Raw genomic sequence first — 56,219 nt, forward strand, 5'->3', positions numbered from 1 at the left:
GGCTACAGTCCGGCATGGACTGCACCTGGCAGTCTTCAGGACTGAGCGGCGCTGCAAGCGCGGTGCTGGTGGACCGCACCGCGTCGTAGCGGTCATGCTGGCCGGCCTGCCCGCTTGCGTAGGGTCCGGTGGCGGGGTGAGTCAGCAGGCAGGCAGGTTCCATGGCGATCCTCCAGTGGCGTTGATGAACTGCCCGCGTCATGCACGGGCGCTGAAAACCGAGAACCAGCCGCGCGAATCCGACCAGTGGGCAATGTCGCCAAAGCCGGCGCGTTGCAGCAGGTCCGAGAACGCTTGCGGCGTGAACTTGTAGGAATTTTCGGTATGGATGCGTTCGCCTTCGCGAAATTCGCGCTGGCCCCCGGGCCACGACACGCGCACCGCGCGTAGCGCTTCAAGATGCATTTCCACACGGGACCGGGCGCTGTTGAACAAGGCGACGTGGCGCCAGTCGGCCACGTCGAAATCGCTGTCCAGCACGTTGTTCACGTGCCGCAGCAAGTTCAGATTGAACGCCGCGGTCAGGTGTAGTGCATCGTCATAGGCAGGCTCAAGCACCTGCTTGGGCTTGACCCGGTCTACCCCCACCAGCAGTCCGCCACCGGCGCATTGCGCGCGGATGCGCTTGAGCATGGCAAGCGCACTGTCCGGATTCAGGTTGCCAATGCTGGAACCGGGGTAGAAGAACAGGCGCTGCGCTGGCGGAACGCCCGCCGGCAACGCAAGAATTTGTGAGAAATCCTGGCCCACCGGAGTCACTTCCAGGTCGGGGTACGACAAGCGCAGGCGTTCCACGGCGGCTTGAAGATAATCGGCCGAGATATCGATGGGGATGTAGTGCTGGGGGCGTAAGCGCGCGAACAGGCGCTCGGCCTTGACGCAATCGCCCGCGCCCAGATCGATCATCGACTGCACCGGCCCGATGTGGCGTGCGATGTCGTGGGCGTGATTCTGAAAAATCTCGGCTTCGCAGCGCGTGGGGTAGTACTCGGGCAATTGGGTAATGGCCGTGAACAGCGACGAACCCAGCGCGTCGTACAGAAACTTGGGATCGATATGCGCCGGATCATCCAGCAGGCCGTCCCGCAGCTCTGCCTGTTCGGGACGGGGGGCCTGGGCCTCGTGCGCCACGAAAGACGGCGCTGCGGGGGCAAGCATTGCGGAAGGGGAAACCATGCGTTCATTCCTTTTTTGAGGCAGTTGAAGCGCATTGCAAGGGGGTTATTGTGGCGGCCAGGGGGGCTGCGGTGTCAAGCGCTAAGCCGCTGAATGCAATGGACTTTTACGAAATCGAAGCAGCGGGCCGAACCAGGGATGCCGCCCGCCCGGCGCTTCGCGGTAGCCCTACAGCAAGTTTCGGGCCGCTGAAATATCGGATTACGGCTGGTTGCGAAAGCTGGAGCGGCGCCGCCAAATGATCGGCACAATGGGGACATGGTCAACGGGGTGGCGTCGTTGACGTTGCGGCAACGCGGCGTGGATCTCCCCCCTTGCGACCCCAATCTTCAAAGGAGCGACTATGAATCGAAAGCACCAACGCGCCGAGATGGCTCTGCACCGTGACCGGGTCAACGACAGCTTCCGCGATCTGCTCTCTGGAACCGAAGACCTCTTGCGTTCGACGGCTTCTTATACGGGCTCCGAGATTGAATCCGCCCGTGCTCGGCTGAAGTCGCAACTTGCCGAAGCGCGCCACCATGCGGGTGATTGGGAAGGCGCGGCACGCGAACGTGCTTACCGCGCCAAGGCCTACGCCGATGAATACGTGCACGAACATGCCTGGAAGTCGGTGGGCGTGGCGGCATTGGTGGGCGCCTTGCTGGGCTGCCTGGTGGCCAGCGGCCGGCGTTAAGCCGAAGTCGCCATGAGACCACCACCGGCCTTGGGCCGGGTAGTACGCGCGCCGGGCGCGCCTTCGTGGCTGCCCGGCGCGCGTCGTTGGGCGCACGCATTGGTGCTGGCGTGCGCGGCCACGCTGCTGGCGGCCTGCGCCCGCGTGCCGGACGCCGATGAACGCCAGGCCCGTAAAGTACAGGCGGGGCTGTCCGCCGAGGCCGCACGCGAAAGCTACCGGCGCGGGCAAGGCATTGTTGCCGACCCCAACACGCCGAAGGATGATTTCCTGGCGCGTCACCTGGCGGTCGAGCAAGCCGTCAGCGGCGCGCCTCTGTCGCCCGGCAATCAGGTCAAGTTGCTGGCCGACGGGCCCACGACCTATCAAGCGATGCTGAAATCCATTGCACAGGCGCGCCGCTATGTGCACATGGAGACCTATATTTTTGAAGACGATGCCGAAGGAGCGCGCTTTGCCGAGGCGCTTATCGCCGCGCGCAATCGCGGCGCCGAAGTGTCTTTGATGGTCGACGCGGTGGGCACCATCAAGACGCCCGACGCCTTGTTTCAACGCTTGCGCGACGCAGGCGTTCAGGTGGCGGTGTTCAACCCCGTCAACCCGGTTGCCGCGCGCGCGGGGTGGTCACCGAACCAGCGTAATCACCGCAAGGTGCTGGTGGTTGACGGCAAGGTCGGCTACCTGGGCGGCATCAATGTCAGCAGCGTTTATGAGTCGTCGCCGGGGTCGGCCTCGGGCTCGACCCCCGGGTCGGGTGGTAAATCCAGTGGCGGCTCGGGCAGCGGCGCGGGCAAAGAGGCTGATGCCAAGCCGGACGATGAAAAACAAGACGGCCCGAAGGCCAAGGGCGATGCCAAGGCCGCGCCATGGCGCGATACGCACTTGCGCATCGAAGGGCCGGCCGTGGCGCAGCTGGAACAGGTGATTCAGGCGGGGTGGGCGTCGCAATCGGATGAACCGATCAAGGGCGGCGGCACGCATGTCGCGCCGCCGACGGGGTCGACCACCGTGCGCATCCTGGCGAATCAACCCGATCGCAGCGACGGCTATACCGTCTATCTCACGCTGATGTCGGCATTTGAAAGCGCGCAGAAATCCATCCACATCACCATGGCGTACTTCGTGCCCGATCCGGCCTTTATCGACGTGCTGTCGGCGGCCGCGCGGCGCGGTGTCGATGTGGTGTTGGTGTTGCCGGGGTTCAGCGATTCGTCGCTGGTCTTTAACGCCGGCCGCTCGCATTACACCGATCTGCTGGAAGCCGGCGTCAAGCTCTACGAGCGCCGCGATGCCTTGTTGCATGCCAAGACGGCGGTGGTGGACGGCGTCTGGTCCACGGTGGGGTCCAGCAATATGGACTGGCGCAGTTTCGCGCTGAACTACGAGATCAACGCGGTCGTGCTGGGCCCGGAATTCGCCGGCGAAATGGAAGCGCTGTTCCAGCGCGACGTTGCCGATTCCGTGCCCATCACCCCGGAAACCTGGCGGCAGCGGGGGGTGGACGATCGGTTCATGGAGTTCTTTTCGCGGATGTTCGAACGCTGGCTGTAGCGCCCGCGTCCGACCATCCGCCCAAGCTGTCTGAAGCGGTCAGCGCTGCGTGGCTAGGCGCGGTGCTCGGCCAGCGCCGTGGTGATGTCTTGCGTGGGTTGGAACGATTGCGCCTGGGCCATGGCCCAGCCCACGCGAAACACCTGATGCCGGAATTCGCCTCGCAGCAGTTCACCTGGCGCCAACTCCGGAAACAGCGCCGACAACAAACGGATTTCGCTGGACGAGATGCGGCGTGCGATGTGATGCGGGCGCAGTTGGCCCGGGTGCGTCAGGCCCGCCGCCGCCAGAAGCTCGGCCAGCGCATGCAGCGTATTGCGATGAAAGTTGGCCACGCGCTGGGCCTTGTCGGGCACCACCAGCGCGCGCTGGCGCAGCGGGTCTTGTGTGGTGACGCCGGTGGGGCATTTGCCGGTATGGCAGGCCTGAGCCTGGATGCAACCGATGGCGAACATGAAACCGCGCGCCGCATTGCACCAGTCGGCGCCCATCGCCATGACGCGCGCCATGTCGAAGGCCGTAATGATTTTTCCGGATGCGCCGATCTTGATGCGGTCGCGCAGGTTCACGCCGATCAAGGTGTTGTGCACCAGGCGCAGCGCTTCGCGCAGCGGCGTGCCTACGTGGTCCACGAATTCAACCGGCGCCGCGCCCGTGCCGCCTTCCGCGCCGTCCACCACGATGAAATCCGGCGTGATGCCGGTTTCCAGCATGGCCTTGACGATGGCGAACCATTCCCAAGGGTGGCCCACGCAGAACTTGAATCCTACCGGTTTGCCGCCCGACAGTTCTCGTAGCCGCGCCACGAATTTCATCAAGCCGATAGGCGTGTCGAAAGCCGAATGGCTGGCTGGGGAATTGCAATCCTGCCACGCGGCCACGCCGCGCGCTTCGGCGATTTCCGGGGTGACCTTGCCGGCGGGCAAGATACCGCCATGGCCGGGCTTGGCGCCCTGCGACAGCTTGATTTCAATCATCTTCACCTGCGGCGTACAGGCGTTCTTGATAAAAGCTTCTTCGGAGAATGCCCCTTGTTCGTCGCGGCATCCGAAGTAACCCGACCCGATGTTCCACACCAGGCTGCCCCCCGGCTGGCGGTGGTAGCGGCTGATGCCGCCTTCGCCAGTGTCGTGCGCAAAATCCCCTTGGCGCGCGCCTTCGTTCAATGCCAGCACGGCGTTGGCCGACAGCGCGCCAAAGCTCATGGCCGACACGTTGAAGGCAGACATCGAATAGGGCTGCGTGCAGTCCGGGCCGCCCACCGTGACACGAAAGTCCGTGTCATTGATGTGCGAGGGCGACATGGAATGGTTGATCCATTCGTAGCGGTCGCCGTACACGTCTTCCTGCGTGCCGAAGGGGCGCTTGTCGATTTCGCGCTTGGCGCGCTGATAAACAATGGAACGTTGCGCGCGCGAGAAGGGCGCGGCCTGCGTGTCGTCTTCCAGGAAATACTGGCGGATCTCGGGTCGGATGAACTCGAACAGAAAGCGCAGGTTGCCGATGACGGGATAGTTGCGCCGGATGGCGTGGCGCGTCTGGATCAGGTCGTAGACGCCAAGCGCGCCCAGCATCGCCAGCGGAACGGCGGCCCATAGCCACCACAGTGAATCGGTAGCCGCCAGGAAAGCGGTGACGGCAGCGCCGGCAAGGGTCAATAAAAAGGCCGTGTAACGGCCAAGCATCCAGCTCATGTTCTCTCCGGGGTGCGCAAGTGACGCCACCATACACCAGCCGGCGCGGTCGAAAAAAGAAAAGCCCCCTGAAAAGGGGGCGATGCGTGGAACACAGTTTTTCAGCAGCGGGCCGTCAGCAGCTGGAAGCCGGGGGCGTTTTCTCGACGGCCAGGCCGAAGGCGGGGCGCAAGCGCACGCCCAGCGCGCTGCCCGCGAAGGCGGCCGGCAGCCACAGCCAGGCATGCAGGCTGCCCGACAGGATGCCGCTGAAGTACGCGCCGATGTTGCAACCGAAGGCCAAGCGAGCGCCATATCCCAGCAACAGGCCGCCGATGACGGCGCCGGCCAGCGAGCGTGCGGGCACCTTCCAGACGGGGGCGAATTTACCGGCGGCGCTGGCGGCGGCCAGGGCGCCCAGCATCAGGCCGATGTCCATGACGGTGGTGACGTCCTGGCGCAACGGCGCGCCCAGCGAAGGCTGCTTGCTCCAGTACGTCCAGCTGGCCACATCGCCGCTGACGGCGTTCAAGGCTTTGGCGCCCCACAAGGCAAAGGCGGATGTGATGCCCCAGGGGCGGCCTGCCAGCGCCAGCGTGGCGAAGTTCAACACGACCAGCGCAACGCCGCCCCAGATCAGCGGCCACGGGCCTTGCAGCAGGGAAACGGGGCGCGCGGTGCGCGAGGCAAAGGAAATCACGTGGCCGTGGCGACGCTTTTCAAGCGCGGTGGTACCCCAGGCGATCAAGGCAAAAACCACCAGGTTGGCAATCAACGCGGGCGCCAGGCCCCAGGTCTTGATCAACGATGTGGGCGCCAAGGCGGGCAGCGTCGACCACCAGCTGAAATTGGCCGTGGCAACGACCGAGCCCACAATGAAGAACAGCAGCGTGACCAGCATGCGCGTGTTGCCGCCGCCCACGGCGAACAGCGTGCCCGACGCGCAACCGCCGCCCAGCTGCATGCCGATGCCGAACAGGAACGCGCCCAGCACCACGGACACGCCCGGGGGCGATACGAAGCCGGTGACGGGTTGGCCGAACAGCGTGCCGGCGGCCAGGAACGGGAAGAACAGCAGCACGCCCACGCCCAGCATCAGCATCTGCGCGCGCAGGCCCGCGCCGCGGCGGTCGGACACGAACACGCGCCAGGCCTGCGTAAAGCCGAAAGATGCGTGATACAGCGTGACGCCCAGCAGAGCGCCAATCACCCAGAGCGCACCCTGGCGCCAGCTCACGGTTTGAAGCAGATAGAGCGCGCCGGCCAGCAACAGCAGCAGCGCAATCCACAAGGGCTTGCGGTTGATGTGCAGTGGCGGCAGGGCCGAGGGCAGGGGCAAGGTCGAGGCGTTGGAACTCATGGGGCATCCCGGTGGGATTGAATTGGTTCAAAGCAAACGGGCGCGTGTAGGGGCGCCCGTGGAGATGCTTGGAAGTTTACGGCGGCGGTTTAATGGCTCAAACCATCTATTTGTGCTTGCGTAATAACTAAAAGTTATTAAAGGCAGGGGGGCAGTCGCCGCGCTATTGCAGCCGCCACACCAGCGCGGCCAGCGTCAGCAGCAGCACCGGCAACGTCAGCACAATGCCCACCTTGAAGTAATAGCCCCACGTGATCCGCAGCCCTTTGCGCGCCAGCACATGAAGCCAGAGCAGCGTCGCCAGGCTGCCGATCGGCGTGATTTTCGGCCCCAGGTCGCTGCCGATGATGTTGGCGTAGATCATGGCGTCTTTGAGCGGCCCGGTGGCGCTGGTGTCCGCAATGGACAGCGCGCCCACCAGCACCGTGGGCAGGTTGTTCATGACGGACGACAGGAACGCGGTGATCAGGCCCGTGCCCATCGCCGCGCCCCACAGTCCGTATTCGGCGCAGCGGTCCAGCACCTGCGCCAGGTGCGCGGTCAGGCCGGCGTTGCGCAGGCCGTAGACGACCAGGTACATGCCCAAGGAAAAAATCACGATGTGCCAGGGCGCCTCGCGCATGATCTTGCGCGTGCCGACGATGTGCTGGCGGCCGGCGATGACCAGCAGGCCCAACGCACCGGCCGCGGCGATGGCGCTGACCGGAATGCCCATGGGCTCCAGCACGAAGAAGCCGGCAAGCAGCAAGGCCAGCACGACCCAGCCGGCACGAAAGGTGATGGGGTCGCGAATGGCGGACGCCGGGCTCGGCAATTGGCTGACGTCGTAGCGCGGCGGAATGCTCTTGCGGAAAAACAGCAGCAGCACGACCAGCGTGGAGCCCACGGCCATCAGGTTGACGGGCAGCATCACCGACGCATATTCGCCAAAGCCGATGCCGAAGAAATCGGCCGACACGATGTTCACCAGATTCGAGACAATGAGCGCGATGCTGCCCGTGTCGGCAATAAACCCCGCCGCCATCACAAAGGCCAGTGACGCGCCCGGCCCGAAGCCCAGCGCAAGCAGCATTTCCATGACGATAGGCGTCAGGATCAGCGCTGCGCCGTCATTGGCGAACAGCGCCGACACCGCCGCGCCCAGCAGCACGATCAACACAAACAGCAGCCGTCCGCGCCCGCCGCCCCAACGCGCGACGTGCAAGGCCGACCATTCAAAGAAGCCGGCTTCGTCCAGGATCAGGCTGGTGACGATGATGGCGATAAAGGTGGCGGTGGCGTTCCAGACAATGCGCCAGACGTCCGCGATGTCGGCCAGGTGCACCACGCCCGTGGCCAGCGCCAGGCCAGCGCCGATGACGGCGCTCCAGCCTATGGACAAGCCTCTCGGCTGCCAGATGACCAGCGTGATGGTAAGAATGAAGATGGCGGCGGCAAGCAGCATGACGATCAATCAAGAAATGGGGTGGGCACTGATCCACGCGACCAGCAGGCTGACGGTCAACACGGAGGCGACGGTGGAAACCAGGATGGCGCGCGAAGTCAGGCGGGCATCGCGCCCGTACATCTTGGCCAGCATGAAGGGGCCGGTGCCGATGGGCAGCGCGCTCATCAGCACGGCCGTCCATGCCCACAGCGGTGGCATCGAAAAAACGTAAAAGGCCAGCACCGCGGTGACGGCCGGTTGCAGCAACAACTTCCCGGTCACCAGGCGCAGCACGCCGGGGCCGGCGGTGGCGGTTTCAGTCTGCGCCAGGAACAGGCCGATGGTGACCAGCGCGCAGGGGCTGGCGGACGCGCCCAGCAGCGCGACGTAGCGGTCCATGCCTTCGGGCAGGGTCAGCCCGGTGGCGGCCCATGCCAGCCCGAGGACCGGCGCGGCCAGCAAGGGGTTGCGCATCAAGGCGCGGCCTACCTTCAATAGCGTGGCGGCGGGGTTCGGGGCTTGTTGCCGGTCGAATTCGATCAGCGCGATGGCAAAGCCGAACAGCACGCTGGCGGTCAGCAGGGTGGTGAAGGCGGCCGGCGCCAGGCTTTCCGCGCCGAACAGCGCCACGCACAGCGGAATGCCCATGTAGCCGGCATTGGCATACGACGCGGCCAGGCCTTCGATGCTGCGGTCGGTCAGTGCGCGGCGCCCGCCACGGCCGGGCAGGAAAGACACCAGGAAGGTCACGGCGATGCCGCCCGCGAAGGCGGCGACAAAACCCCAATGCGCCATGTGCGTCAGGTCTACCTGCGTCATTGCCCGAAACAGCAGCGCGGGCAGCGACAGGTAGACGACATAGCGGTTCAGCGCGTCGGTGGCGCCGGGTCCCAGCACCTTGCCGCGGGCGGCCAGCCAGCCGGTCAGGATCAGCGCAAAGACCGGCAGGGCGGCGGTAATGACGGCGTTCATCGGTGGTGATGGGGGCGTGGGCGCGGGAAGGCGCTCATTCTACTTGGCGCGGGCGCGGGTTGCGGGTGACCAGCAGGATGCCAAGGGCGGCCAGCGCCATGCCGGGCCACGCCAACATGGGTATCGGTTCGCCCAGGGCCATCAACGCAAACACGGCGGTGCAAGGCGGCACCATGAAGAAAAGGGCGGACACGCGGGACGCTTCACCGTGGCGGATCATGGTCAACAACAAGGTGATGGCCACCAGCGAATTGCCCACTACGAGATAAACCAGCGCGGCAAGCAGCGGACCGGTCCATTCGATGCGCATGGGTTCCAGCCAGAATGCCAGCGGCGCGGTCACTGCCAGGCCGACGGCGTATTGCAGCAGGTTGGACGTGACCGGATGCGTGGCCACGCCAAAACGCTTTTCGTAAAGCGTGCCGCTGGTGATGCAAAGCAGCGCGCCAACGGCGAACAGCAGCCCCAGTGGCGCCAGCACGTCGATGGATGCCTTGGCCACGATCACCAGCACAGCGCCCGCCACGCCCAGCCCCAGCCCGGCCCAGCGCCGCGCGTCGACGCGCTCGTGAGCGATCAATGGGGCCAGCAGGCCGATCAGGATGGGTTGCAATGACGCGATCAGGGCCAGCCCGCCGGCTGACATGCCCAGTTTCAGCGATAGATAGGTGCAGCAGAAATAGCCGGCTTGCAGCAGCAGGCCCACCATCGCCAGATGCCCCCAGGCGCGCGCGCCACGGGGCAGGGCGGGACGCAGCACCAGCATGAACGGCGCCAGGATCAGCACCACGCAGGCGTAGCGCACGGCCAGGAACGTCAGCGGGTCGGCATAGGCCAGACCGATTTTCAACACGACGAAACCGCTGGACCACAGCAACAGGAAAAGCGCGGGAGCGGCTTTCAACCAGGGCGGAGCGGCGGGTGTCATGTTGGATGCGGGCAACGGGGGCAAGCCGCGATCGTACCCCTTTTCGTGCCGGTATCATTCCCGCTTGAGAATGCGGCGTAGGATATTTATTGTTGATTGCCGCTCGCGAGGGAAATGAAGATGTCGACCCAAAAAAAATCAGCGGTGCGTATTGCATTGGGCACCTGGGACCGGCTGCGCGAAGACGCCAGTGCGGTTCGCTACGAGGTATTCGTCGTCGAGCAAAAGGTGCCGCCCGAGGTCGAACTGGATGACGACGACGCGCTATCGGTGCACGCCGTGGCGTACGGGCCGGACGGCACGCCAATGGGTACGGGGCGCTTGCTGCCCGACGGGCACATCGGCCGCATGGCCGTGCAGAAGCGGGCGCGCGGCATGGGCGTGGGCGGGCTGTTGCTGGATGCCCTGATCGAGCAGGGCCATGGCGATGGCCACCGCATGCTGGTGTTGCATGCGCAGACGCATGCCGCCGGCTTCTATCAGGCGCACGGCTTTGTCGTCGAAGGCGAGGAGTTCGTGGAAGCTGGAATTCCGCACGTCGTGATGACGCGCGAGCTGAAGTAGTGCGGCGCATAATGCCGTGCGTATTGCCGGGAGTATTGCCGCGAGTATTGCCGTGCGTATTGTCTCGACGCCGGCCGCATGCAAAAGAAAAAACCCCGGTCGTTTTCACGATCGGGGTTTTTCTTGGCGCATCACGACAGGTACCTCGTGATGTAATAATTGGTGCCCAGGAGAGGACTCGAACCTCCACACCTTGCGGCACACGGACCTGAACCGTGCGCGTCTACCAATTCCGCCACCTGGGCGCTGATGCTTCACGTGTTGCGTCGCTTGCGCGTCGTTTCTTGTTCAGCAGCAGAGAAGCGAGATTATGCACACTTTCTTTTGCGTGTGCAAGCCGGTGTCCTGCCTTTTTTTCACTTTTTCGCGCGCCTGGCTTTGGCGGCTTTCGCTATAGTGTCGCCCCATGTCACGTACCCTTTGCACGCGCTGCCTGCGTCCGGAATCCCATTGCCTGTGCGCGCTGATTCCTTCCTTGTCATGCCGCACCCGCGTCGTGGTGCTTCAACATCCAAGCGAAGCGCGCCACGCCTTGAACACGGCCCGGCTGGCCGTGCTGGGCTTGGTCGGCGCGCGCCGCGTGGTGGGCGAACGTTTTACGACCAGCGATTGGGCTGAGCCCGGCTACACGCCGCGTCTATTGTTTCCGGGGCCGGCCGCCGACGTCCTGACTCCCGGTTATGGGCGTGACCTGGACCTGCCGATTCAACTGATCGTGCCGGACGGCACGTGGGGCCACGCGCGCAAGCTGTTGCATATCAACCCCGAACTGGCTGCGCTGCCGCGAGTGATGTTGCCAGCCGGCTTGGTGACCCGCTATCGCGTTCGTCATGCCGATATCCCCGGTGCGCTGTCGACAATCGAAGCGGTCACGCATGCCTTGAGCGCCATTGAAGCGCCCATGAACGTCGATGCCTTGTTGCGTCCCTTCGAGGCGCTGATCGACGGACAGATCGAGGGCATGGGTGAAGATCTGTACGCCCGCCATCATTTGCAGCGCAAGGTGCCGTGGCGCTAAGCGGGCGCGGTATGAAAAAGGGTAGGGGATTAATACCGCGAAGCTGGCATATCGGCGTGGCGATTAACAAGCTAAACCGGCCACGTCGGCGCCCGGAAACATAAAGCCGAACCAAAATGAAATGGCCCGGCGTGCAGTTAAATCGGCGACAAGTAAAAACACCGACAACAAAGCAAAAGCCCCGAATATCTTCCGATGTTCGGGGCTTTCTGTCTTGCTATCGAATCCGCGCAACGCGGCTTCGTCATCTATGCGGGTGGTGCCCAGGAGAGGACTCGAACCTCCACACCTTTCGGCACACGGACCTGAACCGTGCGCGTCTACCAATTCCGCCACCTGGGCACTGTAAGAGCCATGAGCTCTAGCAGGTTTACTGCAAGGACTGCTGATACTGCTTTGGCAGTCTTTACTGCATTTTTACTATCCAACTTGTTCGCGACCGTAGTCGGCAAGCAAGTCCGATTTAAATTCCGTGGTGCCCAGGAGAGGACTCGAACCTCCACACCTTGCGGCACACGGACCTGAACCGTGCGCGTCTACCAATTCCGCCACCTGGGCACTGAGACATGCTTGTCAGAACACTGTGATACGCTGCCGCTCTAGTTGCATTGTTTTAGCTCTGCTTTATTAAGCGCGTACGTTGTTTTCAACATACTGACTTAACCAAAACTTAACTAAAACATGCGTCCTGAGCGCACTTGGTTTTACAATGGGTCTTTCGACCTGGGGTTAGCAACCGCTTTGGTTTTCAACCCCTTCTGACCATTTCTGCTTCAGTGTTCAGCCTTGGGCGAACCACAGAAGCTGCGCATTATATACGGAACTTTCAGCTTTGGCAAAACGATCGAATAACGAATCGAAAAACAACAGATCAACACCCTTGCCCGAAGCGCCGCCGGACTTCGATCCCGATGTCCCGTCCCGTGAAGCCATCCTGACCGCACTGCGAGCCGCGGGCTCGCCGTTGTCTCCGGTGGAACTGGCCGAACGCATGGGCGTTGAGCGAGCCGCGACGATGGTGGGTTTCGAGCGCCGCCTGGGCGCCATGGAACGCGACGGCCAGTTGATGCCCAATCGCAAGGGCGTTTTGTTGCTGGCGACCAAATTGGATTTTGTCGCCGGCAAGGTGCTGGGTCACCGTGACGGGTTCGGTTTCCTGCTGCGTGATGACGGCGGCCCCGACCTGTTCCTGTCGCCGCGCGAAATGCTCAAGGTCCTGCATGGCGACCGCGTGCTGGTCAAGCCCACGGGCGAATACCGTGGCAAGCCCGAAGGCACCATCGTTGAAGTCATTGAACGCCGCACCAATAAGCTGGTGGGGCGTTTTCTGCACGAGCATGGCCTGTCCATCGTCGTGCCCGAAGATCAACGCATCAAGCACGACATCCTGATTCCGCCCAGCGACACCAACGGCGCCCAGCATGGGCAGGTGGTTGCGGTTGAAATCATGGAACAGCCCACGCGCCATACGCAGCCCTTGGGCCGCGTGGCCGAGGTGCTGGGCGAAATCGACGACCCCGGCATGGAAATCGAGATCGCCGTGCGCAAGTTCGACGTGCCCGTCGAATTCTCGGAAGCCGCTCGCAAGCAAGCCGCGCGCATCCCCGATACTGTCCGCAAAACCGACTTGAAAGACCGCGTCGACCTGCGCGACGTGCCGCTGATCACCATCGACGGCGAAGACGCGCGCGACTTCGACGATGCGGTGTATTGCGAGCCCGTCGAACTGGGCACCGGCCAGCGCAAGCGTCCAGGCTGGCGCCTGTTGGTCGCCATTGCCGACGTCAGCCATTACGTGCGTCCCGGCGATGCCCTGGACGACGACGCCATCGAGCGCGGCACCAGCGTGTACTTCCCGCGCCGCGTCATCCCGATGCTGCCCGAATCGCTGTCCAACGGCCTGTGCTCGCTGAACCCCGACGTCGACCGCCTGGTGCTGGTCTGCGACATGGTCATTCCGGCCACGGGCGCCAAGGCCGGCACGGTCACCGCCTACCAGTTCTATAACGCGGTGATGCATTCGCATGCCCGCACCACGTACACGAATATCTGGGCCGCCTTGCAGCAGCCGGGCGGCCCCGCCGCCGCGGCCATGCGCAACGTGATGCCGCATGTGCAGCATTTGTACGAACTGTTCCAGCTGCTGGTGCAAGGCCGCAAGAAGCGCGGCGCCATTGATTTCGACACCGTCGAAACCAAGATCGTCTGCAACGAACTGGGTCGTATCGAACAGATCGTGCCGTCCGTGCGCAACGACGCCCACAAGCTCATCGAAGAGTGCATGCTGGCCGCCAACACTTGCGCGGCCGACTTCATGACGCGCAGCAAGCATCCCGGCCTGTACCGCATCCACGAAGGGCCCACGCCGGAACGCCTGCAATCGCTGCGTGAATTCCTGCGCACGATGGGCTTGTCGCTGGGCGGGGGCGACACGCCCACGGCCAAGGACTACGGTGACTTCCTTGACACCGTGCGCGGCCGTCCCGACTACCAGCTGTTGCAGTCGATGTGCCTGCGCTCCATGCAGCAGGCCGTCTACAGCCCTGACAACATGGGCCACTTCGGTTTGGCCTACCCCGGCTACAGCCACTTCACGTCGCCCATTCGCCGCTACCCCGATCTGTTGACCCATCGCGTCATCAAGGCCTTGCTGGCCGGCCAGCGCTATGTGCCCAGCCTGGATGACCACGCGGTCGTCATCGGGCGCACGCAGAAAGAACACGAGCACGCCATCTGGGAAAAGATGGGTCTGGTGTTGTCGGCCACCGAGCGCCGCGCCGACGAAGCATCGCGCGACGTCGAGGCCTGGCTCAAGTGCTGGTTCGTCAAGGAACGCGTGGGCGAAGACTTCAGCGGCACCGTCACCGGCGTGGCCAGCTTCGGTATCTTCGTCACGCTGGATACCTTGCACGTCGAAGGGCTGGTGCACGTGTCTGAACTGGGCGGCGAATACTTCCAGTTCAATGATGGGTTGCATGAGTTGCGCGGTGAGCGCACCGGCATGCGCTACCGCCTGACCGACAAGGTCCAGGTGCAGGTGGCGCGCGTCGACCTCGAAGCGCGCCGCATTGAATTCCGCCTGGTGCAGGGCACCAGCTTCGACGCCTTGCGCAAGGCGGCGGCCCGTGGGCCCGACGAGCCCGTGCGCCGCGTGAAGAAGGCGGCAGCCCCGAAGCCGGCCGCGCTGAAGGGCCAGACCGCCAAGGAACGCCGCGCCGACGCCAAGAAGGCCGGCAAGCCGCCCCGTGCGTCCAAGCGCGCATCGCCCGCCAAAAAGGCGACGCACAAGCGTCATTGACACGCGCTTTGTGACGCCTTTATGGCCCGCCCGCTGTAGGGCGGCGCGGCCATAAGGGGTAACATTGCGCAGATGGCCGGCTTGGTCCGGTGGCCCGCCCCCTCTGGGGCGGGTATTCGTTTATCTAAAGGTATTGCATCTATGGCGTCGACCCAAGTTCTAGCCGGGTTTCACGCGGTTGTCGCGCGGCTGCGCCACGCGCCCGACTCAATCAAGGAAATCTATGTCGAGGCCTCGCGCCGCGACAAGCGCATGCAGACGTTCATCGAGCAGGCCGAAAAGGCGGGCCGCCGCGTGCACCCCGTGCCGATGGAACGCCTGGATGGTCTGTCGCGCGGAACGCGGCACCAGGGCGTGGTCGCCTTGGCCGACGAGCGCCAACTGGCGGTGGATGTGGACGAAGTGCTCGACGTTATCGAGGGCCCGCCGCTGCTGCTGATCCTGGACGGCGTGACCGACCCCCACAATCTGGGCGCCTGCCTGCGCACCGCCGATGCGGCGGGCGTGCATGCCGTGATTGCCCCGCGCGACCGCGCCGTCGGCTTGAACGCCACCGTGCAGCGCGTGGCGTGCGGCGCGGCCGATACCGTGCCTTATCTGATGGTCACGAACCTGGCCCGCACCATGCGCAGCCTGAAAGATCGTGGCGTGTGGCTGGTGGGTACCGACGACCAGGCCACCGACAGCATGCACAAGATTGACGCCCGCCAGCCGATGGCGTGGGTCATGGGCGCCGAAGGCGAGGGCATGCGACGCCTGACCCGCGAAACCTGCGACCAGCTCGTCAACATCCCCATGTTGGGTTCGGTTGAAAGCCTGAACGTCAGCGTGGCCAGCGCCGTGTGCCTGTACGAAACCGTGCGCCAGCGTCAAGCCTGACCTTGTCCGACCCGACTACCTTGTAGCTCTTCCTTTTACGCGTCTGCCCATCATGCACCAGAACGGCTTTACCACCACGATCCTCCATTCCGACCGCCAACAATCCGTCGAGCACGGAGCGGTGCACAAGCCGATGCATCCCTCGTCGGAATTCGCCTACGACGACGCGCGCGAGCTGGCGGCGGTATTCCAGGGCAAGGCGGGCTTTACCTATGCGCGCCAGGGCACGCCCACGACCACGGCGCTGGAAGCCAAGATCAACCACATGGAAGGCGGCAAGGGCACCGTCAGCTTTGCCACCGGCATGGCGGCGTTGTCGGCCATTTTCACGACCTTGCTGCGTCGCGGCGATCATCTGGTGTCCAGCCAGTTTGTGTTCGGCAACACCAACAGCCTGCTTGGCACGCTGCTGGAGTTGGGCGTCGAAATCACCTTCGTCGATGCAACAGACGCCGAGCAAGTGCGCGCCGCGATCCAGCCCAACACGCGCATGGTCTTCACTGAAACGATCGCCAACCCGGGCACGCAAGTGGCCGACCTGGCGGTCATCGGTGAAATCTGCCGCGAGAAAAACCTGGTCTACGTCGTCGACAACACGTTGACGTCGCCGTGGATGTTCCGCCCGTCCACCGTGCATGCATCGCTGGTGATGAATTCGCTGTCGAAGTACATCGGCGGCCACGGCAACGCGCTGGGCGGCGCCGTCACGGATACGGGCCTGTACGACTGGGCCAACTATTCCAACATCTACGACGCTTACCGCAAGGGGGCGTCCACCAGTTGGGGTCTGACCCAGATCAAGAAGAAGGGCTTGCGCGACATGGGCGGCACGTTGGCCGCCGAGCCCGCGCACCGCATCGCCGTGGGCGCTGAAACGCTGGCGCTGCGCATGGCCAAGCACTGCGCCAACGCGCTGGCGCTGGCGCGCTTTCTGGATGAGCATCCTGGTGTGGCCAAGGTTCATTACCCCGGCCTGGCCGGTCACGCGCAGCATGCACGCGCCGCGGCGCTTTTTGGTTCGCGCTTCGGCGGCCTGTTGGGTGTGGAGCTTGCCGAAGGCGTGGACTGCTTCGATTTCCTGAACCGCCTGCGCATCGTGCTGATGGCTACGCACCTGGGTGACACGCGCAGCCTGGCATTGCCCGCCGCGCACACCATCTATTACGAGATGGGCGCCGAGCGCCGCAAACAAATGGGCATCGCGGACAGCCTGATCCGCGTGTCCGTCGGCATCGAAGACGAAGCCGACCTGCTGTTTGATTTCGATCAGGCGCTTAATGGTTGCCTGAAGGGATAATCCGGCAAAGGATCAGGCACATGCTTATACAGATCGCAGATGTATTCACGCCGCAAGAGGCGGCGGATATCCGCCAGCGGCTGGACGCCTCGGATTGGGTGGATGGCAAGATCACGGCGGGCTACCAGTCCGCCGAGGTCAAGCGCAACCGCCAGTTGCCCGAGCAGCATCCGTTGGCGCAAGAGCTGGGCAACCTGATCCTGCAACGGCTGGCCGCCAACAACCTGTTCATGTCGGCCGCCTTGCCGCGCAAGATATTCCCGCCGCTGTTCAATCGCTATGAAGGCGGCGAAGCCTTTGGCTATCACGTCGACAACGCGGTGCGCGGCATCACCGGCACGGCCGAGCGCGTGCGCACTGACTTGTCGGCCACGCTGTTCTTCTCGGACCCTGATTCCTACGATGGCGGCGAGCTTGTCATCGATGACACCTACGGGCCACGCGCCGTGAAGCTGCCCGCGGGGCACATGGTGCTGTATCCCGGCACCAGCCTGCACAAGGTGAATCCGGTGACACGTGGCGCGCGGGTCAGTTCGTTTTTCTGGATGCAGAGCCTGGTGCGCGAAGACAGCCAGCGCGCATTGTTGCTTGACATGGACGTGGCCATCCAGCGTTTGAATCAGGACGTGGCGGGACATGCGTCGATCGTGCAACTGACCGGCATTTATCACAATTTGCTGCGCCGCTGGGCCGATGTTTGATTCAGGCTTGAAGTGATTTTTTTCGGTGTCGCGCAAACCCCGAAATGCGCGTTTTTGTTTATTGCGAAAATGGCTAAAAGCTAGTATTGGCGCGGGTTGTGGTGAGGTTTTTGCTTGACAGCCGCTCTACGCCAAGGCCTAATACACGTCTGCGTCGCTGACGGTTTGAAGGCATTTATGCCATCGAATCCTAAGCGGCGCAGCAGTTTAAAAGTTGTGCTTTGCAGCGCAAGAAAAAAGTCCATCCACTGTCTGTTCGTCGTTTGCCGGGCCTTGCGTTTTGTTGGTGGCGTCCCTGCATGACAGCCATGAACCGCACGGCCTCGCCAGACTCAATACCTTGTGAGGGGTACTCCTGAATGAACAAAACCGAACTCATCGATCACATCGCCAGCAAGGCCGATATCTCCAAGGCTGCCGCCGGCCGTTCGCTCGACGCCCTGATCGGTGCCGTCAAGACCACGCTGAAGAAGGGCGGTACGGTAACGCTGGTTGGCTTTGGCACGTTTGCCGTGTCGGCTCGCGCAGCTCGCACTGGCCGCAACCCGCGTACGGGCGAAACGATCAAGATCAAGAAGGCCAAGGTGCCGAAGTTCCGTCCGGGCAAGGCCCTGAAGGACGCCGTCAACTAATGGACGGCACGGCGATCGCGGGGCATCGGCCCGAAGCGATTTGCCGACAATGACGCGGTCCGGTATACTCCGGCCCGCGTATTGCTTTTGAGTACCCCGAGTTGGCTGCGAGTTAGTCACTGCTTCAAGCGAATCATCGCATTGAGGCGGCGCTGAAAGTGTCAGGATCGGGTGCTTAGCTCAGTTGGTAGAGCGGCGCCCTTACAAGGCGTAGGTCACAGGTTCGACCCCTGTAGCACCCACCAAAAGCCCATGCGTTGCGTTCGCGAATTTGAACGTACTTCTTGCAGATCACCCGCAAAACCCGCACACCTTACCGTGGCGGGTTTTTTGTTTTGGCGTTCTCTGTGTGTGGCGCATGGGCGTGATGCCTGGGCGTGTTCCTGCGCCTGCTCCACGGGCTGCGCCCTTGCGCTGGCGCAAGCTTTCTTGATGCCGTCTTGTGCTTTCTGGTTGAGCCCGGTAGGGCAGTGTTACGCTATTCCAGACGAAATAGGACGTGCGAATCATTCGCATTTAAGATATTATGATCGGCTTGTACCGGCTGGCTCACGCCGCTTTTTTTTGGCGCGCGTTTTCGTCAAGCTGGCCGGATAAGTCAATGCACCCTGGCTGATTCATGCCTAGTTTTCAACGCGGTTGGACTTCTTCTTCGCCGTCTTCATTTGGTATACGCGCTGGCGCCGGTCTGGCGGTTGTCGCCCTACACGCGGCGGTAATCGGGGCCATTTTCATGGCACCCGCGAATCGTCCTGAGCTTGAGGAGCCCGAGGCTGTCATGGTCAGCCTCATCGACGCGCCCGTTCCCCAGGTGGCCAAGGCCGAGCCCACGCCCGAGCCGCCGCAACCCGTCGTGGAACCGCCGCCGCCCGAGCCCGAACCCGTGGTCGAGCCCGACCCTGAGCCCGAACCGGAAATGAAGCCCGAGCCTGAACCGGAACCGGAACCCGTGGTTGAAAAGCCGCCGATGCCGGCCCCCAAGCCCAAGCCGAAGCCCAAACCCAAGCCCCAACCCAAACCGCAGCCCAAGCAGGAAGTCAAACCCGAGACGCCGCCCGTGCAGACGCCGCCCGCCGGCGCCGTGGATGGCGCGCAGGCGACGCAAAGCCCGCAACAAGGCCCGCCGCCCGATCAGCCCGTTTTGGTGTCCAGCATTGAATTCCAGGGCGCGCGCCCCATGCCCAGCTACCCGATGGCCTCGCGCCGCATGCGGGAAGAAGGGCGGGTGCTGGTGCTGGTGGAGATCAACACGCAGGGTCTGGTGGACCGCGCAACGATCGACACGTCCTCGGGCTTTCCGAGGCTGGACGAATCCGCGTTGACCGCGGCTCGCAAGGCCAAGTTCAAGCCCTATACCCGTAACGGCGTGGCCTATCCCGCCAAAGCCAAAATTCCGTTCGATTTCGTAATGAGGAACTGAGATGTCCAACGCACTGCATGGCGCCACCCTGGTGGCGCAGGCGACTACCAGCCCGGCTGCTCCGGCTGCCGCCGCCGCTGCGCCCGCAGCCCAACAAGCCGCCACGACCGGTGCCGGTGTCGTCCAGCAATCGGCTGACGCGCTGCAAAACGCCGCCGCCGCGTTGCCGCCGACCGCGCCCATCGCGACCCCCGACATGGGCTTTCTGCACTTTGTCGCGCAGAGCGACTTCGTGGGCAAGAGCCTGTTCATCATCCTGATCCTGATGTCGCTGGTGACCTGGTACCTGATCCTGGTCAAGGCCGCCAGCAACGTCAGCATGCGCAGGCGTTCGGCCGATTTCCTGAACAAGTTCTGGAACGCCAGCTCGCTGGAGCAGGTCGAGCACGAGATCAGCACGCACGGCGCGCGCGATCCGTTCTCGCACCTGGCCAGCCACGCGATGCACGCGCAGGCGCACCACAACAAGTTCGGCGCGACCAAGCTGGAAGAGTCCGGCAGCAATTCCGACTTCGTCACGCGCACGATGCGCAAGGTGATCGACGAAGAAACCGCCAAGCTGGAAAACGGCCTGACGGTGTTGGCCTCGGTGGGTTCCACGGCGCCGTTCGTCGGCCTGTTCGGTACGGTGTGGGGCGTGTACCACGCGCTGGTCGGCATCGGCTTGTCCGACGGCGTGACCATCAACCGCATCGCCGGCCCCGTGGGCGAAGCGCTGATCATGACGGGCCTGGGTCTGGCCGTGGCCATTCCCGCCGTGCTGGCGTACAACACGTTTGTGCGCAACAACCGCGTGTTCCTGTCGCGCCTGGACGCCTTTGCGCACGACCTGTTCGCGTTCCTGACCACCGGCCAGCAGGTTGCGCTGTCCGACGGCAAGGTCCGCGCCTTGCGCCGCCAGAACGGTAACGGCGCCGCGGTTCAACGCGGGAGCGAATAATGGCTTTTGGCAGCTTCGAGGGAAAAGGATCCGGCAGCCATACGGTTTCCGAGATCAACATGGTGCCCCTGATCGACGTCATGCTGGTGCTGTTGGTGATCTTCATCATCACGGCGCCGCTGCTGGCGCACTCGATCAAGATCAACATGCCCCAGGTGGCAGCCGAGCAGATCGAAGAAGAACCCAAGACGGTCGACCTGGCGATTGACGCCAGCGGCGCATTGTTCTGGGACGAAAAGCCGGTCAATATCGATGACCTGCCCAACCGCTTCAAGTCGATCGCCGGCACCAAGCCGCAACCCGAAATCCGCATTCGCGCCGATCAGAACACGCGCTACGAAACCCTGGCCAAGGTCATGGCCTCGGCGCGCCGTTCGGGCATGTCGCGCATCGGCTTTGTCACGACGCCGCCTTCGGGGGGTGCCGCAGCGGGCGGCCAGGCACCTGCCGCGGGCCCCGCAACCCCGGCTCCCGCCGGGGCGCCGTCCGGCCGGTGAACGAATCCCACGGAAGGGGGCGCATTTCGCGCCCCTTTTTTTTCGGATCGCGCTAGAATCGCGGCATGCGAGTTCTGGTAATCGAAGACGACACCACCCTGGGCCATGCGCTCCAGGAATTCCTGGCCGACCAGGGTTATGCGGTCGACTGGCTGACGGAAGGCGACCGAGTCCTGGGCGCCCTGGCTGGCCAGCCGTATGACCTGATGCTGCTCGACCTGAACCTTCCCGGCATGAGCGGGCTTGATGTGCTGCGGCAATTGCGCCAAGACGGCAATCAGGTTCCGGTCCTGATCCTTACCGCGCGCGACGGCATCGAAGACCGCGTTGCGGGCCTGGATGCCGGCGCCGACGATTACGTCACCAAACCCTTTGAACTGCCCGAGCTGGCGGCGCGCGTGCGTGCCTTCGGCCGGCGGCGCGCGGGGCAGGCACAGCCGTTGATCGAAGTCGGCCCCCTGGTGTTCGACACGGTCGGCCGCGAAGTCCGCGCCAATGGCCAGCGCCTGTCGCTGTCGGTGCGCGAACTTTCCGTGCTGGAAATGTTGATGGCCCGCGTGGGCCGCGTCGTCACCAAGCGGCAAATCGTGAATTCGCTGTCCGCCTGGGATGCCGATTTCAGCGAAAACGCCGTCGAAGTCTATGTGTACCGCCTGCGCAAGCGCCTGGAAGGTACGGGCGCCAGCATCCAGACGGTGCGCGGCTTCGGCTACATGCTGGATGTGGAAACGGCCTGACGGCCCGGGCGCCGCCGGTATGCGCCGGCTGCGCTTCTGCATGCACCCAAGCGAGGGTATCGCGTCATGATGCACGATCGCACTCCTTCCGCTCCTACGGCGTCCCGCCCCTTGCTCCCCTCCCGCTCGCTTGCCCGGCATCTGGTCATCCGCTTGATGCCGCCCATTCTGCTGCTTGTCCTGCTGGACCTGGCGGCAACCTGGGTGATCACGCACAAGATCGATATGTCGCTGTGGATGCTGGAAGACTTCTTCTGGCTGATGGTGGTGGGGCAGGTGGCGCTGATTGCGCTGTTCACCTGGGTGGTCGTGCAGGGCGTGCGATCCGGATTGCGGTCCGTGAACCATCTGTCCGAAGAAATCCGGCAGCGTTCCATCGACGACATGCAGCCGTTGGAAGTGGCGGGCGTGCCGGTCGAAATCGAACCGCTGGTCACGCACACCAACGACCTGCTGCTGCGCCTGGACGCCTCGCTGGCGGCCCAGCGCCGATTCATCGGCCACGCGGCGCACCAGCTGCGCACCCCCTTGTCCGGCCTGCGGCTGGAATCCGAATTGATGTTGGCCCGCCCACTGCCGGACGACGTGCGGGCGCGGGCCGAACGCATCAAGGCCGTCAGCGACCGGATGATCCGCCTGGGTCAGCAGTTGCTGGTGCTGGCGCGCGCCGACCCCAATGCCCGCCCGCAAGACAGCTTTGTGCGCATCGACCTGTGTGAATGGGTGCGCGTGCACGGCGCCGAATGGTTTCCCCGGGTGCGCGAGGCGCGCTACGAGCTGGACCTGGTGGCGCCCGATGCGCCCATCTGGATCGATGCAGACCCCTTGCTGCTGGCCGAACTGCTGGGCAACCTGATCGACAACGCGCTGCGCTACGGCAACGAGACCGGCCGCATCACGTTGATTGTGGGCGCCAACCCGCCGTCCCTGACGGTCGAGGACGACGGGCCCGGCATTCCCTCCGAGGAACGCGACCGCGTCTTTGAAGCCTTTTACCGATCGCCCACCGCCACGGCGGGCGGCTCGGGATTGGGCCTGGCCATCGTGCGCGAGATCGCGCACGCGCATGGCGCCTGGTGGAAGCTGACCAGTCGCCCCGACTTCTCCGGAACCCGGCTTTCCGTCGTGTTCCCCGGCCCCCGCAAAGGGGCGCAACTAACTCGTCAAGAACCCACATCATGAGCCAAGCCACGGCGGGTGCCCCCCTTCCCACCGGCCCCCACGCGGGGGGCGTGCATGCGCCGTCGTCGCGCGCCGCGTTGATCCTGGGCGCGTTGGGCGTGGTGTACGGCGACATCGGCACCAGCCCGCTGTATACGCTGCGCGCCTGCCTCACGGGCCTTAGCGTGCACACCGACCTGGAGCCCGCGCACTTGCTGGGCGTGCTGTCCATCCTTTTCTGGATGCTGATGGTGGTGGTGTCTTTGAAATACGTCACGCTGGTCCTGCGCGCCGATAACCGGGGCGAAGGCGGCACGCTGGCGCTGTTGGAACTGGCGGTGCGCAACCGCGACGGCAAGATGCGGTGGGTGCTGATCGTGCTGGGCATCTTCGGGGCGGCGCTGTTCTACGGCGACAGCATGATTACGCCCGCCATCTCGGTGCTGTCCGCGCTGGAAGGCATCGGCATCGTGTCCCACACCCTGGACGCGTGGGTCGTGCCCATTGCGCTGGTCGTGCTGGTGGGGCTGTTCGCCATCCAGTCGCATGGCACCGGCCTGATGGGCAAGCTCTTTGGCCCCGTGATGCTGATGTGGTTCGGCACGCTGGCGGCGCTGGGCGGCTGGCAGATCTGGCAGACGCCCGAAGTCCTGGCGGCGTTGAACCCGATGTGGGGCCTGCGGTTCGTCGTTGAATTTCCCTTGATCAGTTTCGTGCTGCTGGGCGCCGTGGTGTTGGCATTGACGGGCGCCGAGGCGCTGTACGCCGACATGGGCCACTTTGGCCGCCCCGCGATTCGCAGCGCGTGGTTCAGCATGGTGCTGCCGGCGTTGACGCTGTGCTACTTCGGCCAGGGCGCGCTGCTGCTGCGCGACCCCGAGGCCATCCGCAATCCGTTCTTCCTGATGGCACCCGACTGGGGCCTGGTGCCGCTGGTGGCGTTGGCCACCATTGCCACCATCGTCGCATCGCAAGCCGTGATCTCGGGCGCGTACTCGGTCACGCGCCAGGCGGTGCAGCTGGGCTTCTGGCCGCGCATGCAGATCCTGCATACCTCGGCGGTGGAAAAGGGCCAGATCTATCTGCCGCAGGTCAACGCGCTGCTGCTGTGCGCCGTGCTGGTGCTGGTGCTGCTGTTCCGCAATTCCGACAACCTGGCCGCCGCCTATGGGTTCGCGGTGACGGGCACGATGTTGACCACCTCGGTGCTGGCGTTTGCCGTCTTGCCGCGCGGGTCCACGGGCCTGAAGCGCATGCTGTGGTTCGGTGTGCTGGGCTTTCTGCTGCTGTTCGACGTGCTGCTGTTTTCGGCCAACGTGTTCAAGATCCACGAGGGTGGCTGGCTGCCGCTGCTGGTCGCCATCGTTGTGTTCACGCTGATGATGACGTGGCGCCGTGGCCGTCGCCTGTTGTCCGACATGCAGCAGCGCGACCGCCAGCCGCTCAAGGAATTCATGGAGCAGCTGGAACAATATCCGCCGTCGCGCGTGCCGGGCACCGCCATCTTCATGACGATGAATTCCGGCAACGTGCCCCCCGCGTTGCTGCATAACCTGAAGCACAACAAGGTGCTGCACGACCACGTGCTGTTCCTGACCATCCTGGTGGCGGACGTGCCCTACATTTCACCTGAAGAACGCTTCGTGGTGAAGAAGCTGTCGGCCTCCAGCTGGACCGCCACCGTGAACTACGGCTTCAAGGAAGATCCGGACGTGCCCGAGGCCTTGCGCCTGGTGGCCGAAGCGTATCCGGAGCTGGACCTGGAGCCGATGCGCACGTCGTACTTCCTGTCGCGCCAGACCGTGGTGGCGGCGCGCAAGCCGGCACTATGGCGTTGGCGCCGAGCGGTGTTTTCGTTCATGGCCCGGAACTCCACGCGCAGCACCAAGTTCTTCAAGATCCCGGCCAACCGCGTGGTGGAAATGGGGATGCAGGTCGAGCTCTAGGCCCCGGCGCGGCGCCATAAAAAAAACCCCTCGGTGTGATGACCGAGGGGTTTTTTGTTGCCTTGCCTGCAAGAATGCTTACTTCTTCTTCGCGGCGTCTTTCAGCTGCGGCAGCGACGTGCCGCTGGAAGCCAACAGGCCCGTCTTCACGTAGGTGAACAGCTTTTCGCGCGTGTCGACGATGTCCAGGTTGCGCATGGTCAGCTGGCCGATACGGTCCGCCGGGGTGAACGGCGCGTTTTCGACCTTTTCCATCGACAGGCGCTCGGGCGCGTACGTCAGGTTGGCCGATTCCGTGTTCAGCAGCGAATAGTCATTGCCGCGACGCAGTTCGATGGTGACTTCGCCGGTGATGGCGCGGGCCACCCAGCGCTGGGCGGTTTCGCGCAGCATGATGGCTTGCGGGTCGAACCAGCGGCCCTGATACAGCAGGCGGCCCAGCTTGCGGCCGTTTTCGCGGTACTGCTCGATGGTGTCTTCGTTGTGAATGCCGGTGACCAGGCGTTCGTAGGCGATGAACAGCAGCGCCAGACCCGGGGCTTCGTAGATGCCGCGGCTCTTGGCTTCGATGATGCGGTTTTCGATCTGGTCGCTCATGCCCAGGCCGTGGCGGCCGCCGATGCGGTTCGCTTCCAGCAGCAGTTCAACCGGGTCGCTGTATTCCACACCGTTCAGGGCGACCGGCTGGCCTTCCTCGAAGCGCACGGTGACTTCTTCGGCCTTGACGGCCACGTCGTCGCGCCAGAACGCCACGCCCATGATCGGCTTGACGATGCGGATGCCGGAGTTCAGCTGTTCCAGGTCCTTGGCTTCGTGAGTGGCGCCCAGCAGGTTGGAGTCCGTCGAGTAGGCTTTTTCGGCCGACATCTTGTAGTCGAAGCCGGCTTGGCGCATGTATTCGGACATTTCCGAACGGCCGCCCAGCTCGTCGATGAAGCGCTGGTCCAGCCAGGGCTTGTAGATCTTCAGGTCGGGGTTGGTCAACAGGCCGTAGCGGTAGAAACGCTCGATGTCGTTGCCCTTGAACGTGCTGCCGTCGCCCCAGATGTTGACGTCGTCTTCCTTCATGGCGGCCACCAGCATGGTGCCGGTGACGGCGCGGCCGATGGGCGTCGTGTTGAAGTACGTGATGCCGGCGGTCGAAATATGGAACGCGCCCGATTGCAGGGCCGCGATGCCTTCAGCCACCAACTGCGCGCGGCAGTCGATCAGGCGGGCATTTTCGGCGCCGTAGGCCAAGGCCTTGCGCGGGATCTCATCGTAGTCGGACTCGTCCGGCTGGCCCAGGTTTGCCGTGTAGGCGTAGGGGATGGCGCCGTTATTGCGCATCCACAGCAGGGCTGCGCTGGTGTCGAGACCGCCGGAAAAGGCGATGCCGACCTTCTGGCCGGTAGGAAGGTTCGGGAGGATAGTGGTCATTGTTTGAGGTGAGACGCCAACAGGACTTTGACAGCAACGAGCCGCCAAACAAGAAAGGTAGCCGGCATTTTAACTCTTTTGCCTTGTGCGGCCAGACGCGGCGCCTTTTTGGCCGCCGGGCGCATCACGTGGCCGGGGCAAACAGTTCGGAAAGCTTCAGTTGCCGGATCAGTTGCGCGGTGGCGGTGGCCAAGCGCGTGGCGGGGCGGTGGCGGGCGCTGGCCAGCACCAGGTTGTTGGTGATGCGGGGCGAGCCGATATCCGATAGGGACAGTGCGTGCTCGGCGGCAGGTCCGCGCGCGGCCGAGCGCGGCAGGATGGCGTACGCGTCGCCTTGCGCCGCCAGTTCCACGATGGTCTGCACGGCGTCGACCTCGGCCGCCACCTTCAGGCGCACGCCTTGCGCGCGGCACACGCTTTCCACCAGGGTCCGGATCGCGTTGGGCAGGCTGGGCAGCACCAGCGGGTAGTCGCCCAGCTGCGCCACGGCAATGCGGGCGGGCAGGGGCGGTTGATGGCCGGCGGCAGCGGCCAGCACCAGGTCTTCACGGAACAGCGATTCATGCGCAAGCTGGGGCGAGGGCGCGGGATCGTAAAGCAGGGCCAGATCGACCCGGCCGGCCAAGAGCCATTCCCGCACCTGGGCGCTAAGGCCTTCGGCCACTGCGATGGACGCCTCTGGAAAGCCACGCCGAAACGCCTGCACCAAGGGTGGCGTCAACACGCGCGCAATGCGCGGGGGCAGGCCCACCACCACCTTGCCGGTTGGCGTGGCGCGCAGCGTTTGCAGGTCTTCCTTGGCGCGTTCGGCCAGCGTCAGCAGCGCGCGCGCATGTTCCAGAAAGCGCAGCCCGGCCTCGGTGGGTTCGGCGCCGCGGCCGTTGCGATAGAGCAGATGCTGGCCCAGCTCCAGTTCCAGCAGCCGTACCTGCCGGCTGAGGGTGGGCTGGGCCACGTCCAGCAACTCGGCCGCGCGCGAAAAGCTGCGCCGCTCGGCGACGCTGACGAAATATTCGATCTGCTTTAAATCCACGATGCGCCCGCGCTGTTATGTGTATTTTCTATATCTGAAATCAAAGATATAGCATTGTTAGTCGGCTCGCAATCCGCGAGGATGTCGTTTTCCCAGCAGGAACCGACTGTGCCTGATTGCCGCCCACCGCTTGCGTCCCCGACCCGTCCGCGCCACGTCTTGCCGCCCGGCGCCTGCGACGCGCATTGCCATGTCTTCGGGCCCGGCAACGTGTTTCCCTATGCCGAGGGCCGTTCCTACACGCCGCCCGATGCGCCCTATGCCGCCATGGCCGCGCTGCATGCGCACCTGGGCATCGAGCGCGCGGTGGTGGTGCAGGCCAACTGCCACGGCTCGGACCATAGCGCGCTGCTGGATGCGCTGGCGCAAAGCGGTGGCCGCTATCGCGGCGTGGCGTTGCTGGGCGCGGATGCCACGGCGGCGCGTGTCCGGCAACTGCACGACGGCGGCGTGCGCGCCGCGCGCTTCAACTTCGTGCCGCACCTGGGCGGCGCGCCGAACCCGGCCGTGTTCGACCACGTGGTGGCGCTGATTGCGCCGCTGGGCTGGCATCTGTGCCTGCATGTGGACGGCGCGATGCTGCCCGAACTGCTGCCGCGCCTGTTGGCATTGCCCGTGCCTTTCGTGGTGGATCACATGGGCCGATTGAAGGCGGCCGACGGCCTGGATTCGCCCGCGATGCGCGCATTGCTGTCGTTGGCCGATGTGCCGCAGGCCTGGGTCAAGGTGTCGGGCATCGACCGCATCGCGTCCGGCAAGCGCCCGTTTGCCGAAGGCATACCCTTTGTGAGCGCGTTGGTGCAGGCCATGCCCGATCGTTGCCTGTGGGGCACCGACTGGCCACATCCCAACGTGGCGGGCGATATGCCCGATGACGGCGAGCTGGTGGATACCTTCTTTCAGGCCTGCCCCGATGCCGCCGTACGCCAGCGGGTGCTGGTGGACAACCCCGCAAAGCTGTACGGATTCGCGTAGACCCCCGACGTTGCGCGTCGCTTAAAAAAATTCGATTCAACGAGGAGACACCATGTTCAAGAAATTGCTTTCGGCCACCGTGCTGAGTCTGTCCGCTTTCGGCGCGGCCCATGCCGACGGCCCGGTGCGCCTGATCATTGCGTTCCCGCCCGGCGGGCCGGTGGACCTGGTCGGTCGCGTGCTGGCCGAACAGCTGGGCAAAGAGCTCAAGCAAAACGTTATTGTCGAAAACAAGGCGGGCGCCAATGGCAACATCGCGGCCGCCTATGTGGCCAAGGCGCCGGGCGATGGCTCGGTGCTGTTCCTGACCAGCGTGGGCGCGGTGGCGATCAGCCCGGCGCTGTACAAAGACCTGCCGTACGACCCCGTGCGCGACTTTGCGCCGGTGTCCAAGGTGGTCAACAACGCCACGGTGTTCGTGGTGAACCCGTCCAACCCGGCTAGCGACGCGGCGGACTTCGTGAAGAAGTCGCAGGCGGCGTCGCAATCCGTGGCGATCGGCTCGTCGGGCATTGGCAGCATTCCCCACCTGACGATGGAAATGTTCGCCGACGCCAGCAAGGCCAACGTGCTGCATGTGCCGTACAAGGGGGCCGCGCCGGTCATCAATGATGTGATGGGCAACCAGGTGTCGGGCTTCTTCGGCGACGTGCCCGGCCTGATCGGCCATATCCAGGGCGGCAAGCTCAAGGCCCTGGGTATCGCCGCGCCCACGCGCCACCCGCTGCTGCCCGATGTGAAGACCTTGGCCGAACAAGGCATTGCCGGCGTGGAATCGAATAACTGGTACGGCATCGTCGCGCCTGCCTCCACGCCCGCCGCCACCATCGACAAGCTGAATCAGGCGGTGCGCGCCGCCTTGGGCAATGAAGCCGTACGCGCCAAGCTGGAAAAGTTTGGCGCCCAGGCAGCGCCCAGCTCGCCGCAGGAACTGGCCGCGCTGATCGCGTCCGACCGCGACAAGTGGACCGCGCTGATCCAGCGCAAGAACATCCGTCCGGAGTAAGCATGAGCGCCAGCCGAGTCACCCCCGTTGTCCCGGGCACCCGCCAGGAACTGGCTGCGATCGAGGCGCGTATCAGCGCCGCGCGCGGCCGGATCTCGCCGCTATACCAGGTGCTGTTGAACAGCCCCGCCGTCGTGGATGGCTGGGAAGCCATGCTGACCGCCATCCGCCAGAAGACGTCGCTGTCGCCGCGTCTGCGTGAACTGATCATCTTGCGCGTAGCGACCCTGAACAACGCGCCCTACGAATTTGACGCGCATGTGCCGCACGCCTTGGCGGGAGGCATGCCGCAGGAAGTGATCGACGCCTTGCGCTCCAACCCGGCGCCGCAAGATGTGCAAGGGCTGGCCCCCGGCGAAGCCGAGGTGCTGGCGTTGACCGACGCCATGACGCGCGACATCGAGGTACCCGACGCGGTGTTCGCGCCCGTGCGAGCACGCTACGATGACGCGCAACTGGTCGAGCTGGCCGCCACCGTGGGCGCGTACAACATGGTGTCGCGCTTCCTGGTGGCGCTACGCGTCGGACATTGAAGGAGATGACAGTGCAGGAATCCGTATTGCTGGTGTCGCTGGGCGAACGCTTTGACAAGGCCCGCGCGGCCGACATGGCAGAGCGTCTGACGGCCGGGCTGGACAAGGTTGAGGTCAGCGCGTTTGCCGCGGTTGAAGAGGCGGACACGTATGTGTACCTGCGCGGCGCAAGCCACGCGCTGGCCGAAATCCAGGCGCGTCTGGCCGAGAGCTTCCCTGGCGCTCGCGCCCGCGTGTTGCATCAAACGCTGGACCTGCCGGGGGCGTCGGCAGGCCAGGACGCGCCGTGGCACTACATCGTTGAAACCGATGTGCTGCCCGAGGCCGAGCAGGACTTGAACGCCTGGTATGACCAGGAACATCTGCCGGGGCTGGCGTCCGTGCCCGGCACGGTGCGCGCGATGCGCTTTGAATGTCGCGATGAATCACCGCGATACCTGGCGTGCTACGACCTGCACACCCGCGAAACCTTCGGCAGCCCGCCGTGGCTGGCCGTGCGCGCCACCGACTGGAGCAGCCGCGTGCGGCCTTCGTTTCGCAACACGCGCCGCACGATGTTCAAGAAAATCCTGTGACGGCGGGCCGGCAATGGGCCGGCAAGGAGGCATGATGAAAATGAAACAGCTGCTGACGGGGCTGACGATCAGTTGCGCGGTCGTGGCGTCGACGCCGGTGCTGGCGGATGCACCCAAACGCGTCAATGTGCTGGTCGGCAACGGCGCGTCGATTGAGGTGCTGGACCAGGGGCAGGGGCCCGCGCTGGTGCTGCTGCCGTCACGGGGACGCGGCGCGCAGGATTTCGACGAACTGGCCGAACGCTTCGTGCAAGCCGGCTATCGCGTGTTGCGTCCGCAGCCGCGCGGCATCGGCGGCAGTACCGGGCCGATGTCGGGCATCACCCTGCATGATCTGGCGGACGACCAGGCCGCCGTGATTCGCACCGTGGCGCGCCAACCGGTGGTGATGGTGGGCCATGCCTTTGGCAACTGGGTGGCGCGCGCCACGGGCGTCGACCACCCCGAGCTGGTGCGTGGCGTGGTGATCGTGGCGGCGGCGGCCAAGCAATATCCCAAGGGTCTGAGCGAACACGTGGATCGCAGCGCCGAACTGTCGTTGCCCGACGCCGAACGCCTGAAGTCGATCCAGTACGCGTTCTTTGCGCCCGGCAACGACGCGCGCGTCTGGTTGAACGGCTGGTACCCGGACGTCAGCGAGAGCCAGCGCCTGGCCGGCAAGGCCACGCGCCAGTCCGATTGGTGGTCGGGCGGGGCCAAGCCCTTGCTGGACCTGCAAGCGGAGCTGGATCTGTTCAAGCCGCCGGCTACGCGCAACGAAATCCGCGATGAGTTCGGTGACCGCGTGTCCGTCGTCGTGGTTCCCGGCGCGGGCCACGCGTTGGTGCCCGAAAAGCCCCAGGCGGTGGTGGACGCCATCGCAGCGTGGGAACGTACGCTGCGTTGATTGCCGTGTATTGAATGCGGCGCGGGCCGGCCACGCAACCCCAGCCGTCGCATTGCCGCCAAAGCAGCCCAAATGAAAAGGCCTGGATATCCGAAGATATCCAGGCCCTTTGCGCTTCCCGGCAGGCTTAGTTGATCTGGCCCAGCAGCAGGAATTCCATCAATGCCTTTTGCACGTGCAGGCGGTTTTCGGCTTCGTCCCAGACCACGCTTTGCGGCCCGTCGATGACTTCGCCGGTAACTTCCTCGCCACGGTGGGCGGGCAGGCAGTGCATGAACACGGCTTCGGGGTCGGCCGCCGCCATCATTTCGGCGTCAACGCACCAGTCGGCAAACGCCGCGCGGCGCTCTTCGTTTTCGGCTTCGTAGCCCATGCTGGTCCACACGTCGGTCGTGACCAGGTGCGCGCCCTGGCACGCCTGCATGGGGTCCTTGAACTGGCGCAGCACCTTGTCCGACGGCGAGCCGATGCGCGAGGCTTCAAGTTCGTAGCCCGCGGGCGTGGACACGTGCAGCGTGAAACCCAGCATCTCGGCTGCGTGCAGCCAGGTGTATGCCATGTTGTTGGCATCGCCCACCCAGGCCACCGTCTTGCCCGCGATGGGGCCGCGATGTTCGATGTAGGTGAAGATATCGGCCAGGATCTGGCAGGGGTGGAATTCGTTGGTCAGGCCGTTGATGACCGGCACGCGCGAATGCGACGCAAAGCGCTCGATGCGGGTCTGCTCGAACGTACGGATCATGACAATGTCGACCATGCGCGAGATGACGCGCGCCGTGTCTTCGATGGGCTCGGAGCGGCCCAGCTGCGAATCGTTGGAGGTCAGGTTGATGACCGAGCCGCCCATCTGGTACATGCCGGCCTCGAACGAGACGCGGGTGCGGGTGCTGGCCTTTTCAAACACCATCGCCAGCGTGCGGTCGTGCAGCGGCATATGGGGTTCGTAGCGCTTGAACTTTTCCTTGATCAGGCGCGCGCGGTCCAGCACGTAGGCGATTTCAGCGGAAGAGAAATCCTTGAACTGGAGAAAATGCCGCAACGGGCCGTTTTGAGTCGTGGGAGGAGTCATGGTGTTGTCGCAGGTCATTGAGCCCGGCCGGGCTGGTGGCCCGGTCGGTACGTTGATTATGGTTTTTCGGACAGGAAGCGTTGGATGAGCGGGACCAGGGTGGCGACGATCTGGTCCGCCTCTTGTTGGGTAAGGATCAGGGGCGGCAGCATGCGGATGACGCGGTCGCGGGTGACGTTGATGAGCAGGCCGGCTTCAAGGGCGTGCAGCACCAGCACGCCGCAGGGGCGCGCCAGTTCTATGCCCAGCATCAAGCCCCGCCCGCGCACCTCGGTAACGCCCGCCGTGTCTGCCAAGGCTTGCGCCAGGGCGTCCTTCAGGTAGGTGCCCACCGTGTGCGCGTTGTCCAGCAGCTTGTCGTCTTCCAGCGTGTCCAGCACGGCCAGGCCGGCGGCGCAGACCAGCGGCCCGCCGCCGAACGTGGTGCCATGGCTGCCGGGCGTGAACACCCCGGCGGCAGGCCCTGCGGCCAGCATCGCGCCAATCGGCACGCCGCCCGCCAGCCCCTTGGCCAGCGTCATCACGTCAGGCTTGATGTCGGCCCATTGATGCGCGAACCACTTGCCGGTGCGGCCGATGCCGGACTGCACTTCGTCGATCATCAGGAGCCAGCCGCGCTCGGTGCACAGCGCGCGCACCGCTTGCAGGTACGAGATGTCGGATGGGCGGATGCCGCCTTCGCCTTGCAGCACTTCAAGCAACACGGCGGTGGTGCGCGGCTCGGCGTCGCCCGCCGCGCGCACGGCGTCCAGGTCGTTATAGGGCACCTGGATGAAGCCGCTGGGCAGCGGTTCGAAGCCCTTGCGGGCCTTGTCGCTGCCCGTGGCCGCCAGCGTGGCCAGCGTGCGGCCATGCCAGGACGAATCCATGGTGATGATGTGGGCGTGCTTGTTGCCGCGCTGGTAGGCGTAGTAGCGAGCCAGCTTGATGGCCGCCTCGTTCGCTTCCGAGCCGCTGTTGCAAAACAGCGCTTCCTGCATGCCTGACAAAGCGCTCAGGCGGGCGGCAAGCGCGGCCTGCTGGGGAATTTCGTAGATGTTCGACGTGTGGATGACGCGCGCGGCCTGTTCGCTGATGGCCGCCACCAGTTTCGGATGGGCGTGTCCCAGGCACGACACGCCGATGCCGGCCAGTGCGTCCAGGTATTTGCGCCCTTGGGCATCCCACAACCATGCGCCGTGGCCGTGCGTGAACGCAACCGGCAGGCGGGCATAGATATTGGCCAGAGGCGAGGTCATTGCGGATCCTCCTGGGGGATTACCAAAAAGCCGCCTTCAAAAAGCCGCCTTCAATTCGATGGACCCCGGGCGAAAGCGGGGCGGAATCGGCTTTTGGAAGAGGGCAAAGGATCAATCATATACAATTCGCGGCGCAGGGCGCATGTTTGATCACGCCGAAGATCCGGCTTTCGTGAAAGGCGCGCTGTAGTGAAGAACTCATGGCAACTCGCGTCAGACAATTCGTAATTCATGGCGTTACCGAAAGCGGTAGCCGATTCCGCCCCAGCGATTGGGCGGAGCGGCTCGCTGGCGTAATGGCACAGTTCCGGCCCGCCGGCTGTGCTGGTAACCACCTCACTTATTCGCCCTATGTGCTGCCTGTCGTGATCGACGGCGTGCGCGGAATCGTGGTCGACCTGCGTTTGCGCGACCTGGAACCGCTGGCGTACAAGTTCGTGGTGGATTTCGCTCGCGACAACAACCTCAAGACGGAAGAACGCGAAATCTAAGTGCCCGAACGAAAAAGCGCCCCGACCGGGCGCTTTTCTCATTCGTGCCGGACCGGCACGCCCGAATGGGCGGGCCAGCGCCTACGCCGCGCCTGCGCGCGGCGAGGTCGGCCGCGCGGCTCAGGTGCCGTAGCGGTCAAGAATCTTGCGGATGTCGCGCACGCCCGACCCGTCGGTGCTGAGCAGCGCGCGCGCCGTCACGGATTCCAGATGATGTTCCAGCAGATGCAGCACGTGCTTTTCGTCGCGCGCGCGCAGGCCTTCCACTATGTCCATGTGTTCGCTGACCGCGCATTCGCTGGAATGCGGCCGTCCGTAAAGCGCCAGGATCAGCGAGCAGCGCGACACGATTTCGTTCACGTAGCGGGCATAGACCGCGTTGCCGGATAGCTCGGCCATCAGGATGTGGAATTCGCCCGACAGCCGGATGGATTCATTCGTGCTGTTGCGCTTGCGGGCCGCTTCCTCTTCTTCGACGTGACGCGCCAGGCGCGTCAGCCCGGCTTCGGTGATGTGTTGCAGCAGCCGGCGGGCGACGTCGCGTTCCAGGCAGCGCCGGGCCTCGAAGATATCGTGCGCTTCTTCCAGGCTGGGCCGCGCCACCGCCGCGCCGCGATTGGGGCGCAAATCCACCAGCCCTTCGCTGAACAGCCGCGTCAACACGCCGCGCACAATCGTGCGGCTAACCCCGAAACGCTCGCCAATGACGTCTTCGGGCAGCTTGTCGCCCGGCAGCAAGGCCTGTTCGATAATGGCGCGGCGTAAATTTATGTATACGATTTCGCTGCGGTTTGCGTCTTTCTTGGCGGGCTCGTTGGCCGGCGGCGCGAGAGGTTTCATCGTCTTCTTTGGCTCCAGGACGTGCGCGTTTTCATTGTAATGGGATAGGCCGCGGCACCGGCCGCCGCTGCGCACTGCGGGTGTGGGCAAGCATACTACAACGCCCGCTAAGGGTTAGCGATAGCTTGAAGCCAGATTTCAAGCGCGTACATTGTCGGCATAAATCGTATACAAACATTTATACGAAACGGAATTCGCTGAACGAATCCGTACGGACTGTTTGTATACAAACCGCCGAGGTTGTTTGATGCCAGCAATGCCCGCAATGCCCGCCATGCCCCACGCCGTCACCGTCGACCGGCCCGCCTTCACGCCATACCGCCTGCTGGTGGTCAACGGCAACACCACGGCCGACTTGACTCGCAGCCTGGCCGCCCAGGCGCGCACGTTTTTCGATGGCGCGGCCCACATACACGCCGTCACCGCCGTATTCGGACCCGCCTATATCGCCAGCCGCGTCGAGGCCGCCGTGGCCGCGCATGCCGTGCTGCAAACCGTGGAGCAGGAAGTGGCCCGGGCCGAAGCGCCGTTCGATGCCTGCCTGTTGGCCTGTTTCGGCGAACCCGGCATCGGCGCCGTGCGCGAATGCCTGAACGTGCCCGTGGTGGGCATGGCCGAAGCGTCGATCATGGCCGCCATGCAGCGCGGGGACCGCTACGCCATCGTCACCGTTGGGCAGCGCTGGCCCGGCATGTTGCGCGAACAGATCCGCCAACTAGGCCTGGAAGCCCGCTGCGCCGCCATCATCGCCTTGCCCGGCAACGCGCTGGATTACGTGACGCGCTCGCCCGAATCAGCCGCGCAAGTCAGCCTGGCGCTGGACGCCGCCGTGGCGCAGGGCGCCGACGTGGTCATCGTGGCTGGGGCCGCCCTGGCCGGTTACCTGCCGGTGCTGCCGCGCCGGCCCCTCGTTCCGATCATCGATTCCTATCGCGCCGCGCTGGCCCAAATGCTGGCCCTGGCCTCGCTGGACCGCGCGCAGCGCTTGTGCGCATTGAACTGACCCCGCCGGGTCCGATCGCCATGCCTACCGCGCCGGGCCCGACCCGGCGACATCAAACCGGGTATCAACCCGATAGACAAGGGAGAGTTGCAGCCATGAAGACGTTGCTTAAATGGACCGCCGGCGCGGTGATCGCGCTGTCGGCCATCACGGGGGCTTCGGCCGCCAACACGCTTAAGTGGGGCGCCGCGCGCGACCTGGATTCGCTGGACCCGTATTCCTACGGCAGCACCTTCAACCTGGCTTTCCTGAACCATGTGTACGAAGCGTTGATCCGCTACGACGACAAGTTCAACATCACGCCCGCGCTGGCCGAATCCTGGGAATCCGTGTCGCCCACGGTGCTGCGCTTCAAGCTGCGCCCGGGGGTCAAGTTCCACAACGGCGCGCCCTTTTCGGCGGACGACGTCGTGGCGTCGATGACGCGCGTGTCGGACGAGGCCTCGCCGCTAAAGGGCAACCTGCCGGCGTTCAAGGCCGTGCGCCGTGTAGACGACCTGACCGTCGACATCGAAATGACGCATCCGTACCCGCTGATGCTCAACGACCTGACCAATATCTTCATCTTCAACCGCCAATGGCTGGTCGATAACAACAGCACGCGTCCGACCGACGCCGCCAAGAAGATCGAAGGCTATGCCACGCACAACGCCAACGGCACCGGCCCCTTCAAGGTGGAGTCATACCGGCCCGATACCCGCACCGTGCTGGTCGTGAACAAAGACTGGTGGGACAAGCCCCGCCACAATCTGGACCGCATCGAATTCACGCCCATCGCGTCGGCGCCCACGCGCGTGGCCGCGCTGCTTTCCGGCGACATCAACTTCACCGAAAACGCGCCGCTGCAAGACCTGGACCGCCTGCGCGCCGCGTCCAACGTGAAGGTGCTGGCGGCGACGGAATTGCGCACGCTGTACTTCGGCATGAACCTGGGCGACAAGCTGGTCGGCTCGAACATCACCGACAAGAACCCGCTGAAAGACCTGCGCGTGCGCCAGGCGCTGTACATGGCGCTGTCGCCCGATCTGCTGCAAAAGCGCGTCATGCGCGGCCTGTCGCGCACCACCGGGGCGCTGGTGGCCCCGTCCATTCCCGGCTACGACATCAAGCAGGAAGAGCGCCTGCCGTTCGATGCGGCCAAGGCCAAGAAGTTGTTGGCCGATGCCGGCTACCCCGACGGCTTCACCTTGTCGCTGCTGTGTTCGAACGACATGTTCGTGAACGAAGAAGAACTGTGTCAGGCCGCCGCGTCGATGTGGGCGCGTATTGGCGTCAAGGCGTCGCTGGCCAGCGGACCGCGGTCGTTGCAGAACCCCAAGCGCTCGCGTGGCGAGTTCGACATCACCATCCACGGCTGGGCCAACGAGCCGCAGATCGATGCGCTGTCGATCCTGCTGCAAGTGATGCATAGCCGCACCGGCCCGGCGGGCGTCTTCAACTGGGGGCAGTGGGGCGACCCGGCATTGGACGCGAAGATCGACGCGGCCGCCGCCGAGATGGACCGCGACAAGCGCATCAAGATGATGGCCGAAGTGTTGCAGACGCTGCATGACGATGTGCGCTTCCTGCCGCTGCACCAGCAGCCCATGGCCTGGACCGTGGGCGACAAGGTGGGCGACGTGCTGCAAATGCCGGACAACAAGGCGCGGCTGTGGACGGTGCGCATGCAGTAGCACGCGCGGTTCATGCGACCGCCGCGCCCCGGTCGAGGGCGGCGGTTGCAACAGTCCGACATCGGGTCTGAAGGAGGCCGCACATGCTGGCATTCATTGTTAGACGGGTCTTTAACGCAGTCGGCGTGATGCTGGCGGTGGCGTTGCTGGCCTTCGTGATATTTCGTTTTGTCGGCGATCCCGTCGACATGATGCTTAACGAGCAGGCTTCGCAAACCCAGCGCGACGAGCTGCGCGAACGCCTGGGCTTGAACGCGTCGGTGGGCATGCAGTTCGTGCACTTCGTCACTAACGCCGCGCAGGGCGAATTCGGCATTTCTTACCGCAACCAGCAAGACGTGTTCGCGCTGGTGGCCGAACGTTTCCCGGCCACGTTCGAACTGGTGATGATGGCCACGCTGCTGTCGCTTGCGATCGGCGTGCCGCTGGGCGTGCTGACGGCCATCTATCGCAAGTCACGCATGGCGCAGGCCTTGCAGTTCGTGTCCATCCTGGGTATCTCGTTGCCCAGCTTCGTCGTCGGCATCATGCTGATCCTGATTTTTTCGGTGCAGCTGGGCTGGCTGCCGGGCTTCGGGCGGGGCGACACGGTGAAGATCGGCGGGTGGTCAACGGGCTTGTTGACGCCATCCGGCCGCGCCGCGCTGGTGCTGCCGTCGATCACCCTGGCGCTGTTCCAGATCACATTGATCATGCGGCTGGTGCGTGCCGAAATGCTGGAGACGCTGCGCACGGAATTCATCAAGTTCGCGCGCGCTCGCGGGCTGCCGGATCGCATCGTGCATTTTCGGCTGGCGCTGCGCAACTGCCTGATGCCGGTCATTACCGTGACGGGCATGCAGATCGGCAACCTGATCGCCTTCGCGTTGATTACCGAAACCGTGTTCCAGTGGCCGGGCATGGGCTTGCTGTTCATCCAATCGGTCATGTTCGTGGACATTCCCGTCATGGCCGCCTATCTGGTGATCGTGTCCTTCATCTTCGTGGCGCTGAACACGTTGGTGGACATGATGTACGGCGTGGTCGATCCGCGCCTGCGCAGCCAGCACGTCAAAGGAGGCGCCAGTGGCCACTAAACCTTTCTCTACGCCGTATTCGGGCGGTGCGCGCAGCCGGCTGTCACGCTTCTTGCAAAGCGATTTGTGGTGGAGCCTGCGGCACGATTATGTGGCAATGGGCGCGGGCATCGTGTTGTTGGTGGTGGTGTTGCTGGCGGTGTTCGCGCCGTGGATCGCGCCGCAAAATCCTTATGACCTGGCGCAGCTGGATCTGTTGAACGCCGAGCTGCCGCCGTTCTGGGTGGAAGGCGCCGACCCGCAGTTCCTGTTGGGCACCGACACGCAGGGCCGCGATGTGTGGTCGGCCATTCTGTATGGCTCGCGCATGTCGCTGGCGATCGGGCTGGCCACGGTGGTGCTGTCGCTGGCCATCGGCTTGCTGGTGGGCCTGGCGGCGGGCTATTTCGGCGGTTGGGTCGACAACGCCTTGATGCGCGTGGGCGACACGCTGCTCAGTATCCCCACCATTCTGGTCGCCATTCTGGTGACCGCGGTGTTCCGCCAACTGCTGCCGCCGGGCCTGCGCGAAACCTTGTCCGCCGTGATCCTCATCCTGGCCATCTCCATGACCAACTGGGTGCAGTACGCGCGCACGGTGCGGGCGTCGGCGCTGGTCGAGCGTGGCAAGGAATATGTGCAGGCGGCGCGGCTGATCCGGGTCAGTTCGCTGCGCATCATGCTGACGCACATCCTGCCCAACACGCTGACCCCCGTCATGGTGACGGCCACGCTGAACCTGGGGCTGGCCGTGCTGATCGAGGCCACGCTCAGCTTCCTGGGCGTGGGCATGCCGCCCACCGAACCGTCGCTGGGCACGCTGATCCGGCTGGGCAACCAGTTCCTGTTTTCGGGGCAGTGGTGGGTGGTGGTGTTCCCCGCGCTGTATCTGAGCCTGATCGTGCTGGTGGTGAACCTGCTGGGCGATTGGCTGCGCGACGCGCTCAATCCCCGTCTGCGCTGACGGCGCAATCTTCAATAGAGGTCAAGCATGGAAAACGCAACGCTGTACACCCACGTCCGCCCGGCGGGTGGCGAGATCACCACGGTGCTTGTCAAGGACGGCCGCATCCACGCGTTGGGGGCCGAGGTGCCCTCAGGCGTGCCGGTGGTGGACGGGGGCGGTGCGCTGATGCTGCCGGGGCTGATCGACGCCCACGCGCATCTGGACAAGACGATGTACGGCATGCCCTGGTATCGCAACGAGGTCGGCCCGCGCCTGATCGACAAGATCGAGAACGAGCGCGCTGAAAAGAAGCGCCTGGGCATCGACCCGTATCGGCAATCGGCGCGGCAGCTGGTGATGTCGATTGCCGACGGCACGAGCCACATCCGCAGCCATGTGGACGTGGACACCGACATCGGCCTGGGCGCGATCGAAGGCGTGATGCGCGCGCGCGAGGAGTACCGCGACCAGATCGACGTGGAACTGGTGGCCTTTCCGCAAAGCGGACTGCTGATCCGTCCCGGCACGCTGGCGCTGATGGACGAGGCGCTGCGCATGGGCGCGGAGGTGGTGGGCGGGCTGGACCCGGCGGGCATGGACCGCGATCCCAAGGGGCATCTGGATGCCATCTTCGGGCTGGCCGACAAGCACGGCAAGCCAATCGATATCCACCTGCACGAGGCCGGCGAGCTGGGCGCGTTTTCAATGCAGATGACGATCGACCGCGTGTTGGCGCTGGGCATGCAGGGCAAAGTGACCTTGTCGCATTCGTTCTGCCTGGGCATGCCGGACACGCAGGCGGTGCAAGCGCTGACGGACGGGCTGCTGGCCGCCGGCATTCACATCATGACCACCGGGTCCGCGTCGCGGCCGGTGCCCAATGTGGCGCGGCTGCGCCAGGCCGGCGTCACCGTCTGCACCGGCAACGACGGCATGCGCGATACCTGGGGCCCGTACGGCAAGCCCGACATGCTGGAGCGCACCATGCTGGTGGGCCTGCGCAACAACTTCCGGCGCGACGACGAACTGGCGATGGCGCTGGACGTAGCCACCTATGGCAATGCGCGCGTGATGCAGTTGCAGGACTATGGCCTGGCGCCGGGCTGCCATGCCGACTTTGTGCTGGTCGATGCCGAGACCGTGGCCGAGGCCATCGTGGCCCGGCCCGTACGCAAGCTGGTCGTCAAGCGCGGCCACGTGGTGGCGCGCGACGGGCGTGCCTTGGCGAGCGCGCCGTGATGTCCGCGATGATGTCCGCGATGATGCCCAACAGGGAAGGCCCCATCCTCTTGACCGCGCGCTGGGTGGTCGGCCATGAAAACGGCCGCCATTGCCTCTACGAGAACGGCGAAGTCGTGTTCGATGGCGACCGCATCGTCTACGTCGGCCATCGCTATCCGGGCAGCGTTGCGCGCCGCCATGACTACGGCCGCGCGGTGATCGGCCCCGGCTTCGTGGACCTGGATGCCTTGTCGGACCTGGACACGACCATCCTGGGTTTCGACAATTCACCCGCCTGGCGCAAGGGCCGCATCTGGCCCGAGACGTACATGGAAAAGGGGCCGTACGAGATGTACACGCCCGCCGAACTGGCCTTTCAGAAACGCTACGCGTTTGCGCAGCTGATCCGCAACGGCATCACCACCGCCTTGCCGATTGCGTCGCTGTTCTACCGCGTGTGGGGCGAAACGCGCGACGAATTCCTGTCGGCCGCCAACGCGGCGGGCGAACTCGGCCTGCGCGTGTACCTGGGGCCGGCCTACCGCAGCGGGCACACCTATGTGGATGCCGACGGCAATATCCGCTGCCATTACGACGAGGCGCGCGGCATGGCGGGGCTGGCCGACGCCGTTGCGTTCTGCGATGAGATCGACGGACGTCACAACGGCCGGGTGCGCGCCATGCTGGCGCCGGACCGTATCGAAACCTGCACGCCGGACCTGCTGCGCGCATCGGCGCAAGCCGCGCAAGAACGCGATATTCCCATCCGGCTGCATTGCTGCCAGTCGCGCCTGGAATACGACCTGGTGCTGGAACAGCACGGCATGAGTCCGCCGGAATGGTTGCAAAGCCTGGGCTTCCTGTCGCCGCGCGCCTTGCTGCCGCATGGCACCTATGTATCCGGTTCGCGCCACATCCCGCGCCCCGGGAATGACCTGGACATCATCCGCGATGCGGGCGCCAGCATCGTGCACTGTCCGCTGGTGTCGGCGCGGCACGGCGCCACGCTGGAATCGTTTGCGCGTTATCGCAAGCTGGGCATCAACATCGGCATGGGCACCGACACGTGGCCGCCGGACATGGTGCAGAACATGCAGGTGGGCATGATGCTGTGCCGCGTGGCCGAAGGGTCCACCGAAGCCGTGCGCGCCGAAGACTACTACGACGCGGCCACCGTCGGCGGCGCGGACGCCTTGGGTCGGCCGGACCTGGGCCGCCTGGCCGTGGGCGCGAAGGCGGACATCGTCGTCTTCGATTTTTCGCATGACCGCAACGGCCAGATGATCGACCCGATCCAGACGCTGATGATCAGCGGCAGCGGCCGCGATGTGTCGCAAGTGATCATCGACGGGCGTTTCGTCATGGTGGACGGGCGCATTCCCGGCTTTGACGCGCGCCTGGCGCAAGAGCAGGCGCAGCGGCAATTCGACGGCCTGGTTGCGCGCTACCCCGACCGCACCTGGGGCCATCCCCCGGTGCAGCAGATTTTTTCTTCCAGCTATCCGCGTCCCACAAGGAGCAGGAGCCCGTCATGATGGCAATCGACCTTAACGCCGCGCCGGCCGGCGTGCCGACCTTGTCGGTGCGCGGCCTGTCGGTGGAATTTCCCACGCGCCACGGCACGCTGGTGGCCACGCGCGACATCAGCTTTGACATTCAGCCCGGCGAAATCCTCGGCATGGTGGGCGAGTCCGGCGCGGGCAAGTCCTTGACCGGCATGGCGGTGATCGGCCTGCTGGAGCCGCCCGGCCGCCTGGGCGCCGGAGAAATCCTGCTGGCGGGCAAGCGCATCGACAACCTGCCGGCCAAGGCGCGGCAACGTTTGCGTGGCAAAGAAATCGGCGCGATTTTTCAAGACCCGCTGACCAGCCTGCACCCGCTGTTCACGGTGGGTGACCAACTGATCGAAACCATCCGCCATCACGACAAGGTGTCCGCCCCGGCCGCCCGCGCCCGCGCGCTGGAGCTGCTGCTGGCGGTGGGCATTCCGGCGGCCGACAAGCGCATCGACCACTATCCGCACCAGTTCTCGGGCGGCATGCGCCAGCGCGTGGTGATCGCGCTGGCCCTGGCCGCGCGCCCCAAGCTCATCATCGCGGACGAACCCACCACCGCGCTTGACGTGTCGGTGCAGGCGCAGATCACGGCGCTGCTGCGCCGGCTGTGCCGCGAGCAGGGCACGGCTGTGCTGCTGGTTACGCACGACATGGGCGTGATTGCGGAAACCGCCGACCGCGTGGCGGTGATGTATGCCGGCCGCATCGTCGAGATCGGGCCGGTGCTGGACGTGCTGCGTCGGCCCGGGCACCCCTATACGCAAGGCTTGATGAACGCCATTCCGGGCCTGCGCCATCGAGCCGCCCGCTTGAACCAGATCGACGGCGCCATGCCGCGCCTGCACGCCATGCCCGATGGCTGTGCGTTTCACCCGCGTTGCGCGTCTGCCGGGCCGCGCTGTGCCCACACCCGGCCGCCCCTGGCCGCTTCGCCTTCGGGCGCTACCGTCAGCGCCTGCTGGCTGCACCAGGAAGGAGTGGCCCATGCCGCGTAACGATGATGTGCTGTTGCGGGCCGACGACCTTGCCTGCTGGTTCGACGTGTCGCCACCCTGGCTGGAACGCACGCTGTCGCGCCAGCCCATGCAGACGTTGAAGGCGGTGGATGGCGTGTCGCTGGCGGTGCCGCGCGGCACGACCCTGAGCATCGTTGGGGAATCGGGCTGCGGCAAATCCACCTTGGCCAAGCTGCTGGTCGGCTTGGTCGCGCCCACGCGCGGCACGCTGCAATACGGGCGCAACCGGGCGGGCGGCGTGCTGTATCCGCAAATGATTTTTCAGGATCCCTACGCCAGCCTGAATCCGCGCTGGCGCGTCGGCAACATCGTGGCTGAACCCATCATCACCCTGGGCCTGCGCCGCACGCCCGCCGACACGCGCCGCCGCGTGGACGAACTGCTGGAGCTGGTGGGCCTGTCCGCCAGTGACGCCAGCCGCTTTCCGCACGAGTTCTCGGGCGGGCAGCGCCAGCGCATTTCGATTGCACGGGCGCTGGCGACCCAGGCGGAATTCCTGGTGTGCGATGAGCCGACCTCGGCGCTGGACGTGTCGGTGCAGGCGCAAATCCTGAACCTGATGGGCGACCTGCAAAAGGAATTCGGCCTGACGTATGTGTTCATCAGCCACAACCTGTCGGTGGTGCGGCACGTGTCCGACAGCGTGGCGGTGATGTACCTGGGCAGAATCGTTGAGCAGGCGCCAGCCGATCAATTGTTCGAATCGCCGCGGCATCCCTACACGCGGATGCTGCTGGACACGATTCCCGACCTGGACGAGCCCCGCCGCGACCGTGAACCCATGGGTGGCGAGGTGCCCAACCCGATCCGGCCGCCGTCGGGCTGTACGTTTCATCCGCGATGCCCGGAGGCGCGCGATGAATGCCGCAGCGAAGCGCCGCAGGTCACGCAAACGGGTGGCCGGCAAACCGGTGGCCGGCAATTGCGCTGCCACGCGGTGCGCTGGGAACGCGCGGTGGCGGCCTGAAGGACCCGCCCATCACGCACGCTGCGGTGATGGGCGGTGATGGCGGTAACCCCGCCTTTTTTTACTTCGCGTAGACCAGGTCGCGCAGACTCAGCGACAGGCCCGGCCAATACGTAATCACCAGCAAGCAGACGATCACCACGCCCACGAACGGAATCAGCGGTTTGACTATCCGCTCCAGCGGCAGCTTGGCCACCGCGCAGGCGGCGAACAGGTTCACGCCGAAGGGCGGGGTGATCATGCCCAGCGCCAGATTCACCACCATGATGATGCCGAAGTGCACCGGTTCCACGCCAAACTTCAGCGCCACGGGCAGCAGCAACGGGGCCAGCACGACGATGGACGCCGACGTTTCGATGAACATCCCGATCAGGAACAGCGCGGCATTCACGCCCATCAGGAACGAGAACTTGGTTTCGAAGATCTGCGACAGCCACGTGCCCAGCGCATCCGGAATGCCGGCGCGATTGAGCAGGAAGCTGAAGACGCCCGCGTTGGCGATCACGAACATGATCACGGCCGTGGACACCACGGATTTGTGCAGCGTAACGGACAGCTGCTTGAAGCTCAGGCGGCGGTAAATGAACTTGCCGACCACCACCGCATACATCACGGCCACCACCGACGCTTCGGTCGGCGTGAACACGCCGCCGTAGATGCCGCCCAGGATGATGACGGGCATCATCAGCGCCAGCCAGGCGCTCTTGAACGCGGGCCACAGCGGCAGGCGGCCTTCGCCGTCGCGCTTGCCCAGGTTGTTGCGCTTGGCGTAGAACCACACGTAGAACATCAGCGCCAGGCCGATCAGGATGCCGGGCATCACGCCGGCAATGAACAGTTCGCCGGTGGATGTGTCGGTGGACACGGCGTACAGAATCATCGGGATCGACGGCGGAATGATCACGCCCAATTCGGCCGCGCTGGCTTGTAGCGACGCGGCAAACGGCGCCGGGTAGCCGTGCCGGACCATGGCGGGGATCAGGATGGCGCCCACGGCGAAGGTGGTCGCCACGCTGGAGCCGGCCACCGCCGCGAAGATCATGCAGGTCAGCACGCAGGTGCAGGCCAGGCCGCCCTGGATGCCGCCCACCACGCTCTTGGCAAATTCCACCATGCGCTCGGAAATGCCGCCGGCTTCCATCAGGTTGCCGGCCAGGATGAAGAAGGGAATGGCGACCAGCGGGTACTTGTCCAGCGCGGCGTACAGCTGCTGGGCAACCACCACCCAGGGCAGGCCGGAGCTGCCGACGCCCGCCAGGCTGGCCAGGCCGATCGACACGGCGACCGGTACGGACAGCCCGAAGAAGATCAGCATCGAGACAATCATTAATTGGGACATGGCGATATCTGCTGCGTAGGTTCGATGGGGGCGGCTTAGCCTTGTGCGTCGTTGCGCACGGGCACGTCGTCTTCTTCGCCGGCGCACCAGCGGGCCAGCACGGCGATGGCGGCCAGCGTGGCGCCCACGGGGATCGCCAGGTAGATCCAGGAAATCGAGATGTCCAGGCTGGGCACCGTCTGGAAGCGCACGCGGTAGGTCATGTTGCCGCCGATCCAGGCCAAAAAGCCCAGGAAGCTTGCGCAGATCAGGCCGATCACGGTTTCCAGCACGCGGCGCTTGGCGCCGCCCAGCAGGTTGCGCAGCAGTTCAACGCTGATCATCGCGCCATGGCGAAAGGCCAGCGCCACGCCCAGCAGCACGGTCCAGATCAGCAGGGCGCGGGTCAGCACCTCGCTCCAGTCGGCGGGCGAATGCAGGACGAAGCGGGCAATGACCTGGTAGAAGGCGGCAGCCGCGGCGGCTACCAGCAGAAGTTGGGCAAGAACCGAGACCAGCTTGAACAGGCCGCGGTCGAAAGCGCAGAGCAAACGCATGATGAATCCCGATGGCGTGATACGCACAGGGTGGAAAACGGCAGGCGGCGGGATCAGCATCCCGCCGCCTGATGGCGCCGCGCCCGCATGGGGCGCGCGCCGCTTACTTGGTGTCGCGGATCGCGTCGATCAGCTTCTTGTCGAACTTCTTGTAGTACTCGGGGTAGGCGGGCTCGACGGCGGCGGCAAAGGCGGCGCGGTCCACTTCGGACACTTGCATGCCTTCTTTCTTCAGCTGTTCAACGCCGGTTTTCTCGATGTTGTCCACGTAGGCGCGCATGGCCATGGCGGATTCCTTGCCGGCCTTGTCGAAGTTGGCCTTGTCGGCGGCCGACAGGCCGTCATAGACGTTGGCCGACATCAGCACCAGCGCCGGGCCGTACACGTGGCCGGTCAGCGACAGGTACTTCTGCATTTGCGACAGCTTGGCCGACGTGATGACCGACAACGGGTTTTCCTGGCCGTCGATGGTGCCTTGCTGCAAGGCGGTGGCCACTTCGGGCCAGGCCATGGGCGTGGGCAGGATGCCGATCTGGCGGAAAGCCGTGATGTGGATCGGGTTTTCCGTGGTACGGATCTTCAGGCCCTTGGCGTCGGCCGGGGTCTTGACCGGGCGCACGTTGTTGGTCAGATGACGAAAGCCCTGCTCGCCCCAGGCCAGGGCAATGATGCCGCGGCTGGGAAACTTGGCCAGCATGTCCTGGCCGATCTTGCTGTCCAGCACGGCGCGCGCGTGTTGCAGGTCGCGCAGCAGGAAGGGGATATCGAAAACCCCCGTCTCGGGAACAAAGTTCAGGGTGGCCCCGGTCGAAACGATGGCCAGGTCGATCGTGCCGATCTGCAAGCCTTCGATCACTTCGCGTTCGCCGCCCAGCGCGCTGTTGGCGAATTGCTGTACTTTGTATTTGCCGTTCGACGAGGCCTCGATGGACTTGGCCATGGCGTCGGCGCCCGCGCCGTAGTGCGACGAGGTCGACAGGGCGTAGGCCATCTTCAGGGTGGTCTGGGCTGCCGAGGGCAGGGAGGTGGCGGCCGCGCAGGCGGCCAGAATCGTGGCCGCAAGCCAGGATTTACGCATTGTCTTCTCCGGTATTAGGTATCTTTATGGGCGGCGTTGCCGCCCGCCCCGGGATGATATCGGGATTCGGACGGCCAATAAGCGGTTTTTAACATTGATGAATGATGGATTTCCCTGATATGTCACAGGCCAAGCGCCCCGGTTTCTGGTCCACCCTGCGCCTGGGCGCCAGGATGATGATGCGCGACGCCCGGGCGGGCGAACTGCGCTTGTTGGTGCTGGCCTTGGTGGTGGCCGTGGCCGCCGTGACCAGCGTGGGCTTTCTGGCCGACCGCGTCGGGCGGGCGCTGGAACGCGATGCGGGCCAGATGCTGGGCGCCGACCTGGTGCTGGACGCCGACGAGCCCGTGCCTGCCGCGTTTCTGGACCAGGCGCGCGAACGAGGCCTGACGCTGTCCAGCACCTGGCAGTTTCCGTCCATGGTGGGGGCGGGCGACGGCGCCCAGCTGGCCGCGCTCAAGGCCGTGGAACCCGGCTACCCGCTGCGCGGCGCGTTGCGCGTGGCCAACGCCCCGTTCGCGCCGGACGCGCCCACCCGCGACATCCCGCCCCAGGGCGCGGTGTGGGTCGATGCCCAGTTGCTGGCCCTGTTGAACCTGAAAGTGGGCGACACGCTGAACGTGGGCGACGCCCATCTGCGCGTGGACCGCGTCATCACGTACGAGCCGGACCGTGGCATGCAGTTCGTCAACGTGGCCCCGCGCGTGCTGCTGCGCGCCAGCGACCTGCCCGCCACGGGCCTGATCGCGCCCGGCAGCCGCATCGGCTACGCCATGCTGGTGGCCGGCCAGCCGGACGCCGTGGCCGGTTATGCCACCTGGCTGAACCAGAACATCAAGCGCGGCCAGAAAGTGGCCACGCTCGAATCGGGCCGGCCTGAAGTGCGCCGCACGCTGGACCGCGCGCAGCGCTTTCTGTCGCTGGTCGCCTTGCTGGCGGTGCTGATTTCGGCCGTGGCGGTCGCGCTGGCGGCCGGCCGCTACATGACGCGGCACCGCGACGGCATCGCCGTCATGCGCTGCCTGGGGGCGGTGCAATCGCAGGTCTCGCGCATGCTGACGCTGGAGTTTGCGCTGGTGGGCCTGTTTGCGTCGGCGGCGGGTTGCCTGCTGGGCTTTGCCGTGCACCAGGTGCTGGTGATGCTGCTGGGCTCATTGATCGACACGCGCCTGCCCGCGCCGTCCGCGATACCCGCGTTGCAAGGGGTGCTGACGGGCCTGTTGCTGTTGCTGGGTTTTGCCTTGCCCGCGCTGGCGCAGCTGCGCCATGTGCCGCCCGCCCGGGTGCTGCGCCGCGACGCGGACACGCTCAGCGCCCGCAGCGCGGTCGGCTACGCGGTGGGCGCGGTCGGCTTCGCCTTGCTGATCTGGTGGTTCGCGGGCGATGCAAAGCTGGGCACCGTGGTGGCCGGGGGCTTCCTGGGCGCCTTTGCCGTGTTCGCGCTGGTGGCCTGGCTGTGCATCCTGGGCCTGGCGCGTGTGCGCGGATTGGCCTCGGGCCTGCCCGCGCTGCGCTTTGCGCTGGCGGGCGTGGTGCGCCGTCGCGCCGCGACGATCACGCAGGTGTGCGCGCTGGCGGTGGGCCTGATGGCGCTGTTGCTCTTGACCATGACGCGCACCGACCTGATCCAGGGCTGGCAGCGCACGATGCCGGCGGATGCGCCCAATCGTTTCCTGATCAACGTGCAGCCCGACCAGCGCCAGCCCGTCACCGACGCGCTGACCCGCGAAGGGCTGGGCGGCATCACGCTGTCACCGATGGTGCGCGGGCGGCTGATCGCCATCAACGGCAAGCCGGTCGGCCCGGACGACTACGAAGAACCGCGCGCCAAGCGCCTGGTGGACCGCGAATTCAACCTGTCGTACGGCGACGAGATGCCGTCCTCCAACAAGATCGAGCAAGGCCGCTGGCTGAAGCCGGGTGCTTCCGAGGTCTCGCTGGAATCCGGCCTGGCCAAGTCGCTGGGCCTGAAACTGGGCGACAAGATGACCTTTGACGTGGCCGGCCAGCAGGTCCAAGCCGCCGTCACCAGCACCCGGCGCGTGGATTGGGATACGATGCGCGTCAACTTTTTCGCCATCCTGACCCCCTCGGCGCTGGCCGACATGCCCCAAAGCTGGATCACCTCTTTTTACCTGCCGCCCGACAAAGCGGCCGTGCTGCCCGCGCTGGTGCGCCAGTTTCCCAACCTGACCGTGTTCGACGTGGGCGCCATCCTGCAACAGCTGCAATCCGTGCTGAACGAAGTGGGCAAGGCCGTGCAACTGCTGTTCCTGTTCACGCTGGCCGCGGGCGTGCTGGTGCTGTCGGCCGCGCTGACGGCCACGCGCGACGAGCGCATGCGGGAAGCGGCGGTGCTGCGCGCGCTGGGCGCCACGCGCTCGCAACTGGCCCGGTCGCAGCGTATCGAGCTGTGGGCCGTGGGCGGCCTGGCCGGCCTGTTGGCGGCCGCGGGCGCCACCGCCATTGCCTGGGCGCTGTCGACCCAGGTGTTTGACTTCACCATTACCCTGAGCCTGTGGCCGTGGCTGGCCGGCATCGGGGCAGGCATGCTGGGCGCCTGGGCCGGCGGCGCCCTGGCCCTGCGCGGCGTGTTGCGCACGCCGCCGCTGGTCACCCTTCGAGAAACCTGATGACAACCCGAGTCCATACCATTAGCGAACCCGTGGAAAATTCCCGCAGTATCTTTGACCTTCTGGGTGGCGAACCCGGCGTGCGCGCGCTGGTCGACCGCTTCTATGACCTGATGGACATGGAGCCCGACCTGAAAGAACTGCGCGCCGCGCACGGCCCCAGCCTGGACGAGGCCCGCAACAAGCTGTTCTGGTTCCTCTGCGGCTACTTTGGTGGCCCCGACCATTACATCGAACGCTTCGGCCACCCCCGTTTGCGCGCGCGCCACCTGCCGTTTTCCATCGGCCAGGTCGAACGCGACCAGTGGGTGACGTGCATCGGGCGCGCCATGGAAGACCAGGGCATCGACCCCGCGCTGGTGGAGCGGCTGCTGGAATCGTTCTACGGCGTGGCTGACTGGATGCGCAATCGTGAAGGCTGAGGACGCACGCTCGGGCGCGGTGCGCCAGGCCTGGCCAGCGCCGCTGGCCGGCGCCATGCTGAGCGATGCGCGCCTGGGCAACGCCGGCCCCGACATCTTCAACCCCGGCCACTATGGCGACCGCGCCCGGCCCGTGGACGCGGGCGGCCGCCAGGCAGCCTGGTTCGTGCAAGGGCAGGGCTGGCAGGGCGTGTTGCGGCGCTACCGACGCGGCGGCATGATCGCCCGCATCAGCCGCGACGCCTACCTCTGGAACGGCGAAGACCGCACCCGCAGCTTCCGCGAATTCCGCCTGCTGGCCGCGATGCGCGCCCAGGGCCTGGCCGTGCCCGCGCCGCTTGCCGCCGCCTACTGGCGCCAGGGCCCCATCTACCGCGCGGCCATCATCGTGGAACGCATCCCCGGCGTGCGGCCCCTGGCCCATGCGCTGGCCGAGCCGCTGTGGGGCGCCGTCGGGCAGGCCATCGTGCGCATGCATCGCGCGGGCGTCTGGCACGCGGACCTCAATGCGTTCAACATCCTGATCGGCGCCGACAACCACGTCTGGCTGATCGACTTCGACCGTGGCACGCAGGGCGCCCTGTCCGAGCGCCAGCGCCAGGGCAACCTGGATCGCCTGCGCCGATCACTCGTCAAGGTGGCCGGCGAAGAGGGCGACCGCTACTGGATGAAATTGCGCGACAGCTACTGGACCGCCTGGGGCGTGGGCGTGCAGCCCTGACCCGGGGCTTGGCCCCGCCCGCGGTCGGCCGCTAATTGCGCGAACTCGCCGGTAAAGTTGGGCAGGTCATCGCTAAAAAGCTTTATCATTTCGCCTTTTGGTAGTCCTGACATACACGGCATACGGCAAGGGGCATGTAATGGAACTAAGGGCGGGAATGCGCTGGGCGCTTGGGGCGGTGTTGGTCGCGGCATCGGCATCGTCGGCGGTCGCGCAGAACAAGGTCGTCAACGTCTACAACTGGGCCGAGTACACGGCGCCGGACACGATTCCGGGTTTCGAAAAAGAAACCGGCATCAAGGTCCGCTATGACGTCTACGACAGCAACGACACGCTGCAAGCCAAGCTGCTTGCCGGCAAGTCCGGTTACGACGTCGTTGTACCGTCCACCCATTACGCCTCGCGCCAGATCGAGGCCGGGCTGTTCCAGAAGCTGGACAAGTCCAAGATCCCCAACTGGAAATACCTGGACCCCGAAGTGATGGCGCTGGTCGCCTCCGTCGATCCCGGCAACCAGTACGCCATTCCGTGGGGCTACGGCACCAATGGCCTGGGCTACAACGTCACCAAGGTCAAGCAGATCATGGGCGACAACGTCGACCTGGCCAACTGGGACATGATCTTCAAGCCCGAGAACGCCGCCAAGCTGAAAGAGTGCGGCATCTCGATGCTGGACGAAGCAGCGCAGGTGTTCCCCGCCGTGCTCAAGTACCTGGGCAAAGACCCCAACAGCACCAACGCGGACGACTACAAGGCCGCGCTGGACGTGCTCAAGCAGATCCGCCCGTACATCCGCCAGTTCAGTTCGTCGGGCTATATCGACGAACTTGCCGTGGGCGACCTGTGCATGGTCTACGGGTTTTCGGGCGACGTGATGATTTCCCGCAAGCGCGCGCAAGAAGCCAAGAAGTCGTATGAAGTGAACTACTTCATCCCCAAGGGCGGCGCGCCCGCGTGGTTCGACCTGATGGTCATCCCCAAGGATGCGCCGCATCCCGAAGAAGCCCTGGCGTTCATCAACTACATCGAAACGCCGAAGGTGCACGCCGCCATCACCAACACCATGTTCTACCCCAACGCCAATAAAGAGGCGCGGCAGTACGTGGTGAAAGACGTGGCCGAGAACCCCATGATCTATCCGCCGGCCGAGGTCTCCAAGACCTTGTATGTGATCAAGGCGCTGCCCTTGAACATTCAACGCCTGCAAAACCGGATGTGGTCCGAGCTGAAGTCTGGAAGATAAGTCATGAGCGATAGCCGTTACTCGGCGCCGCATACGGTGGACCCGGACGAATTCGTCCGGGTGTCCGATGTGGTCAAGATTTTTGGCGATGTGGTCGCCGTGCGTTCCGTCAACCTGTCCGTCAAGCGCAACGAGATCTTCGCGCTGCTGGGAAGCTCCGGCAGCGGCAAGTCGACCTTGCTGCGCATGCTGGCCGGTTTCGAGGACGCCACCTCGGGTCAGATCCTGCTGGACGGCGAGGACATCACCAGCGTGCCGCCTTACCGCCGGCCCGTGAACATGATGTTCCAGTCGTACGCGTTGTTCCCGCACATGACGGTCGAGGCCAACGTGGCGTTCGGACTGAAGCAGGAAGGCGTGGACCGCGCCGAAATCCACGACCGCGTCTTCGAAGCGCTGGATCTGGTCCAGATGGCCGGCTATTCGCGCCGCAAGCCGCACCAGCTGTCCGGCGGCCAGCAGCAGCGCGTGGCGCTGGCGCGCAGTCTGGTCAAGCGCCCCAAGCTGTTGTTGCTGGACGAACCGATGTCCGCGCTGGACAAGCAGATTCGCCAGAAGACGCAGATTGAACTGGTAAAGATCCTTGAGCAGGTGGGCGTGACCTGCATCATGGTCACGCACGACCAGGAAGAAGCCATGACCATGGCGCATCGCCTGGCCGTCATGACCGAAGGCCAGATCGTCCAGTGCGGCACGCCGCAGGATGTCTACGCCTTTCCGAATTCGCGATTCGTGGCCAGCTTCATCGGGTCGACCAATATGTTCACCGGCACCATCGTGGTGGACGAACCCGACCACGTCGCCATCGAATGCGCCGAGCTGACGCGGCCGCTCTTCGTGAACCACGGCGTCAGCGAACCGCTGGGCATGGAAGTGCACGTGTCCATCCGGCCCGAGCGCCTGCTGGTCTCGCGCGACCAACCCGACGGCGAATACAACTGGGCCCACGGCATGGTCAGCCACATGGCCTGGATGGGCAGCTACGCGCTGTATCAGATCCGGCTGGATTCCGGCAAGACGGTTGAGGCCAGCGTGCCCAGCCTGCTGCTGGCACAGATGGACGCCCCGGGCATCGACGAAGAAATCTTCGTCAGCTGGGGCGCCGACAGCGCGACGGTGCTGGCGTCATGATTCGTTTTTCGCCCCGCGACTGGTTGCCGTCGGGCCGGGCGCTGGCGGTGGTGCCGCCGTTCACCTGGCTGGTGCTGTTCCTGCTGCTGCCCTTCCTGCTGGTATTGAAGATCAGCTTTGCCGAAGTCAAATTCGGTATTCCGCCGTATACGTCGCTGGCTGAATTCCAGGATGAAGCCGTGCAGTTCAGCCTGCACCTGCGCGGCTACATCCTGTTGTTCACCGACAGCCTGTATTTCAAGACCTACCTCAGCTCGGTGAAGATCGCCGGCATCACCACGCTGATCTGCGTGCTGATCGGCTACCCCATCGCCTATTACATCGCGCGCTCTTCGCCGCGCGTGCGCAACCTGCTGTTGCTGGGCGTGATCCTGCCGTTCTGGACGTCGCTGCTGCTGCGCGTTTACGCCTGGGTCGGCATCCTGCGCAACGACGGGCTGTTGAACAACCTGCTGCAAAGCCTGGGCATCATTTCCAGCCCGCTGGAAATCTATCGCACCGACGTGGCGGTGTATATCGGCATGGTCTATGCGTATCTGCCGTTCTTCATCCTGCCGCTGTACGCCACGCTGGTGAAGATGGACCTGCGCCTGCTCGAAGCCGCTTACGACCTGGGCGCCAAGCCGTGGCAGGCGTTCTGGCAAATCACCGTGCCGCTGTCGCGCCAGGGTGTGATCGCCGGGGCCATGCTGGTGTTCATTCCGGCGGTGGGCGAATACGTCATTCCTGAAATGCTGGGTGGCGCCAATACGCTGATGATGGGCCGCGTCATGTGGAACGAATTCTTCAACAACGCCGATTGGCCGATGGCGTCCGCGGTGACCTGCGTGATGGTGTTGCTCTTGCTCGTGCCGCTGGTCGTCTTCCAGTACAACCAGGTCAAGCAGCAGGAACTGGCCAACGGAGGCCGCAAATGAAGGGCCCCAACAAAACGTTGCGCGCCGTGGTGCTGGGGCTGGGATATTTCTTCCTGTACGTGCCCATCATCAGCCTGATGGTGTTCTCGTTCAACGAGTCGCCCACCGTCACGTCGTGGGCAGGCTTTTCTTTCCGCTGGTATCACGCGCTGGCCAATGACGATGCGCTGCTGCGCGCGGCGTGGCTGTCGTTTCGCATCGCCGCGATGACGGCCACCGCCGCCGTCATCATCGGTACGTGGGCCGGCTACGTGCTGGGCCGCATGGGGCGGTTTCGCGGCTTTGCGCTGTACGTGGGCATGTTGAGCGCGCCGCTTGTCATACCCGAAGTCGTGCTGGGCATTTCGCTGCTGCTGATGTTCGTGGAGCTGCGCGGCAGCCTGGGATGGCCGTCGGAAAACGGCGTGTTCACCATCTGGGTCGGACATGTGACGCTGTGCATGGCGTTCGTGGCCGTGGTCATCCAGACCCGTATTCGCGACCTGGACCGTTCGTTGGAAGAGGCCGCGCTGGATCTTGGCGCCACCCCCATCACCGTGTTTTTCAAGATCACGCTGCCCTTGATCGCACCGGCGTTGGCGTCGGCCTGGCTGCTGTCTTTCACGCTGTCGCTGGACGACGTGGTGCTGGCCTCGTTCCTGTCCGGCCCCAGTTCCAGCACGCTGCCGATGGAAGTGTTTTCGCGGGTGCGGCTGGGGCTCAAGCCCGAGATCAACGCGCTGGCCACCTTGTTCATCCTGGCCGTGGGCACGTGCGTGATCCTGGCCAACCGCCTGCAATGGCGCAAGGAGTCTGAATCCAAATGAAGCAAACCACCCTGTATGGCCTGACCAAGTGCAGCACCTGCGTCAAGGCGCGCGACTGGCTGTCCGAACATGGCGTTGACCATGCCTTTGTCGACTACCGGGACAACCCCGTGGATGCGGCCACGCTGAAATCGTGGTCCGACCAGGTCGGCGGCTGGGAAAAGCTGGTCAACCGTTCGTCGATGACGTGGCGCAACTTGCCGGAAGACCGCAAGTCGGCCCATACCGACAAGCAGTGGAGCGACCTGATCGCCGAATACCCGGCGCTGGTGCGCCGCCCCGTCACCGTGACACCCGACGGCGAAGTCACCGTGGGCTTCAGCGAAAAGCGCTACGGCGAGCGCTTCGCCTGACGCCAGGCGGCTTGCGATGACGGCTGCAAAGTCGGCTTCCCCCAGCTCGGTATCGCGCGGCGCCGGCCGGGCGCTGCCCGATGCGTTTTTTGACCGCGATGCCTGCACGCTGGCGCGCGAGCTGTTGGGCAAGGTCATCCGCCATCGGGTTGACGGGCTGTGGCTGTCGGTGCGCATCATTGAAACCGAGGCTTACTACCTGGAAGAAAAGGGCAGCCACGCGTCCCTGGGCTACACCCACAAACGCCGCGCGCTCTTCATGGACGGCGGCGTCATCTATATGTATTACGCGCGGGGGGGCGATTCGCTCAATTTCAGCGCCGGGGGGCCGGGCAACGCCGTGCTGATCAAGTCCGGGTATCCCTGGACGGACGCCCTATCCGGCCCGGACGCGCTGGCCCGGATGCAGGCGTTGAACCCCGATGCGCAAGGCCAGCCTCGCCCGCCATCGCGGCTGTGCGCGGGGCAGACGCTGTTGTGCCGGTCGTTGGGGCTGAAGGTGCCGCAATGGGATGCGCGCCGCTTCGATTCCGATGCGTTGTATGTGCAAGACGTGGGCGATTCGCCCGACGCGCTGATCTGCACCACGCGCCTGGGCATTCCGCCGGGGCGCGACGAACATCTGCATTACCGTTTTGTGGACCCGGCGTACGCCGCGTTATGCACGCGCAACCCCTTGCGGCGAG

53 protein-coding genes and 4 tRNA genes (2 of these 57 running past the window's edge) are annotated in these 56,219 nt (G+C 64.9%); 39 read left to right on the top strand and 18 right to left on the bottom strand.

Translation table 11 applies throughout. The features are described 5' to 3' along the window. Both egtB and egtD read right to left on the bottom strand, forming a co-directional pair. Positions 1-163, bottom strand: the start of a protein-coding gene (egtB, locus tag YH64_RS15850) for an ergothioneine biosynthesis protein EgtB (RefSeq protein ID WP_046805508.1). It extends 1,154 nt beyond the left edge of the window; 163 of the gene's 1,317 nt are visible here — the first part of the coding sequence; its start codon is at positions 161-163; its stop codon lies off the left edge, out of view. A 35-nt stretch (positions 164-198) separates the two neighbouring features. Next, positions 199-1,176, bottom strand: coding sequence for an L-histidine N(alpha)-methyltransferase (gene egtD / locus YH64_RS15855; protein WP_046805507.1), 978 nt, complete (start codon positions 1,174-1,176; stop codon positions 199-201). Between the two features lie 343 nt (positions 1,177-1,519). Here egtD and YH64_RS15860 point away from each other — a divergent pair, with 343 nt between their 5' ends. After that, positions 1,520-1,852: a YqjD family protein gene (locus YH64_RS15860; protein WP_046805506.1), complete on the top strand. Its 333-nt coding sequence runs from the start codon at positions 1,520-1,522 to the stop codon at positions 1,850-1,852. Positions 1,853-1,864: 12 nt separating this feature from the next. After that, positions 1,865-3,403 (top strand): phosphatidylserine/phosphatidylglycerophosphate/cardiolipin synthase family protein, encoded by a 1,539-nt coding sequence (locus YH64_RS15865; protein ID WP_255444508.1) that lies wholly within the window; start codon positions 1,865-1,867, stop codon positions 3,401-3,403. Between the two features lie 53 nt (positions 3,404-3,456). Here the strand turns inward: YH64_RS15865 and YH64_RS15870 are convergent, their stop codons facing one another. The 5 genes from YH64_RS15870 to YH64_RS15890 all read right to left on the bottom strand — a co-directional run bounded on the left by YH64_RS15870 (position 3,457) and on the right by YH64_RS15890 (position 9,762). After that, positions 3,457-5,097 carry an FMN-binding glutamate synthase family protein gene (locus YH64_RS15870; RefSeq protein ID WP_046805505.1) on the bottom strand — a complete coding sequence of 547 codons (1,641 nt, stop codon included), beginning with the start codon at positions 5,095-5,097 and terminating at the stop codon, positions 3,457-3,459. Positions 5,098-5,212: 115 nt separating this feature from the next. Beyond that, positions 5,213-6,436, bottom strand: a complete 1,224-nt coding sequence (locus YH64_RS15875) for a YeeE/YedE family protein (protein ID WP_046805504.1) — start codon at positions 6,434-6,436, stop codon at positions 5,213-5,215. A 163-nt stretch (positions 6,437-6,599) separates the two neighbouring features. Continuing rightward, on the bottom strand, positions 6,600-7,880 hold the full coding sequence (locus YH64_RS15880) for an arsenic transporter (RefSeq protein ID WP_046805557.1): 1,281 nt from the start codon (positions 7,878-7,880) through the stop codon (positions 6,600-6,602). Between the two features lie 9 nt (positions 7,881-7,889). Continuing rightward, positions 7,890-8,834: an AEC family transporter gene (locus YH64_RS15885; RefSeq protein ID WP_046805503.1), complete on the bottom strand. Its 945-nt coding sequence runs from the start codon at positions 8,832-8,834 to the stop codon at positions 7,890-7,892. Positions 8,835-8,868: 34 nt separating this feature from the next. Then, a complete protein-coding gene (locus YH64_RS15890; RefSeq protein ID WP_046805556.1) occupies positions 8,869-9,762 on the bottom strand; it encodes a DMT family transporter in 894 nt (297 codons plus the stop codon). Positions 9,763-9,882: 120 nt separating this feature from the next. Here YH64_RS15890 and YH64_RS15895 point away from each other — a divergent pair, with 120 nt between their 5' ends. After that, positions 9,883-10,326 carry a GNAT family N-acetyltransferase gene (locus tag YH64_RS15895; protein ID WP_046805555.1) on the top strand — a complete coding sequence of 148 codons (444 nt, stop codon included), beginning with the start codon at positions 9,883-9,885 and terminating at the stop codon, positions 10,324-10,326. Between the two features lie 160 nt (positions 10,327-10,486). Here YH64_RS15895 and YH64_RS15900 read toward each other — a convergent pair. Beyond that, a tRNA-Leu gene (locus YH64_RS15900) sits at positions 10,487-10,571 on the bottom strand. A 161-nt stretch (positions 10,572-10,732) separates the two neighbouring features. Here YH64_RS15900 and YH64_RS15905 point away from each other — a divergent pair. Continuing rightward, positions 10,733-11,344 (top strand): tRNA-uridine aminocarboxypropyltransferase, encoded by a 612-nt coding sequence (locus YH64_RS15905; protein ID WP_046805502.1) that lies wholly within the window; start codon positions 10,733-10,735, stop codon positions 11,342-11,344. Between the two features lie 257 nt (positions 11,345-11,601). On the opposite strand, the gene YH64_RS15910 is transcribed toward YH64_RS15905, so the two are convergent. Both YH64_RS15910 and YH64_RS15915 read right to left on the bottom strand, forming a co-directional pair. Continuing rightward, positions 11,602-11,686, bottom strand: a tRNA-Leu gene (locus YH64_RS15910). Between the two features lie 131 nt (positions 11,687-11,817). Next, positions 11,818-11,902, bottom strand: a tRNA-Leu gene (locus YH64_RS15915). A 274-nt stretch (positions 11,903-12,176) separates the two neighbouring features. On the opposite strand from YH64_RS15915, the gene rnr reads away from it, so the two are divergent. From rnr to YH64_RS15975, 12 genes are all read left to right on the top strand, one after another. Next, positions 12,177-14,642, top strand: a complete 2,466-nt coding sequence (rnr, locus tag YH64_RS15920) for a ribonuclease R (RefSeq protein ID WP_046805501.1) — start codon at positions 12,177-12,179, stop codon at positions 14,640-14,642. Positions 14,643-14,783: 141 nt separating this feature from the next. Then, positions 14,784-15,521 (top strand): 23S rRNA (guanosine(2251)-2'-O)-methyltransferase RlmB, encoded by a 738-nt coding sequence (rlmB, locus tag YH64_RS15925; RefSeq protein WP_046805500.1) that lies wholly within the window; start codon positions 14,784-14,786, stop codon positions 15,519-15,521. A 52-nt stretch (positions 15,522-15,573) separates the two neighbouring features. Continuing rightward, positions 15,574-16,818, top strand: coding sequence for a cystathionine gamma-synthase family protein (locus YH64_RS15930; RefSeq protein WP_046805499.1), 1,245 nt, complete (start codon positions 15,574-15,576; stop codon positions 16,816-16,818). Between the two features lie 20 nt (positions 16,819-16,838). Next, positions 16,839-17,519: a Fe2+-dependent dioxygenase gene (locus tag YH64_RS15935; protein ID WP_046805498.1), complete on the top strand. Its 681-nt coding sequence runs from the start codon at positions 16,839-16,841 to the stop codon at positions 17,517-17,519. A gap of 359 nt (positions 17,520-17,878) precedes the next feature. Then, complete coding sequence (locus YH64_RS15940) at positions 17,879-18,151, top strand: HU family DNA-binding protein (protein ID WP_003812968.1); 273 nt, start codon at positions 17,879-17,881, stop codon at positions 18,149-18,151. Positions 18,152-18,320: 169 nt separating this feature from the next. Next, positions 18,321-18,396, top strand: a tRNA-Val gene (locus YH64_RS15945). Between the two features lie 374 nt (positions 18,397-18,770). Continuing rightward, positions 18,771-19,571 carry an energy transducer TonB gene (locus tag YH64_RS15950; protein WP_104143265.1) on the top strand — a complete coding sequence of 267 codons (801 nt, stop codon included), beginning with the start codon at positions 18,771-18,773 and terminating at the stop codon, positions 19,569-19,571. 1 nt (position 19,572) lies between these two features. Continuing rightward, positions 19,573-20,511 carry a MotA/TolQ/ExbB proton channel family protein gene (locus YH64_RS15955; RefSeq protein WP_046805497.1) on the top strand — a complete coding sequence of 313 codons (939 nt, stop codon included), beginning with the start codon at positions 19,573-19,575 and terminating at the stop codon, positions 20,509-20,511. Next, on the top strand, positions 20,511-21,008 hold the full coding sequence (locus tag YH64_RS15960) for a biopolymer transporter ExbD (protein WP_046805496.1): 498 nt from the start codon (positions 20,511-20,513) through the stop codon (positions 21,006-21,008). Before YH64_RS15955 ends, YH64_RS15960 begins: the two co-directional genes overlap by 1 nt. 65 nt (positions 21,009-21,073) lie before the next feature. Next, positions 21,074-21,745 carry a response regulator transcription factor gene (locus YH64_RS15965; RefSeq protein WP_006218435.1) on the top strand — a complete coding sequence of 224 codons (672 nt, stop codon included), beginning with the start codon at positions 21,074-21,076 and terminating at the stop codon, positions 21,743-21,745. Between the two features lie 156 nt (positions 21,746-21,901). Further along, a complete protein-coding gene (locus YH64_RS15970) occupies positions 21,902-22,927 on the top strand; it encodes a HAMP domain-containing sensor histidine kinase (RefSeq protein WP_104143268.1) in 1,026 nt (341 codons plus the stop codon). Beyond that, entirely contained in the window at positions 22,924-24,852 is a 1,929-nt protein-coding gene (locus tag YH64_RS15975; RefSeq protein ID WP_046805494.1) for a potassium transporter Kup, read from the top strand. Before YH64_RS15970 ends, YH64_RS15975 begins: the two co-directional genes overlap by 4 nt. Before the next feature lie 78 nt (positions 24,853-24,930). On the opposite strand, the gene argG is transcribed toward YH64_RS15975, so the two are convergent. Then, positions 24,931-26,271, bottom strand: a complete 1,341-nt coding sequence (gene argG / locus YH64_RS15980; protein WP_046805493.1) for an argininosuccinate synthase — start codon at positions 26,269-26,271, stop codon at positions 24,931-24,933. Between the two features lie 124 nt (positions 26,272-26,395). Then, the gene (locus YH64_RS15985) at positions 26,396-27,304 is read right to left on the bottom strand and encodes a LysR family transcriptional regulator (protein WP_046805492.1); all 909 of its coding nucleotides are present in this window, start codon (positions 27,302-27,304) and stop codon (positions 26,396-26,398) included. Between the two features lie 108 nt (positions 27,305-27,412). Here YH64_RS15985 and YH64_RS15990 point away from each other — a divergent pair, with 108 nt between their 5' ends. The 5 genes from YH64_RS15990 to YH64_RS16010 are packed head-to-tail and all read left to right on the top strand — an operon-like array spanning position 27,413 to position 31,279. Continuing rightward, on the top strand, positions 27,413-28,279 hold the full coding sequence (locus YH64_RS15990; RefSeq protein ID WP_185975383.1) for an amidohydrolase: 867 nt from the start codon (positions 27,413-27,415) through the stop codon (positions 28,277-28,279). Positions 28,280-28,331: 52 nt separating this feature from the next. Beyond that, positions 28,332-29,285 (top strand): tripartite tricarboxylate transporter substrate binding protein, encoded by a 954-nt coding sequence (locus YH64_RS15995; RefSeq protein ID WP_046805490.1) that lies wholly within the window; start codon positions 28,332-28,334, stop codon positions 29,283-29,285. Between the two features lie 2 nt (positions 29,286-29,287). Beyond that, positions 29,288-29,818: a carboxymuconolactone decarboxylase family protein gene (locus YH64_RS16000; protein WP_046805489.1), complete on the top strand. Its 531-nt coding sequence runs from the start codon at positions 29,288-29,290 to the stop codon at positions 29,816-29,818. Positions 29,819-29,829: 11 nt separating this feature from the next. Then, positions 29,830-30,393 (top strand): DUF4286 family protein, encoded by a 564-nt coding sequence (locus YH64_RS16005; RefSeq protein WP_082134516.1) that lies wholly within the window; start codon positions 29,830-29,832, stop codon positions 30,391-30,393. A 34-nt stretch (positions 30,394-30,427) separates the two neighbouring features. Further along, entirely contained in the window at positions 30,428-31,279 is an 852-nt protein-coding gene (locus YH64_RS16010) for an alpha/beta fold hydrolase (protein WP_082134519.1), read from the top strand. 127 nt (positions 31,280-31,406) lie between these two features. Here YH64_RS16010 and argF read toward each other — a convergent pair whose 3' ends face one another. Both argF and YH64_RS16020 read right to left on the bottom strand, forming a co-directional pair. Next, positions 31,407-32,348, bottom strand: a complete 942-nt coding sequence (gene argF, locus YH64_RS16015; RefSeq protein WP_046805553.1) for an ornithine carbamoyltransferase — start codon at positions 32,346-32,348, stop codon at positions 31,407-31,409. Positions 32,349-32,404: 56 nt separating this feature from the next. Continuing rightward, a complete protein-coding gene (locus tag YH64_RS16020) occupies positions 32,405-33,586 on the bottom strand; it encodes an aspartate aminotransferase family protein (protein ID WP_046805487.1) in 1,182 nt (393 codons plus the stop codon). Between the two features lie 200 nt (positions 33,587-33,786). On the opposite strand from YH64_RS16020, the gene YH64_RS16025 reads away from it, so the two are divergent. Then, a complete protein-coding gene (locus YH64_RS16025; RefSeq protein WP_013392635.1) occupies positions 33,787-34,077 on the top strand; it encodes a DUF3579 domain-containing protein in 291 nt (96 codons plus the stop codon). 120 nt (positions 34,078-34,197) lie between these two features. Here YH64_RS16025 and YH64_RS16030 read toward each other — a convergent pair whose 3' ends face one another. Further along, positions 34,198-34,917 (bottom strand): GntR family transcriptional regulator, encoded by a 720-nt coding sequence (locus YH64_RS16030; RefSeq protein ID WP_046805486.1) that lies wholly within the window; start codon positions 34,915-34,917, stop codon positions 34,198-34,200. A gap of 265 nt (positions 34,918-35,182) precedes the next feature. Between YH64_RS16030 and YH64_RS16035 the strand changes: the two genes are divergently transcribed. The 8 genes from YH64_RS16035 (at position 35,183) to YH64_RS16070 (ending at position 44,354) form a co-directional block, all read left to right on the top strand. After that, positions 35,183-35,920, top strand: a complete 738-nt coding sequence (locus YH64_RS16035) for an aspartate/glutamate racemase family protein (protein WP_046805485.1) — start codon at positions 35,183-35,185, stop codon at positions 35,918-35,920. A 95-nt stretch (positions 35,921-36,015) separates the two neighbouring features. After that, on the top strand, positions 36,016-37,593 hold the full coding sequence (locus tag YH64_RS16040; RefSeq protein ID WP_046805484.1) for an ABC transporter substrate-binding protein: 1,578 nt from the start codon (positions 36,016-36,018) through the stop codon (positions 37,591-37,593). A gap of 83 nt (positions 37,594-37,676) precedes the next feature. Then, complete coding sequence (locus YH64_RS16045; RefSeq protein ID WP_046805483.1) at positions 37,677-38,669, top strand: ABC transporter permease; 993 nt, start codon at positions 37,677-37,679, stop codon at positions 38,667-38,669. Then, positions 38,659-39,612 (top strand): ABC transporter permease, encoded by a 954-nt coding sequence (locus YH64_RS16050; RefSeq protein ID WP_052946039.1) that lies wholly within the window; start codon positions 38,659-38,661, stop codon positions 39,610-39,612. Before YH64_RS16045 ends, YH64_RS16050 begins: the two co-directional genes overlap by 11 nt. 27 nt (positions 39,613-39,639) lie before the next feature. Further along, positions 39,640-40,833, top strand: a complete 1,194-nt coding sequence (locus YH64_RS16055) for an amidohydrolase family protein (RefSeq protein ID WP_046805482.1) — start codon at positions 39,640-39,642, stop codon at positions 40,831-40,833. Between the two features lie 20 nt (positions 40,834-40,853). Further along, positions 40,854-42,350, top strand: a complete 1,497-nt coding sequence (locus YH64_RS16060) for an amidohydrolase family protein (protein WP_255444516.1) — start codon at positions 40,854-40,856, stop codon at positions 42,348-42,350. Continuing rightward, complete coding sequence (locus tag YH64_RS16065) at positions 42,347-43,366, top strand: ABC transporter ATP-binding protein (protein WP_046805481.1); 1,020 nt, start codon at positions 42,347-42,349, stop codon at positions 43,364-43,366. The genes YH64_RS16060 and YH64_RS16065 overlap by 4 nt, the downstream gene beginning before the upstream one ends. Beyond that, positions 43,356-44,354: an ABC transporter ATP-binding protein gene (locus YH64_RS16070; RefSeq protein ID WP_046805480.1), complete on the top strand. Its 999-nt coding sequence runs from the start codon at positions 43,356-43,358 to the stop codon at positions 44,352-44,354. Before YH64_RS16065 ends, YH64_RS16070 begins: the two co-directional genes overlap by 11 nt. A gap of 61 nt (positions 44,355-44,415) precedes the next feature. Here the strand turns inward: YH64_RS16070 and YH64_RS16075 are convergent, their stop codons facing one another. The 3 genes from YH64_RS16075 to YH64_RS16085 form a co-directional block, all read right to left on the bottom strand. Further along, positions 44,416-45,693, bottom strand: coding sequence for a TRAP transporter large permease (locus YH64_RS16075; RefSeq protein ID WP_046805479.1), 1,278 nt, complete (start codon positions 45,691-45,693; stop codon positions 44,416-44,418). 35 nt (positions 45,694-45,728) lie between these two features. After that, positions 45,729-46,229 (bottom strand): TRAP transporter small permease, encoded by a 501-nt coding sequence (locus YH64_RS16080; RefSeq protein WP_046805550.1) that lies wholly within the window; start codon positions 46,227-46,229, stop codon positions 45,729-45,731. 103 nt (positions 46,230-46,332) lie between these two features. Continuing rightward, positions 46,333-47,307, bottom strand: coding sequence for a TRAP transporter substrate-binding protein (locus YH64_RS16085; RefSeq protein ID WP_046805478.1), 975 nt, complete (start codon positions 47,305-47,307; stop codon positions 46,333-46,335). Between the two features lie 101 nt (positions 47,308-47,408). Here YH64_RS16085 and YH64_RS16090 point away from each other — a divergent pair, with 101 nt between their 5' ends. The 9 genes from YH64_RS16090 to YH64_RS16130 form a co-directional block, all read left to right on the top strand. After that, complete coding sequence (locus tag YH64_RS16090; protein ID WP_082134515.1) at positions 47,409-49,940, top strand: ABC transporter permease; 2,532 nt, start codon at positions 47,409-47,411, stop codon at positions 49,938-49,940. Next, positions 49,940-50,362 carry a group II truncated hemoglobin gene (locus YH64_RS16095; protein WP_082134514.1) on the top strand — a complete coding sequence of 141 codons (423 nt, stop codon included), beginning with the start codon at positions 49,940-49,942 and terminating at the stop codon, positions 50,360-50,362. Before YH64_RS16090 ends, YH64_RS16095 begins: the two co-directional genes overlap by 1 nt. Next, entirely contained in the window at positions 50,352-51,083 is a 732-nt protein-coding gene (locus YH64_RS16100; protein ID WP_046805476.1) for a 3-deoxy-D-manno-octulosonic acid kinase, read from the top strand. Before YH64_RS16095 ends, YH64_RS16100 begins: the two co-directional genes overlap by 11 nt. Positions 51,084-51,222: 139 nt before the next feature. Then, positions 51,223-52,326: a polyamine ABC transporter substrate-binding protein gene (locus tag YH64_RS16105; RefSeq protein ID WP_046805475.1), complete on the top strand. Its 1,104-nt coding sequence runs from the start codon at positions 51,223-51,225 to the stop codon at positions 52,324-52,326. A 3-nt stretch (positions 52,327-52,329) separates the two neighbouring features. Further along, positions 52,330-53,457: an ABC transporter ATP-binding protein gene (locus YH64_RS16110; protein ID WP_046805474.1), complete on the top strand. Its 1,128-nt coding sequence runs from the start codon at positions 52,330-52,332 to the stop codon at positions 53,455-53,457. Continuing rightward, positions 53,454-54,374: an ABC transporter permease subunit gene (locus YH64_RS16115; RefSeq protein WP_046805473.1), complete on the top strand. Its 921-nt coding sequence runs from the start codon at positions 53,454-53,456 to the stop codon at positions 54,372-54,374. The genes YH64_RS16110 and YH64_RS16115 overlap by 4 nt, the downstream gene beginning before the upstream one ends. Continuing rightward, on the top strand, positions 54,371-55,180 hold the full coding sequence (locus YH64_RS16120) for an ABC transporter permease subunit (protein WP_046805472.1): 810 nt from the start codon (positions 54,371-54,373) through the stop codon (positions 55,178-55,180). The genes YH64_RS16115 and YH64_RS16120 overlap by 4 nt, the downstream gene beginning before the upstream one ends. Beyond that, a complete protein-coding gene (locus YH64_RS16125) occupies positions 55,177-55,533 on the top strand; it encodes a Spx/MgsR family RNA polymerase-binding regulatory protein (RefSeq protein WP_046805471.1) in 357 nt (118 codons plus the stop codon). Before YH64_RS16120 ends, YH64_RS16125 begins: the two co-directional genes overlap by 4 nt. Before the next feature lie 16 nt (positions 55,534-55,549). Next, positions 55,550-56,219, top strand: the 5' portion of a protein-coding gene (locus tag YH64_RS16130; protein ID WP_046805470.1) for a DNA-3-methyladenine glycosylase. 86 nt of this gene lie beyond the right edge of the window; the window shows 670 of its 756 coding nt (coding positions 1-670); the start codon lies at positions 55,550-55,552; its stop codon lies off the right edge, out of view.

Source organism: Achromobacter sp. LC458, assembly GCF_001005835.2.
In the GTDB taxonomy this organism is placed as follows: domain Bacteria; phylum Pseudomonadota; class Gammaproteobacteria; order Burkholderiales; family Burkholderiaceae_B; genus Achromobacter; species Achromobacter spanius_B.

Coding starts and splice junctions, on each gene's coding strand:
- YH64_RS16075 (WP_046805479.1), bottom strand. CDS start 45,693: ATGTCCCAATTAATGATTGTCTCGATGCTGATCTTCTTCGGGCTGTCC.
- YH64_RS15875 (WP_046805504.1), bottom strand. CDS start 6,436: ATGAGTTCCAACGCCTCGACCTTGCCCCTGCCCTCGGCCCTGCCGCCA.
- YH64_RS15935 (WP_046805498.1), top strand. CDS start 16,839: ATGCTTATACAGATCGCAGATGTATTCACGCCGCAAGAGGCGGCGGAT.
- YH64_RS16115 (WP_046805473.1), top strand. CDS start 53,454: ATGATTCGTTTTTCGCCCCGCGACTGGTTGCCGTCGGGCCGGGCGCTG.
- argF (WP_046805553.1), bottom strand. CDS start 32,348: ATGACTCCTCCCACGACTCAAAACGGCCCGTTGCGGCATTTTCTCCAG.
- YH64_RS16020 (WP_046805487.1), bottom strand. CDS start 33,586: ATGACCTCGCCTCTGGCCAATATCTATGCCCGCCTGCCGGTTGCGTTC.
- YH64_RS15865 (WP_255444508.1), top strand. CDS start 1,865: ATGAGACCACCACCGGCCTTGGGCCGGGTAGTACGCGCGCCGGGCGCG.
- YH64_RS16055 (WP_046805482.1), top strand. CDS start 39,640: ATGGAAAACGCAACGCTGTACACCCACGTCCGCCCGGCGGGTGGCGAG.
- YH64_RS15955 (WP_046805497.1), top strand. CDS start 19,573: ATGTCCAACGCACTGCATGGCGCCACCCTGGTGGCGCAGGCGACTACC.
- YH64_RS16120 (WP_046805472.1), top strand. CDS start 54,371: ATGAAGGGCCCCAACAAAACGTTGCGCGCCGTGGTGCTGGGGCTGGGA.
- YH64_RS16070 (WP_046805480.1), top strand. CDS start 43,356: ATGCCGCGTAACGATGATGTGCTGTTGCGGGCCGACGACCTTGCCTGC.
- YH64_RS16045 (WP_046805483.1), top strand. CDS start 37,677: ATGCTGGCATTCATTGTTAGACGGGTCTTTAACGCAGTCGGCGTGATG.
- YH64_RS16025 (WP_013392635.1), top strand. CDS start 33,787: ATGGCAACTCGCGTCAGACAATTCGTAATTCATGGCGTTACCGAAAGC.
- YH64_RS15930 (WP_046805499.1), top strand. CDS start 15,574: ATGCACCAGAACGGCTTTACCACCACGATCCTCCATTCCGACCGCCAA.
- YH64_RS16105 (WP_046805475.1), top strand. CDS start 51,223: ATGGAACTAAGGGCGGGAATGCGCTGGGCGCTTGGGGCGGTGTTGGTC.
- YH64_RS15960 (WP_046805496.1), top strand. CDS start 20,511: ATGGCTTTTGGCAGCTTCGAGGGAAAAGGATCCGGCAGCCATACGGTT.
- YH64_RS15860 (WP_046805506.1), top strand. CDS start 1,520: ATGAATCGAAAGCACCAACGCGCCGAGATGGCTCTGCACCGTGACCGG.
- YH64_RS15965 (WP_006218435.1), top strand. CDS start 21,074: ATGCGAGTTCTGGTAATCGAAGACGACACCACCCTGGGCCATGCGCTC.
- YH64_RS15880 (WP_046805557.1), bottom strand. CDS start 7,880: ATGCTGCTTGCCGCCGCCATCTTCATTCTTACCATCACGCTGGTCATC.
- egtD (WP_046805507.1), bottom strand. CDS start 1,176: ATGGTTTCCCCTTCCGCAATGCTTGCCCCCGCAGCGCCGTCTTTCGTG.
- YH64_RS16010 (WP_082134519.1), top strand. CDS start 30,428: ATGAAAATGAAACAGCTGCTGACGGGGCTGACGATCAGTTGCGCGGTC.
- YH64_RS16040 (WP_046805484.1), top strand. CDS start 36,016: ATGAAGACGTTGCTTAAATGGACCGCCGGCGCGGTGATCGCGCTGTCG.
- YH64_RS15890 (WP_046805556.1), bottom strand. CDS start 9,762: ATGACACCCGCCGCTCCGCCCTGGTTGAAAGCCGCTCCCGCGCTTTTC.
- YH64_RS16110 (WP_046805474.1), top strand. CDS start 52,330: ATGAGCGATAGCCGTTACTCGGCGCCGCATACGGTGGACCCGGACGAA.
- YH64_RS15895 (WP_046805555.1), top strand. CDS start 9,883: ATGTCGACCCAAAAAAAATCAGCGGTGCGTATTGCATTGGGCACCTGG.
- YH64_RS16085 (WP_046805478.1), bottom strand. CDS start 47,307: ATGCGTAAATCCTGGCTTGCGGCCACGATTCTGGCCGCCTGCGCGGCC.
- YH64_RS15995 (WP_046805490.1), top strand. CDS start 28,332: ATGTTCAAGAAATTGCTTTCGGCCACCGTGCTGAGTCTGTCCGCTTTC.
- YH64_RS16095 (WP_082134514.1), top strand. CDS start 49,940: ATGACAACCCGAGTCCATACCATTAGCGAACCCGTGGAAAATTCCCGC.
- YH64_RS16000 (WP_046805489.1), top strand. CDS start 29,288: ATGAGCGCCAGCCGAGTCACCCCCGTTGTCCCGGGCACCCGCCAGGAA.
- YH64_RS15975 (WP_046805494.1), top strand. CDS start 22,924: ATGAGCCAAGCCACGGCGGGTGCCCCCCTTCCCACCGGCCCCCACGCG.
- YH64_RS16065 (WP_046805481.1), top strand. CDS start 42,347: ATGATGGCAATCGACCTTAACGCCGCGCCGGCCGGCGTGCCGACCTTG.
- YH64_RS15885 (WP_046805503.1), bottom strand. CDS start 8,834: ATGAACGCCGTCATTACCGCCGCCCTGCCGGTCTTTGCGCTGATCCTG.
- YH64_RS16060 (WP_255444516.1), top strand. CDS start 40,854: ATGATGCCCAACAGGGAAGGCCCCATCCTCTTGACCGCGCGCTGGGTG.
- YH64_RS16030 (WP_046805486.1), bottom strand. CDS start 34,917: ATGAAACCTCTCGCGCCGCCGGCCAACGAGCCCGCCAAGAAAGACGCA.
- YH64_RS15940 (WP_003812968.1), top strand. CDS start 17,879: ATGAACAAAACCGAACTCATCGATCACATCGCCAGCAAGGCCGATATC.
- YH64_RS16035 (WP_046805485.1), top strand. CDS start 35,183: ATGCCCGCCATGCCCCACGCCGTCACCGTCGACCGGCCCGCCTTCACG.
- YH64_RS15905 (WP_046805502.1), top strand. CDS start 10,733: ATGTCACGTACCCTTTGCACGCGCTGCCTGCGTCCGGAATCCCATTGC.
- YH64_RS15870 (WP_046805505.1), bottom strand. CDS start 5,097: ATGAGCTGGATGCTTGGCCGTTACACGGCCTTTTTATTGACCCTTGCC.
- rlmB (WP_046805500.1), top strand. CDS start 14,784: ATGGCGTCGACCCAAGTTCTAGCCGGGTTTCACGCGGTTGTCGCGCGG.
- YH64_RS16080 (WP_046805550.1), bottom strand. CDS start 46,229: ATGCGTTTGCTCTGCGCTTTCGACCGCGGCCTGTTCAAGCTGGTCTCG.
- YH64_RS15970 (WP_104143268.1), top strand. CDS start 21,902: ATGCCGCCCATTCTGCTGCTTGTCCTGCTGGACCTGGCGGCAACCTGG.
- YH64_RS16090 (WP_082134515.1), top strand. CDS start 47,409: ATGATGGATTTCCCTGATATGTCACAGGCCAAGCGCCCCGGTTTCTGG.
- YH64_RS16125 (WP_046805471.1), top strand. CDS start 55,177: ATGAAGCAAACCACCCTGTATGGCCTGACCAAGTGCAGCACCTGCGTC.
- argG (WP_046805493.1), bottom strand. CDS start 26,271: ATGACCACTATCCTCCCGAACCTTCCTACCGGCCAGAAGGTCGGCATC.
- YH64_RS15950 (WP_104143265.1), top strand. CDS start 18,771: ATGCCTAGTTTTCAACGCGGTTGGACTTCTTCTTCGCCGTCTTCATTT.